Source organism: Arsenicibacter rosenii (genome assembly GCF_001870735.1).
GTDB lineage: Bacteria > Bacteroidota > Bacteroidia > Cytophagales > Spirosomataceae > Arsenicibacter > Arsenicibacter rosenii.
The window spans coordinates 55,816-113,486 of the sequence record NZ_MORL01000018.1; the positions used below are offsets into that span (position 1 = coordinate 55,816).

The following is a 57,671-nucleotide window of genomic DNA, read 5'->3' on the forward strand; positions in this document are numbered from 1 at the left end:
TCACGGAAGCAGGCTTGCTTACCTGAGCCATGGCAAATAAAGCAAACAGAACGCAGGCTGTGGTTGTGAATAGTGTTTTCATGCGGAAGGGCCGGGGTTATTGGACAATTCCGTAAATATACACATGCCGCTGCCATATTACCTTATAGGTTTTCCACATCAGCCTGCTTACCAGAACCTCGTTATCAGGGACAACTGCCTATTATTCAAAAACTTCTCCGCTTTTTTACCGTTAAACGTATACACTCAACCTGCATATTTATGTTACCTAATGAAGAAATTGACCGGATTGTAAAGGCTCAGGAGAGCGCCGTCCGGCTTAAAGACATTGACGGTGCAATGAAGCACTATTCACCCGATGTGGTGTCGTTTGACGTAGTCAGTACCTTGCAGAAACGTGGTATAAAAACCTGCCGCGAACGGCTGGAAAGCTGGCTGGCACAATTTCCGGAGCCGTTTAGCTACCATATTGAAACCCTTTCTATTACTGCAGATGAGGAGGTTGCCTTCTGCCATTCATTCAACCACGTGCTGGGTGATCTGGCAAACGGCAACCGCATCGACATGCGCTGGCGGGCAACCACCTGCTTCAGCAGGATGAACGGTAAATGGCTGATTACGCATGAACACAGCTCCGTCCCGTTTGACCCCGAAACCGGTATGGCCATTATCAAGGGAGATGCTTGATTGGCCAGCCAGAATGAGCCGTATTGACATCTGCTTTACCTTTACGGCTCGTTCCTGCTATTCTGATATATGACCGATGCCCTGCTGAATCACATAAGCCGGTATATATCCTTGCCGGAGGAGTCTGCCGGAGAAATCAGCGTTTTCTTTACACCGCTCAGTCTACGGAAAAAGGAAAACCTGATGGAAGCAGGTCAGGTATGCCGTAACCACTATTTTGTGGTTAAAGGCTGTCTGCGGCTCTTTTTTATCGATGAAAAAGGGATCGAGCAAACCATTCAGTTCGCCCTCGAAAACTGGTGGCTGGCCGACTATACGTCCTTTAGCAATCAGAAACCATCGGCTTTTTTTATTCAGGCCATTGAAAAATCGGAGGTTCTGGCGATTGATGTGCATGCACAGGAACGGATGCTACAGCAGTTTCCGGTGCTTGAACGATACTTCCGGATCATACATCAGCGGGCGCATGCCGCAGCACAATACCGGCAGCAGTATACGCATGACATGACACGGGAAGAGATGTACCTGCACTTTGCTCAGAGTTACCCTGAATTCGTGCAGCGTGTTCCGCAATATTTACTGGCTTCTTTTCTGGGTTTTACACCGGAATACCTCAGCGAAATCCGCAGCCGGAACCGATCTTAAACCAGTTTAAGATTTTCCTCCCTGCCTGTACCGACCTTTGCATGGTCATTCAACCAAACAAATAACACCATGCAAAAACGCATCAATATTCTCGAAACACAACCACAGGCCACTAAAGCGCTCATGGCCCTGGAAGGATTTCTGGCCACATCGGGCTTATCTAAAACACACAAGGAACTACTGAAAATCAGAGCGTCGCAAATCAACGGATGTGCGTTTTGCCTTGACATGCATACCAAAGATGCGCTGAAATACGGCGAAACGCCGCAACGCATTTTTCTGCTGAATGCATGGCGCGAAACTGATCTGTTTACCGACGAAGAAAAAGCCGTTCTGGCGCTTACTGAAGAAGTAACCTTGATCCATCAGCACGGCCTGTCCGACGAAACCTATGAGCGGGTCAGTGCTTTTTTTGATGACCACTACGTTGCGCAGCTGGTGCTGGCGGTGGTAACCATTAACGCCTGGAACCGGATTGCCGTCAGTGCGCAACTGCCTGTACCTCGCTGACCATTCTCTTTTATACCATCAGTTAAAGCCTGAACAGGCTTTAACTGACAACTTATGCATAAAGTATGCCCCGCTTCAATTCAACTATTGCCGGAAGATGACTTACCTGTTTTTCGTCAGAGGCAGACTGCATTATCAACCTGCCTCATACCGTTAATCTATTCTATGGGTAAGTATACTGACTATCAAGTGCGTAAACCGTATAATAAATAAACAGCCCAATTCTAAAAAATATATAATATTTTGAAGCTTTAATATAAGTCAATGTGACTTATGTTTAACTGAAGCAAGTATTCATCTTAAAAAAACATTCCACCTTTTAATGGCTGATTTTTTGCTGGTTCCAACACCTGTACTTATCGGCGTTGGCGCATTGCTGCTGCTTTTTTTTCTACTAAACAAGGGTATGAAAGTTTTCAGCAGTAATAAAACTTGTCCACGGTGTCATCATGAAGCCCCGAAACGCATTAAACGCCCGCTTTTGATCAAATACCTCTTTCTGCCGCTGAAGTATTATTGCTGTAACTCCTGCCAGCATAAGTATTTCGTCTTTGGCCGGTAAATAGCAGAACGCCTTGCGTACTCCCGTTTTGATAGCGGCAATACGCAAGGCGTTTATACCCCGTTATGCATTTACGCCCAGGCGTTCCGGAGGAAACGCAGCCAGTTACCGTGCATAATATGTTCAATATCTGTTTCCGAATACCCACGCTTCCGCAACTTATCGGGAATCGTCTGCAGGTCGGTGATGGTTTCCAGATCATACGGACACTGCTCCTTACCAAATGCCCCATCAAGGTCGGAACCAATGCCGATATGCAGCGCATTGCCGGCTAGCTGACAGATATGATCAAGGTGATCGAGCAATACGTCCAGGCGGCAGTTGGTACCTTCCGGCGTCGACTGGCCACGTACCCAGCCCGGTACCATCATCCAGGCATCCAGTGCCCCGCCGATAACCGCCCCGCGGGCAATCAGTTCTTTCAACTGTTCATCACTGAACTGGCGGTTATGATTAACCAGGGCCCGGCAATTGTTATGGCTGGCCCAGACCGGACCATGAAAATGGTCCATGGCTTCCCAAAAACTATCGTCGCACAAATGCGTTGCGTCCAGAATAATGTTCAGGCGCTCCATTTCGCGTAGCAGCGCCTGGCCGCGTTCGCCCATAAACCCGGTGGCGTCGGTGCCCTGCGCGTATCGTCCGGGCCCGTAATGAGCAGGTCCGATGGCACGCAGCCCGTACGCCCAGGCCCGTTGTACATGGTCGGTCGTGATCAGCGAATCGGCTCCTTCCAGACTCAGTATATACCCGACCGGTTTAGCGGATGCAGGCTCATCGGACTGCCAGCGGGTCAGGTGCGCCTCTAACCCGGCCAGATCACGGATCTGCACCATCTCACCGGCTTCTTCCATGGCTTCATACCAGTAACGCTGGGCCTGGGTTTGTGCCCACGCCTGCTCGGGCGATTGCCAGCCCGGCAGCGGGTTATCGGGCGCTACATAACGCGCAATCTGCGTAGCTACGACCAGCCCAATGTTGCCTTCGCGCAGAGCAGGCAGCGAAACCGTTGCTTTTCCCCGGTCCGGCTTGTCGGTCATACCCTGTTCGCGGGCCCTGATCTGTGCGACAGACTGCCGCAGATCCCGGTTCCACTCCATGGCATTCATGCTGAGATCGAGGTGAGCATCAATGATAAACATAAGAATTGGCGGATTAAACTAACTCAAACAGGGCTTCAATTTCGACCGGAATATTGTCGGGCAAAGAACCCATACCAACCGCAGAGCGCACACCGATGCCGTTTTCTTCGCCCCATACCTGTGCAAACAGCTCGCTGCACCCGTTGATAACGTAAGGATGGCGCTCAAAATCAGACGTACAGTTTACCATTCCTAACACCTTAATAACGCGCTTTACCCGATCCAGACTCCCCAGATGGGTTTTGATAGTGGACAGGATCGTTAACCCCACCTGACGCGCTGCCAGCTTTCCGGCTTCGATATCCATATCAGCCCCAATACGCCCGATAATAAGGCTCTTGTCGTCCTGTACCGGTCCATGGCCCGATATGTACAGGTATTTACCGTCAATCAGGTACGGTTTATAGACACCCAGCGGCCGTGGCGCAGGTGGCAGCGACAGGTTTAGGGTTGCAAAGGCAGCTTCGGGCGTTAACAGATCGGTTTGCATGTGTTTTAGCATTTTGTGTCACTAACGTAAAGTGCACTGATTAAAATAGTATAAAATATTGGAATAAGCCTGAAATTTAGCCATATACCCGTTTAATGCTCGTTTTTTATTCGCTATTTTTGGCTAGCGGGACTGATGATTATTGTAACAGACAAATTAATCATTCCGCAATATTTGCAATAATGACTGCAAATATTGCAAATATCCTTCTGTTTAATCAATAGTTACAGGAGATTTTTGTCTCTGTTACGTTTAATTAGGATTAGGAACTTAACTTGTAGCAAACAGGCAATTAATTAAATCTGCTGGTATCATCAGCAAAGACCTGAATGCCCTGACAGGCACTGTCAGCTGCATTTAATGAATTATCAATTATTTAATTATCCGGAGTAATATGCAACCCAATGACGCATCAGTTATCCTGCTGAAAGATGAGCGTAAAGAACTGATCTTAAAACAGATTAACCTGCACACACGCATCTATTTAGCCGATCTGGCATCCACACTCAATGTTTCGGAAGACACTATTCGCCGGGATATAAACGAACTGGCCGAAGAGGATAAAGTCATCAAAATCCGGGGCGGTGCCATGTCGAAGGCCTATCACCACGGGGCGGCCTTACAGGAGACGTATGCCCATCAGAACAAACGCATTATTGCCGAAAAGGCCCTTGGTCTGATCAAAGAAGGTATGCTTATTCTGATCGGCGGGGGCACAACCATCCGGGAACTGATCAAACTGATACCAAATGAGCTGAAGGCCACGTTTATTACCGTCAATCCGCTGACGGCCGTTGAACTGCTGGATAAGCCCAATCTGGAAATTATCATGATTGGCGGACAAATTTCGCGGTATAGCCAGATGAGCGTTGGCGGGGATGTCAGCCACCGGCTGTCTGAACTGCGTGCAGACCTTTGCATCATGGGCACCAACGCCATCGACTCCCGTGAGGGTTTCAGCGATTCGGATTGGGAAACGGTCCAGGCCAAAAAAGCCATGATCAAGGCATCAAACAAGGTAGCGATTCTGGCCATCTCCGAGAAAATGAATACGGTCATGCGCATGAAAATCGCCGACCTCGACCAGATCGATTATCTGATTACCGAACTACCGACCAATTCGCCGCAATTACAGGCCTATCATAACAGCCGGGTCAGGCTGCTGTAATCATCTATTCACTTTTCCGGACCATGCTTTTCGCCAGCGCGGTCAGTTGTGTCAGGGCTTCTTTTTGCTCCTTCGGCAGGGGCAGCGAAAGCAGGGTTTTATCGTACCAGGTATACATCCATTCAGACAGCGACTCTGTCTGCAAGCGTCGTTGATTGGTAAACGATTCAATAGCCTGTGCCTGCGTTTTTTTACCGGCCAGAATTTCCTGACAAAGCCGGAAATAGGTACCAATGCCGCTGTTTTTTTCGGGAGTCGTCCGGCTTTCGTAGCGGGTCAGGATGGCGTCAGCACGGCTGAGCTGATTGGTGAGCAAGGCCAGGGCAGCCGCAATTAACTCACTTCCGGCGGTGGCCCGCTGGCTGCGATACGACATCTGCTCGTATAACAGATCGGTGTCATAGAGGTCAAGGGCTTTGGCAAAACTGGCTCTGGCCTTTTCCAGTTGGTTTTGCTGCGCCAGCAAACGGCCTTCGGCCAGCTGGAAGGTAGCCCGTGAATAGTCCGCTCCTTTTTCGGGTAACCGCTTCAGCGATGCGTTAAGATCCGCCAGTGCCGCCTCCGTATTACCCATTTCGCCCTCAACCATGCCTTTACGACCTAACCAACCGGCCAGATAATGCTCCGGCAGGTATACCATCACGGTACTGAATCCGTTCGTTGATCCTTTCGGCAGCAGAGGGGCCTGCTCAATGGCTTTCTGATAGTCGGCTAAGGCTTCGGCGTATTTTTTCAGGCTAAAATGAACGTCTGCCCGAAACCCATACACCATTGGTTTCAGAGAATCGGGGGCAACCGCCATGGCCTTGTCAAACAGATTCAGTGCCTCCGCCGAATTCATGTACTCCATTTTCTGCACGCCTCCGCTGATGTAGGCCCGCGTCAGGGCCACACTTGTTCCGGCGGTGGTTCCCTCCTGCTGCGCAATCAGCAACACCAGCTGATCAATATTTGAGAAAGGCTGGCTCATGCCCGTTGGCACCGGATTATCTGTCAGGTCGACCCACCGCAGCTCCGGCACGTTCCCCAGTTCGGCCGGGACCCGCGTCAGCCGGTTGTTGGCCAGCACCAACCGGTTGATTCCTAATCGCTCATACCCGGCAGATGGCAATTCGGTAAGGCCACAATTGGTCAGATCCAGTTCAGAAAGCTGCGGCATGTAAGGCAGTAATTGCCACATATGCCACGCATCGAACTCCCGCTGATGTTGTATCCGGAGAGCCCGTAAACCGGTACAGTATTTCAGGCTATCAGGCAGTTTCTGCATTTCCCCCAGCCCGCTGCTGCCTGACTGATCACCTGTTTTACCGGTTACCATCAGTTCATTCAACTGCGACAACTGCCCCATCGATTCAGGTAAGCCAAAGACGTTTCCCCGTTTAATGATTAACCGTTCCAGCCGGGCACACTGACCGATTTCGCGGGGCAGCGTCATCAAATCACTGTCTTCAATATTCAGCGAGGTCAGTCTCTGCCAGTTACCAACCGTAGCGGGCAGAAAACGAACAGGCACATGTTGTATATACACCTGCCGGATCGCCCGCCAATCGCCGATGGAAGCCGGCAGGTCGCGGATCGGATTCTCTGAGAGGTGAAAGCTTTCGAGCTTCGCCAGACTACCAAGCGAGGCAGGCAACGCCCCCAGCTTGTTCCGGCCAATGTAAAGCTCCCGCAGATTCCGGAGTTTGGCCAGCCCCTCCGGCAAAAGCGTCAGCTGGTTTTCGCCGATGAACAGGCGCTGTAGCGAGTCAAGAGTGCCGATGCTTTCGGGCAAGGCAGTTATGGCATTCTGATCGATGTTCAGCGTATGCAACAGGCGTAGTTTACCCAAATCGGCCGGTAACTGCGTCAGCTGGTTTCCCAGCACCACCAGTGAGCGCAGTTGAGTTAGCCGCGTCAGGTTAGCGGGCAGGCTGGTCAGCTGGTTGCCGAACACATTCAGGCTCCGCAGGCGGGTCAGGCGGGTCAGTTCGTCGGGCAGGGCCGTCAGCTGGTTATTGCGCAGGTCGAGGTCTTCCAGCTTTGTCAGTTGCCCGATAGAAGCCGGTAAAGTCGTCAGTCCGGTTTCGTTCAGCCCCAGCGTCTTGAGTTCTTTCAGTTGTCCGATGGCGGCCGGCAGTTGCTGTAACGGATTTTCGCGCAGGTTCAGCTCCCGCAGGTTGGACAGGCCAAAAACACCCGCCGGCAAGGCGGTCAGCGAATCGGATTCCAGGTCCAGCACTTCCAGCACTGAGAGCCGGTGCAGGCAGTCCGGCAATTCGCCCGGAAAGCTTTTGGTAATGCGCAGTTCCTTCAGGTTGGTTAGTTCGCACAGACCGGTCAGCGGCTGGTGGATGCGAAGGCCTTTCAGCGTAACCGACTCCAGCCGGGGCAATCCGCGAAACCCGTCTTCGGGAAACGCAATGCGGGTCCGGTTGCCGGTCAGCTTCAGCGACCGCAGGTTGGTGAGCCCGGATAGGGAGGCAAATGTAAACGTAGCCGGTTTCTGTCCTGCATCATTCGGCGGCATTGTCAGCCGACCATTCTGAATGCGCATCTGCGACAGAATCTGATTGGTTTCGGCAAAGGCTATGTCAATTGTTTCGAGGCTTTTCAGTCGGGATAACCATTGGAGTGATCCGGCTTCGGTCGGTAATAAGCCAGACAAGGATAGCTTTTTCAGGTTTTTCAGACCCGTTATCTCTTCAGGCAGCAATAGCATTGAGGCTCCGCCAATTGTCAGTGATTCGAGTTGCCTGAGTTGTCCCATTGTGGGCGGCAACTGAATTGTTTCGGACAGAAACGGTTCCAGATGGAGGGCTGTCAGCCGATTATTGGTTGCCAGTAGCTGAAAAGCCTGATCATAATCAAAAGCAGCACCATATAAATACACCGACTTTAAGGCTTTTAAGCGGCCTAACGAAGCAGGAAACTGCATGAGTTGCTGCCGTGGCCGGTTCATCGAAAAGGTTGTTACGCTGAGCGTCAGTTCCTCAAGGTTCGGCAACGTTTCCAAGGCCATAAACAGCGAATCGATCCGATCGCCAACCATCAGGCTTACTGCCACGGTGCGTATCTCCGGGCACCGGGCGAGCAAATGCCAGTCATCATGAGTTGCCTTACGCGTTGTCAGCGAAACGGTGTATACCGGTTTGCCTTCCTGCTGTTTCTCAATGAGTTCTTTCAGGTTTTTAACAACCGTGCCGTTTACCGCAGGACGGTTTCCGGGGCCGAAAATCACAGGTATGCCAACCTCCCAGATTCCTTTCGCTTCCTGCCCCTTTCCGGCCGTCTGTGAGAAAGCCTGAAAAGCTGAAAACCAAAGAATTACCCAAATCAGTAGCGGTTGTCTTAATCGGTTCATAGGCAGTGGTAGTAACAGGGTCAGTACATTCATAACCAAAGGAAAACACCCGGCGGCTATAAATTTCGTAGTTTTGTAGTCTGTTCAAAAAAACTGGCATGAATATACAAGCGTCGTCAACGAATAGCAATCCGTCTCAGCCGGGCTTTTCTTTTCCCGCTGAATGGCAGCCACACGTTGCCACCTGGCTAAGCTGGCCACACACAGAAGCGTCCTGGACCAAAGAGCGTCAGGAGCTGATGTTTCCGTCATACATTGAATTTATTCGTACCATTGCTCAGGGTGAAGAGGTATGTATTAATGCCCATAACGAAACGGTGATTCAGGCCGCTAAATTGCGCCTGCTGCTCGCCGGTGTCGACCTGACCAACATTCACCTGCTGCCCAACCCGACCAACGATTCGTGGTGCCGCGACCACGGTCCGGCCTTCCTGAAAAATCCGGCCACGGGTGAGCGGATGATCGTGAACTGGGGCTACAACGCATGGGGCGGCAAATACCCGCCGTTTGACAACGACGATCTGTTGCCGGTTCTCATTGCCCACTACCGCAACCTGCCGTATGTAACGCCCGGCATTATCATGGAAGGTGGTTCGGTTGAATTTAACGGTGCCGGTACGCTGCTGACCAGCCGTGCCTGCCTGCTGAACGAAAACCGGAATCCGCACCTGAACCAGGCACAGATCGAAGACTACCTGCATAAATTCTATGGCGTACAGCAGGTGCTTTGGGTCGAAGACGGCATCGTGGGCGATGATACCGACGGCCATATCGACGATACCGTCCGGTTTGTGAACGAAGACACGGTGGTGGCGGCCTACGAAACAAACAAAAACGATGAAAACTACCCGATTCTGCAGGACATTCACCATGAACTAAAGCAGATGCGGTTACTGAACGGCAAACAGCTCAACATCATCGAGCTCCCCATGCCTGACCCGGTTGTCAGCGACGGACTGCGGTTGCCGGCCTCATACGCCAATTTTTACATTGCCAACTCAGCGGTTATTGTCCCGACCTTCCGTTGCGACAAAGACCAGCAGGCACTCGATATCCTGAGCCAGTGTTTCACCGACCGGCCGGTCGTCGGCATCGATTCAACCGACATCGTCTGGGGCCTCGGCAGCTTCCACTGCCTCAGCCAGCAGGAGCCTGTATAATTGCGAAAGAGTGAATGAGTGATTGCGTGAGCTGCACCTTGCCCCATTCAATCACTCATTCGCTCTTTCACCCAATCACAATTCATCCATGTATCACAACAAAATATTCCGGTCGGTGACCAATACGGATAATGGCGAGGTGGGCAATGAGACACGGTTCCATTATCAGCAGGACGGGCAGCTTGTCTGGGCAGAATACGGGGGCGGTGCCATCCGAAAGGGCTTCCTGATCGCGACGGTAGGGCCCGATAACCGTCTGGACATGCGCTATCAGCACGTCAATACACAGGGCGTCCTGATGACCGGCCGCTGCCTGTCAACGCCTGAACGATTGCCCGATGGCCGCATCCGCCTTCATGAACGCTGGCAGTGGACTTCCGGTGATGAATCGTCGGGAGAATCAATTGTGGAAGAGGTTGGCTGATGTTTTGCGCCGGAACTATGTACGTTATTGTGGGCATACACCCGAACAGAAAGCAATCGCACGTTGTAAATCGTAAATCATTCTGATGCTGTTAAAACGAACATCAACATACGTGTTGGGAGGCCTGGCCGCCTTTCTGACGGCCTGCGCGGTGCCAAAGTCATTTGTGGCCGAACTGCAACCCCGTTCCGTGAAAGCCATCGATACCGAAGAGACGTTCAGTCGGGGCGACGAGATTTTGCTGGCCTACTCGCTGACGGCTTTTGATGCCCAAAATAAACCAACCGCCGTGGTGAGTGGCGGCTGGGGCGTTGCGTCTATCCGGCAGGGACAGCAGATCAAGCTGCAGCCCGTTGCCAAAACAGTCGGCGAAAAACCGGCCGCTCCCGTCAGCCTGACCATGCCGCGCAACGGCCGTATCATGGCCTCGGTGGTGCTGATCGAAGTGGATGATCTGTCGGAAGCGCAGGATATGCTGACCAAAATCCGGAAGGTACATAATGTGGTCAGTACACCGGCCGCCATTCTGATTACGGCGACGGAGATTCTGACACCGCTTAAATACGTGGCCGCCGGCCTGACCGCAGCCGGTATTGGCATGCAGCTGGCCGACCATCTGGACAACGACGACCTGCTTGGTCAGAGTAATGTGGAGATAAAGGAGGCAGATCTGAAAAAGGACAGCGCGAAGCGGTTTATCCATGTTCCGGCCCGGTTTAAGGGCGAAAACATGCGTGATTCGTATGATTATGAGCTTGAGTATGATGTATTACTGAAGACTGTTAAAGTCAGATAGGATAACAAATGCCGGTGCATGCCCCTGTCGATCATCTTATGGTGCCCAGGTCAATATTTCGGCGGTTTGTTCGTTATTTTATATCAATTACCCATCGGTTAACAGCCGGTTCACTGTGTGCATGACAACGTCAAAACGTTTTTTTTCTGCCAAATACCGTTCTTCTCTTTTATGGGCTGCTCAGTTTACCGGCACCGGCCTGCTGCTGGCAGCCATTGCCGGTGGCTGCAAAACGGCCCCGCCCGTCGTTCAGCAGGCCGCGCCATCTAAACCCGTTATCATAACGCTTGGCAGTAAAGATTTCTCAACAGATGATTTCTTCCAGTCGTTTACCAAAAATCAGGCGATGGCCGACTCCAACCAGCGCACCGACCTGAAAGAGTACCTGACCCTGTATACAAACCTGAAGCTGAAAGTAGTGGCCGCCGAAGATCAGGGGCGCGACACGACTGAAGCCTTTCGGGAAGAGCTTGATACATACCGCAAACAACTGGCACAGACTTACATGACGGATAAGGTCATGATTGAGAACATGGCCGCCGAAGCCTACCAGCGGATTCAGCAGGAGGTAAATGTCTCGCACATTCTGATTCCGGTTTCGGAAGACGCCGCTCCAGCCGATACCCTGGCTGCCTACGATCAGGCGCTCGCACTCCGCAAGCGGGTTCTGGCGGGTGAAGACTTTGCCGCCCTGGCCAAACAGTATTCAAAAGACCAGCTCAGTGCCGACAAAGGTGGTAATCTGGGCTATGTCATCGCCTTTCAGCTGACCTATCCGCTGGAATCGGCAGCCTACCAGACAACAATAGGCGGCGTTTCACAGCCTGTCCGGTCGCGCTTTGGCTACCACCTCGTTCGCCCGACCGACCGGCGCGCCAGCCGGGGAAAGGTACACGTAGCTCATATTCTCGTCCGCATCAGCCCGAACGTGGACAAGGCCGGCGAAGAAGGTGCCTATAACAGGGCTACTGAAATTTACCAGCGCCTGCAAAACGGCGAATCATTTGAGGCGGTTTGCCGCGAGCTGTCCGACGACGCGTCTACCCGCAATACCGGTGGTATTCTGGCATGGCTCGAACCAGGCCGCTGGGTACCTGCCTTTGAAGAAGCAGCCTACAGCCTGACAACGCCGGGTCAGTATACGAAACCAATCCGGACAAACTACGGCTGGCATATTATTAAGTTACTGGAGCGTAAGCCCCTCGAATCCTACCAGGAACTGGCCCCTGCCCTGCGGCAGAAAGTTGTGACCGATACACGGGCCGAAGTATTGCGTCAGGCCACCGTACAGCGGCTGCGGAAAGACTACAAAATAGACGAGAACCGCCCGGTGGTTTCGGCCGCTCTTGCCAAAGCGGACTCTTCGCTGCTGGCCGGCAAATGGAAAGCCGGTACGCCTCTCGAACCGGCGCTGGAGGGCAAAACCTTGTTTACGATTAATCAGAAGCCCGCAACTGTCAACGCCTTTTTTGCGTATGTACAGCAAAAGCAGCAGCCGGTACGCAAAATTACCAATGGCCCGGGAGCGGTGCCGGCCGTGGCGATGCAGCGGTATTATAAACGCTTTCAGGACGACAAACTGATGGAAGCCGAAGATGCCAATCTGGAGAAAAAATACCCGGAGTTGAAGGCACTCATGACCGAAATCCGCGACGGGGTATTGCTCTCGCAGATGATGGAAGATAATGTCTGGGAAAAATCAATGACGGATACCCTCGGTCAGCGCCAGCTTTACGAACGGAATAAAGACAAGTACCGTTATCCGGAGCGGGCGGTTGCCACCATTATTGTGGCGGCCAACAACGATGTACTGACTCAGGCTACCGATATGATGAAACAACTGCCCTATCAGCTGCGTCGTTCGTCGGGTCCGATGGTTTATGAAAAAAATCAGACCGGCATGACGGCAGCCCTCAAAGAGCGTTTGTTTGATGTACTGGTTGCATTATCGCGCAATCCGAATTATATTGTAGAAATCACCGGTTCACATAGTCCGTCAGAAGCAGATTCTGTGTCGGCTAACCGGCTCCGGACCGTCATTAACTATTTGCGCTATAACGGTGTGCCGCTGACCCGCATTATTGAAAAAGACGAGAAAGGCTTCCGGACGGGTGCCAAAACCGATGCGGATCACCAGCGCGTAACGTTCCAGTATTTTTCTACGGCGAAAGAAGATGTGGCACGGGTGCTCAATACACGCCCTGGCCAGACCGGTCCGGCCGCTATTACCATTACGGAGGGCCTTTACGCAAAAGGGGCAGAACCGCTGCTGGAAGGGATTGCCTGGCAACCTGACACCACAACCCGCACCGTAAACGGCAAAACCGTTCAGGTACTGATCAGCCGCATTGAGCCGTCGCGCCGGAAAACGCTGGACGAAGCCCGCGGTACCGTGATTAATGAGTATCAGGCCATACTGGAAAAACAGTGGCTCGATACCTTACGGGCCAGATATCCGGTAAAAATTAACGAAGACGAACTAAGGAAACTGGTTAAATAAATGAGTAATGTGTAATGATTAATGTACAATGAATAATGACCGGTAAGTAATGGAGAACGAGCGTTCCCCCTATCCATTAATCATTATTCATTGTTCATTATCCATTAAAACCCTCACGGTTAACATTTTTTAGGAAACACAATCCATTCAAATTGGCGTTCTTTACTCAGTGATGAAAGCCTTTAGCATGAAAAAACAACTCATAGCTTGTCTGTTGCTGGTAGCGAGCAGCTGGCTCTCCCAATCAGTATTCGCTCAGGGACAGGGCGTTAGTATAAACAAGATTATTGCGAAAATCGATAATTACTACGTATTACGGTCTGATCTGGAAGAATCCTATCATTCGTATGTTGCCCAGAACCAGACCCCACCAGCCAAATGTCAGCTGCTGGAAAGCCTGGTCATTAACAAAATGATGCTGGCCAAAGCCGAGATTGACTCGGTCGTTGTTGACGAGAAGCAGGTAGACAGCCAGCTGGATACGCGGATGTCGTACATGATCCAGCAGTTTGGTTCGGAGAAAAACATCGTCGAAGCCTACGGTAAAAGCCTCGAAATGCTGAAGAGTGAACTGCGTCAGCAGGTGAAAGACCAGCTGATCGTTCAGAAAATGCAGCAGAAAATTACGTCGGACGTAAAAGTGACGCCGCGCGAAGTGAAAAAATTCTTCGACGGTATTCCGAAAGACAGTTTGCCTTACATGCCTGCAGAGGTAGAAGTTGGTCAGATTGTGCGGTTTGCCAAAGCAACCAAAGAACAGAAAGAAGTACTGCGGAAGCGGTTGCTGGATATTAAAAAGCTGGTTGAAGAAGGCCGTGATTTCGCCGCTCTGGCCAAAGAATATTCTGAAGACGTAGGATCCGGTCAGCAGGGTGGTGATCTGGGGTTTGCCAAACGCGGGGCCATGGTGGCTCCCTTTGAAGCTGCCGCGCTGAAACTGAAGCCAAACGAAATGTCGGATGTGGTAGAATCGGAATTCGGTTTCCACTTAATTCAGTTGCTGGAAATCCGTGGGGCGGAATATCATGCCCGGCACATCCTGCTGCGTCCTGACTACAACCGGCTTGATATTACGGAGCCAACCCGCTTTCTGGATAGTTTAAAACACCAGATTGAGATCGACAGCATCAAGTTTGAGAAAGCGGCCAAAGATTTCTCAGAAGACAAGAGCACAGCCGATGCCGGTGGTCTGCTCCGTAATCCGGAAACCAACGGCTCACGGCTGGCCATGGATGCGTCTATGGAATATGCGCTGTTCCACTTACTGGATACCTTAAAAGTTGGCAAGATTTCTGCTCCGATTCCATATCGTACAGAAGATGGTAAAAGCGCCATGCGGATTCTTTACTTTAAAAGTAAGTCTAATCCGCACACGGCCGATTATAAACTGGATTTTGAAAAGCTCCAGAACATCGTTTTAACGAATAAAAAGAACCGCGCAATCGACGATTGGTTTAGAAAATCCGTCAGCGATGTGTATATTACCGTCGATCCTGAATACAACGATTGTCGCGTATTCGGGACATCTCAGTCGAGTGCCGCCGGTGGCAGTGCCTCCAGCGGCGGAAACGATTAGTTTTAAAATGGATAATGCATAATGAACAATGCACAAGGGTCACGGAGTTACTCACGCAGTATCCGGTCATTATACATGTTACATTAATCATTATATATTGTTCATCAACTACAACCATTACGTCACCAATCAAACCCTAAAACAGTGCCTTATTCATCGGATGTTGCGGCTGCGGAAGCCCTGAATGATTCGTATAAAAAGCTGAAAAGTGAAATCGGGAAAGTTGTTATTGGTCAGGAAGATACGGTCCGTCTGTTATTGACGGCTATTTTCTGTCAGGGCCACTGCCTGCTGGTAGGGGTGCCGGGATTGGCCAAAACGCTGTTGATTCAGACGATTTCGGATGCTTTACATTTAAGTTTTAACAGGATTCAGTTTACGCCTGACCTGATGCCTTCCGACATTTTAGGCTCGGAAACACTTGATCAGCAGCGGAACTTTAAATTCATCAAAGGCCCTGTTTTTGCCAACATCATCCTTGCGGATGAAATCAACCGGACGCCGCCTAAAACACAGTCGGCGCTGCTGGAAGCCATGCAGGAATATTCGGTAACCGTTGCCGGCCAGAAATACCCGTTAAGCCGCCCGTTCTTCGTATTGGCGACCCAAAACCCGATCGAACAGGAAGGTACCTATCCGCTGCCGGAAGCACAGCTCGACCGTTTCATGTTCAATATCTGGCTCGACTACCCGTCGTATCAGGCTGAGCTTGAGATCGTCAAAAGCACAACAACTGACAAAAAGCCCCAGATCAATAAGGTTATTTCGGCCGAAGAAATTCAGGAGTTCCAGCACCTTGTGCGTCGCGTTCCGGTTGTTGATAATGTAGTGGAATATGCGGTTAAACTGGTGCACAAAACCCGCCCGAATACGGAAATGGCTTCATCAGACGCCAATACCTATCTGGAGTGGGGTGCTGGTCCGCGGGCTTCGCAGGCCTTGATTCTGGCGGCGAAATGTAATGCCCTTCTCAACGGCAAATACTCACCTGACATCGAAGATATCCGCGCGGTTGCCCTCCCGATTCTCCGCCACCGGATTGTCCGGAACTTTAAGGCTGAGGCCGAAGGTATTTCCGTCGAACAGCTCATTAAGCGCATGTTATAAACCAAAAAGGCGACCCTCAACAGGTCGCCTTTTTTAATGCTTTATCGCTGTCATCAGCCCAGAAACGGCTTAACTACTTTCTCCAGCTGGGCGAGCTGCGCCACGCCCGACTGCCGCCAGACAATTTTACCCTGTTTAAACAGAATCAGGGTTGGTACCCCCTGAATGCGATACGTCATTGACGCTGACTTACTGCGGTCTACGTCGACCTTCACCACACGGACGCTATCGCCCATCCGGTCAGCAAATTGTTTCAGAATCGGAGCCTGCATTTTACAGGGCCCGCACCAGTCGGCGTAAAAATCTACCAGCACCGGCTTATCTCCTTTGATTATATCGTTGAATGACTCTTTCATGATTGTCTCCCGCTACGTGTTCTGCTACGTTCAGATACCGTCAGGTATTCATCTGTTAAACACGAAATAATACGGATTCGTTTACGGATTTTCCTGTCTGAACCGGGTAATGTCCTCCTGCGTATCCAGATCCACTTTGCCGAGATCGAACGGAATGGCAGCACAATCGTTGGTGTGTTTCAGCACTACCGATTTTGCTCCCTTATCGCCCTGCAACTGCAGCAGTTCTTCCATGTATTTCCGGTCGAAGAGCACCGGCACCCCCAGTTCATCTGCGTATAAACAAGCAACAATACCCTTACCGGTTTTTTCTTTTGCGTAGAGCATGTGTTTCAGTAAGCCAAACGATACGTGCGGCTGATCAGTCAGCAGAATCATTACGGCATCCACGTCTTTTTGAGTCAGATAGAGAGCGGCTAGCCCTGTTTTCAGGGATGAGGCCAGCCCCGTCTGCCATGCCGGATTATCGACCAGGGTGATGGGCTTACCGGCGAGTTCAGTCCCAATCTCTACGCGATGCGCGCCCAGCACGACCACAACCGGCCCGGCCTCCAGCGCAATAGCGGCATCTGTAATTCGCTGTACCAGCGTCTGACCCTGGTACTCAATCAACTGTTTTGCCTGGCCGCCCATACGCGTTGATCCGCCGGCAGCCAATATGATCGTTCCGATTTTCATCAATTTTTCGTGTTTTCCGTAAATACCTCGTCGGGGTAACCGACTTCGGCCAGAAATAATCCTTCCGGCGGAGCGGCCCGACCCGCTTTACTGCGGTTTTTAGCCTGGATGATCGCCTCAAACTGATCCGGTGTCATCCGCCCCTGCCCTACTTCGAGTAAGGTACCAACAATGGCCCGCACCATGCCGCGCAGAAAGCGATCGGCTTTGATATGGAACGTCAGGTTACCATCCGGCATGCCATCGGCTTCTGCCATGGTCCAGTAGGCAAAGTCAATCCGGCAGTTAAATGTTTTCACATCAGTCTTGACCTTACTAAAGCTTTCAAAATCGGCATAGCGCGTCAGCCGGTTGGCGGCTTCGTTCATGGCGATCACATCAAGCAGAGGATGAAATACGTAGGCCAGACCGGTTTTAAACGGGTTTTTGGACCGGATAATCTGATACTGGTAATAGCGCGAAACAGCCGTAAACCGCGCATGATCGTCAGGACGCACCGGAAAAATACGATGAATGGCCACATCCTGCGGCAGCATGGCGTTCAACGAATGGCGTAAATGGCCTAGGTCCGGCAACGTTTGTTCTGTATCAAAATGAGCATATTGCTGTGATGCATGCACGCCCGTATCGGTCCGGCCACTGCCCAGAATACTAACCGGCTCCCGAAGCCGGATTTTCAGCACGTTTTCAATTACTTCCTGAACACTCACCCCATTAGGCTGTATCTGCCAGCCATGGTAATTGGTCCCCCGGTAACTCAGTTCAATAAAATACCGCATAACACACAAAGGTACAAAACTACCAATGTGACAGGAAACCGCATTTTATAGTATATAACTTCGGGGTTATGCCTGTTTTATCGTATTATTCTGCGACTTTTCAGCATTTTTACACATAAATCAGTCAAAATACGTATTTTTAGTAAATTTTAAGACACATTAAGTCTACATGCGAAAACTTACCTTGTCCCTCTCGTTACTGACGTGTCTGGTTGTAACACAGGGCGCATTCTCACAAACTAAGCTTGTTGAAAAAATAACCCGCAAAGGCAATGAGCTGGTCATCCCGTACGAAAAGTACGTTTTGCCAAATGGCCTTACCGTTATTGTACATGAAGATCACTCCGATCCGGTTGTTCACGTTGACGTAACCTATCACGTCGGTTCGGCTCGTGAAGAAATCGGTAAATCAGGATTTGCTCACTTTTTTGAGCACATGATGTTCCAGGGCTCCGACCACGTTGCCGACGATGAGCACTTTAAGCTCATTACCGAAGCCGGTGGGACGCTCAACGGCTCAACCAACCGCGACCGGACCAACTATTACGAAACACTGCCAAGCAATCAGCTGGAACGGGCGTTGTGGCTTGAAGCCGACCGGATGGGTTTTCTGCTCGACGCCGTCACCCAGAAGAAATTTGAAATTCAGCGCGCTACCGTTAAAAACGAACGGGGGCAGAACTACGACAACCGTCCGTATGGTCTGGCGGGCGAAACAACCGCAAAAAATCTGTATCCATATGGCCATCCCTACTCATGGCTGACGATCGGTTATGTGGAAGACCTCAACCGCGTTAACGTAAACGACCTGAAAAACTTCTTCCTCCGCTGGTACGGACCTAACAACGCAGTCCTGACCGTTGGCGGTGACGTTTCGACGAAAGATGTGATTAAGCTGGCCGAGAAATACTTCGGCCCGATTCCGAAAGGTCCGGGCGTAACCAAAACGACCGTTCCGGCCGTTGTGCTCGATAAAAACCGGTATGTTTCGTACGAAGACAACATCCGGTTCCCGATGCTACGTGTGACCTATCCGTCGGTTCCGACCTATCACAAAGATGAAGTAGCCCTTGACGCTCTCGCCGAAATTCTGGGCGGCGGCCGGAACTCACTGCTGTACAAGAACTTTGTAAAAACGCAGAAAGCGGCTCAATCAAACGCCAGCCACCCGACAACTGAGCTGGCCGGTGAGTTTACATTCACTGTACTGCCTTTCCCGACGATGCGTCTGGACAGCGCCGAGATGCTGCTGCAACGCACACTGGCAGAGTTTGAGCGCCGCGGGGTCACCGACGACGACATTACACAGTTTAAAGCCACCCGCGAAACCCGCCTGATCGAAGGCCTGGCCAGTGTTTCCGGCAAAGTATCGCAGCTGGCCGCCTATCAGACGTTTGCGCCGACGGCCAACTACCTGCCTCAGGAACTGAAAACCATCCAGGCATTGACTAAGGAAGACGTGATGCGGGTGTATAACCAGTACATTAAAGGCAAAAATGCGGTTGTTCTGACGGTTTATCCGAACGGAAAGAAAGACATCGTCACCCATGCCGATAACTATACGGTATCATCGGCTGGTTATAAAGCACCGAATTACGGCTATGACGGACTGACGTACAAAAAACCGACCGATGCGTTTGACCGGAGCAAAAAACCGGCTTCCGGCCCGAATCCGGCCACGCAGGTGCCACCGTTCTGGACAGGCAGTCTGGCCAACGGCATCAAGATGATTGGGGTACGCAACAACGAGATCCCGACGGTAACGCTGCTTTTCTCCATTAAAGGCGGTCATTTATTATCAGCTACCGATATGTCGAAAGCGGGTGTTGCTCAGCTGACTGCTTCTATGATGAACGAGGCTACCCAAAACTTCAGCGCCGAAGATATCAGCAACAAACTGGAAAAACTGGGCAGCAGCATTTCGATCGGTGCCAGCACCGACGAAATCAGCGTTTCGGTCGAATCACTGACGAAAAACCTGGATGCAACTCTGGCGATTCTCGAAGAAAAGCTGTTCCGTCCGAAGTTTGCGCCGGAAGACTTTGCGCGCCTGAAGAAGCAGTTGCTCGAAAACATCGAAAACCAGAGCACACAGCCGGTCGTGATTGCCAACCGCGCCTACAACCGCCTGTTGTTTGGCGCCGATCATATCCGTGCTATTCCGGTAAGTGGTACATCTGAGAGCGTGAAGAGCATTACCCTCGATGACGTAAAAGCATTCTATGCGAAAAATTTCTCGCCATCAGTAACGAACCTGGTTGTTGTCGGTGACGTGGACAAGGCAGACATTACGCCAAAACTGAACTTCCTGACCAAATGGGAGGCAAAACCAGTGGCAATTCCAACCGTACCCGCCGCAAAAGCAGCCGACAAAACCCGGATCTTCCTGATTGACAAAGGTAAAGCAGCGCAATCTGAAATCCGGATCGGTTACGTCACCGATATGCCGTACGACGCCACCGGTGACTATTACCGCGCCGGCCTGGCTAATTATATCCTGGGCGGAGCTTTTAACAGCCGGATCAACATGAACCTGCGCGAAGACAAAGGCTTTACGTATGGCGCGCGTTCGGGTTTTGCCGGCAGCCGCCTGCCAGCGGTCTTCACAGCTTCGGCCGGTGTCAAAGCCGCCGCAACCGACAGCTCCGTGGTTGAATTCATGAAGGAAATTACCAACTACGCGAAAGACGGCATCACGGCCGAAGAACTGGCCTTTACGAAGAGTTCAATTGGTCAGCGGGATGCACTGCGATATGAGACCTCGCTCCAGAAAGCCATCTTCCTGAGCCAGATCATCGACTATAACCTGCCGTCGGATTTTGTGCAGAAACAAAGCGATATCCTCAAGAACATTACGCCGGAAGAAATCAAGGCCATTGCCCGGAAGCGTCTGCCAGTCAACAACATGGTGATTACGGTAGTCGGCGACAAAGCCCTGATCAAACCAGGTTTATCACGCCTTGGCTACGAGATTGTCGAATTGGATAAAGAAGGCAAACCACTAGCCACCGCGTCAACAGAAAATGCCTCGGCACCGGCTCAGGCTGGTTCATCGAAGAATTAAGTAACCGCAGCGTTCAACTCCCCGGGGGTAAACCCTCGGGGAGTTCGAATTAATTCAGCGGTAGTACTCCTTTCAGTTGCAGGTGCTGAATTAACAACAGGGTTTTGCCATCCATAATCTCACCGCTATTGGCCATCCGGACTGCTTCCTGAAACGGTAGTTCAAGCACATCAATCTCTTCTTCTTCGACCCCGCCCCCATCGGCAATCCGGCTGTCGCTGCTATATTCGGCGACATAGAAAAACAACTTTTCGGTAACCGAGCCAGGGCTCATATAGGCTTCAAACGCTTTCGTTACGGCGTGCAGGCGATACCCCGTTTCCTCTTCTACCTCCCGGCGAATCGCCACATCCGGCTGATCATTGTCGAGTAAACCGGCGCAGGCTTCAATCAGCATGCCGCTGGCATTTCCGTTGACATAGGTCGGCAAACGAAACTGACGGGTCAGAATAACGGTTTCCTGCTCACGGTTGTACAGCAGAATTGTTGCGCCGTTGCCCCGATCATAGGCCTCCCGCGACTGGGTTTCCCAGTTTCCGTTTTTACGCTGGTAGTCAAACGTGATTTTTTTCAGTACATACCAATTATCCGACAGCACTTTTTCTTCCGATATGCGAATGCGTTTGTTCATCTTGTTCGTATTTGATCGATTTTGATTATTTTTGAGCAAATAAAAGGAGACTTCATGAATTTTCAAATGCGCAAGCAGTTAATTCTGCAAACACTTGAGCAAAAGGACAGTGCCGGGGTAAGCGAACTGGCTGAATTGCTACATACATCAGCCATTACAGTGCGGCGGGATTTAGCATTACTGGCCGAAAAGGGATTACTGGTACGGACACATGGCGGCGCCGTAAGGCCCGGTTTCGCGAAAGATCCGGTTTCATTTATCAACAAAGCGGCTGTGAATCAGGAGCAGAAAGAGTATATCTGCCACCTTGCGGTTAAGGAAATTAAGGAGGGGGATACCATCTTTCTGGATTGTGGCAGCACAACTTTTCTCATGTGCCCGCTGATCCGGCATTTATCGATCCGCGTGGTTACCAACTCATTGCCGGTGGTTAATGCCCTACTTGGTTCTGCTGTAACGGTCAATATGGTGGGCGGAGAAATTGACCATAAACGGCAGGCTGCTCACGGATTGATGGCGGCAGAGCATGTCTATCGCTACAAAGCCGACCTGGCCTTTCTGGGTGTCGACGGTATTTCTGTTGCAAATGGGCTTAGTGCCAACAGCGAGACTGAAGCCGAAATGACTCTGGCGATGGCAGCCAATGCCCGACGGGCTATTCTCCTGTGTGATTCCAGTAAGCTGGAGAAGGATAAGTATTTTCAGTTTGCTGCTCTATCGCCGTTTCACGCCATCATAACTGACAAAAAAATTACGCCTGCTCTGCTGGCAATGTACCGGCAGGCAGGCGTCAATATCGTCAACGGGGAATCCTCTATCGTCCTCTGATTTCTTTCGTTTCCGCTTTCAGGCGTTCTACTTCCTGTTCCAGGCTGTTTGATTTAAAGTAATAATACAGGAAACAGGCCAGAAAGATCTTACCAAGGATAAAAACGGCAATGAATGCAGGCCGCCAGTATTTGTGCACCCGCAAATGCGTGTCATTTACTTCAACTTCGAGGTATTCCGGTTTAGGGGGTTCTTTACTTTTGGCTCCTGCATCCGAAAAAGGGTCGGCATAGGGCTGATGCTTCTGAATTTCACTTTTGCCGATCCGGGCCTGAATCTTTGTCCAGGTCTGGGCTGGTGGCGGGACCGCACTTTCTAAACAGAGTAATTCAATCTCTTCTTCCAGACTCAGCAACGATGCCTTAACTTCCGGATACGCAAACGCCATTTCCTGTACTTCCTGTTCTTCTTCTTCCGAAATCACGCCAAGTAAATAGGCTTCAAGAACGCCACTAGTTATATACTCCCGGGTATTCACGTTGTTAAGATAAGTTACAGTTTACGAAAAGATTTTACATACTCACGAATAGCCTTCAGCACATCAGCCTTTGTCAGGCCATATTGTTGTGCAATGGTATCCGGTGATAATCCCTGCTTATATGATAAATTAAACAATAACTCAGGCGTCACAGTATCCGTATCCATACTGGTTTCCACTGCTTCAGCCAATGTTTCTTCCTGTACTTTTTTTGCCATCAATGCTTTTTGCCGTGTTACCTTAATAACGCAGGCAAGTCCGCTACCCGTTTGCGCGTAACAGTGCTTTAACTCGGGAGACGAAAAAACATCAACCAAAACCTGTTGTGCAACAGTTTCTTGCGGAACAATCTGCAGAATCATTCCGTAAGCCATTGCTCCGAAACGATTATATAATGCCAAATAATCAACAGACCCGGCAGTAGTTTGCGCCGTTATATAACCTGTTGACTGCTTCAGTTCATTCATACTCCTGCTCTTTATCGTACTGCGTACCTATTGACCTCCTTAACACCGGAAACCTGTACACAAATATCTCATCGTCAAACGGATAAAGTATACACATCAAGGATCACAGCAAGCTGTTTTCATCCTTGAGACAGTCTCCAATAGCGTTCAAATATACTATTCTTTGTATGCTTTTCAGCTAATAATACAGAGTTTTGGCGCTGTACTTATAACTTTTTTAAGTACAGCCGTATTTTTGGGCTTTAAACGCTAACCAAGGCTGATGGTAAACTACGATTCTAAAGAATGGCTTCGCTTCCTGATCAACTTTCCGAAGGCCGATACCGTTCGTAAACTTACGCCCTACATGATCATTATGGGCTTATATTCACTGGGTATTTCGTACCTGATTATCGGTGTCTGGCAGCTAAAAGATACATCTGATTTACGAAACATCTCGCTGATGCACTCCTTGCTTGGCTTTGTTATTTCAATGCTACTCGTGTTCCGCACAAATACCGCCTACGACCGATGGTGGGAAGGGCGTCGCCTGTGGGGCGCACTGGTTAACAATAGCCGGAATCTGGCGCTGAAAATCAACACACTAGTACCGGAAGAACATGTCAATGAACGGAATTTCTATCGTTTTATGATTCCTAATTTCGCGTATGCGCTGAAGAATCATTTACGAGGTAACTTTCTGGAGACTGAATTTACAGAGACCGGATTATTTAAACTATATGATCTTCGTCAGCATGACCATATTCCCAACCAGATTGCAGGCGCTATCTTTAACCAGACTGTCGATCTCCAGCGACGGGGTATTCTGCTACCCGAGCATTTGATTTTCCTGAATCCGGAGCTACAAAGCCTTATGGATGTCTGCGGCGCCTGCGAACGTATCCGCAAAACGCCTATCCCCTACTCCTACAGTGCATTCCTGAAGAAATTCATCATTATTTACTGCATTACGCTTCCGCTCGGCTACGTCTTCAGCCTGCATTATCTGGTTATTCCGTTTGTCATTTTCATCTTCTACGTACTGGCCAGTCTTGAGGTAATCGCCGAAGAAATTGAAGACCCCTTTGGCACAGACTCCAATGACTTACCACTCGATGACATTAGTGCCGGTATTCAGGCAACGGTTGGTCAGGCCTTTCCGGAAGCACGGCAATAAAAAATCCGTGGCCACGCAATCACTGCACAGCCACGGATTTAGTACATTCTCAGCCATCAATACAGCAGGCGCGACGACCGGAATACACCGTCGGCCGCCTGCAACAGCTTGGCTTTCAGCCTTGGATTATACTGAGGTCGTTTCAGCAGGAAGGTCTTAACGATACCGGCTACCTCCGGCGTCTGATAGCTGCCCAGGGTCGCCCGGAGCCAGGATTCAGGAAAGAAAATATCACCCGTCCGCTGAATTTCTTCCAGCAGGTCAAGGCTGGGCTCAACATACTTAACCGATGTAGCCGCCCGCAACGGATGGTGCAGATAGCCCAGTGCTCCGGTTACCCAGGCCTCCCGTTCACGATTGGCGGGGTCTTTCAGCGACGCAAAAAAGGCATCCCGCTCTTCTACCTTCGCCGACAAGGCGGGCATCATAAACTGCAGCCGCTTCCGGCGATCTGTATTCTGTATCCGGCTCAGTTGTCGGGCCAGAATACCTTCGGCCGGGTAATCCCGGACAGCCAGCGCAAGCGCCAGACTGGTGTAGTCATCTTCGGTCAATTTAACCCCGTTTGGCGCTTTCTGGTCTTGCCAGATTGCATACAGCCGGTTTTTGGCTTCGGTACCCGATGCAATGCTCTGATAACAACGGAATAACAGTTTCTTTTTATTGGCATCCGGCTGTTGCTGCATCGTATTCCAGATAACGGTTTCCAGCTCAGGGGCTAATACGGAACGGCCTTCGGGCTTCGTAAAACGCCAGAAAATATCCGACAGCTGATTGGTTAGCAGCCGCAGATTCAGCTCTTCTTTTTCAGTTGCCAGCAAACCGGTATACAGTTTCCCGATCTGCGCCGGACTTACCCATTTGCCGCTGAGCATATTTTCGTACAGGTTAATGTAGGCCGACGCCCGCATGACCGGGTTGGTCAGTTTGCTCATGCCGGACAGCATCCGCGTGTCGACCGGAAACAGGCCATAGCCCTGCCCCGATGAATTGAACAAAACAAACAACGGCGTTGGCTTACCGGTTGCTTCAGCCAGTACCGACCCTGCCTGCTTCATATCCACTGTCAGTTCTTCTACATGGTCGGCATAGACGAGTGCCACTTCGAAAAACTGCGGCCAGATACGGGCCGACCCATCTTCGCCCCGCTGGCTGACAGACAAGCGCGTAATTTTGCCATCGTCCGACAACAACTGATAACTAAACTGCGGCCGACCGGTCTCATTCACCCAGACGCGGTTCCACTTCTGCAAATCTACCGGCGTCCGGGCATCGAGTATCGCAATCAGGTCGGGCCAGGTTGCATTGCTGAATGCGTACGTTTTAAGGTAGTCGCGCAGACCGTCCCGCAGGGCATCCTTGCCCATCAGCCGTTCCAGCTGCCGCATCATAATAGGGGCTTTGTGGTAAATAATTCCACCATAGAGCGTACCGGCCTCCTGTAGATTGGCCAGCGGCTGCTCAATAGGATTGGCCCCTTTGGTACGGTCAACATCGTAGGCCGCCGGGAAGTGGGACAGTAAAAACTCAAGATCGTAATTGCCGCCCGGCATGCTGACCTGCGTGATTTTGTCGGCAATGAAATTGGCAAACACCTCTTTCATCCAAACATCGTTAAACCACTGCATCGTCACCAGATCCCCGAACCACATGTGGGCTGTTTCGTGGGCAATCAGTGTAGCACGCCCCAGCTTCTGATCGCGGGTAGCTCCGTTATCCAGAAACAGGCTCGACGACCGATACTGAATCGCGCCGACATGTTCCATCCCGCCGTACTGAAAATCAGGGATGGCCGCAAAATCGAACTTGTCAAACGGGTATTTGATCTGGGTATAGTCTTCCAGAAACGTCAGCGCATCGGCATGGATATCAAACACCGGCCCCATGCTTAACCGGATTTTGGTAGTATCGGTCTCACGGTGGAAAAAACGCATCGGCCAGCCTTTCGGCTTTTGCTCTACAGCATTGAACTTGCCGGCCACAAACGAGAATAAATACGTACTGATCCGGGCCGTCGGCGCGAAGCGGTAGGTGGTTTTTCCGGGCACCGCCACCGAATCAAGCAAAGGCGCATTGGTCATGGCTTTCCATGACGGCGGAACGGTCATGGTCAGTTGAAACGTGGCCTTCAGGTTAGGCTGATCGAAGCACGGGAAAACTGTTCTGGCGCGGTCCGGCACCAGGAGGGTATAGAGGAAATCGTCGTTCCGGTTGAGAGACAGATTACCCGCCGTAAACTGAATCGCGATCTGGTTCTTACCGGCTTTCAACTGCGCCGGCGCAATAACGATGTGTTCTTTTTCAAAAACAACGGGAATCTCAACGTCGTTTACTGCCACCCGCTGAATAGCTGACCGCTGTTCCTTAAAGTCAATCTGAAGCGGGATATCCGTTTTTTTCCAGTCGAACGAAATCGTTTCAGAAGCCGGAATGGGGCTTGTTCTGGCTTCGGGGATGGTAAACGTCAGTGCGTAGCCGAGGTCTGTGATGGTTTCTTTCCGGTGAGCAGCCAATACGCTTGATACACCGGTTTCGAGTATAGGCCTCACAGGTTTAGGCGTTGGTTTTGGACGGGGTCTTGCCAGGGTCGGCAAGGTTGCCGGACTGGTTAAAAGCGCAAGAATCAGGCTAACAGAGAGCGCGCTGTTTTTCATGAGGGTAAGCAGCTAATGCAGGTTGTTGACGGGCCATACGGCCAATCCGGGCAAATTAGCGAACAACCCTCTGTTTTGCAACCGTCTGTCAGCGCAGGATAGAGACAGTACCGCGCATTTCGGGGATGTTGGCTGCCGGCCGGATGACGTAAGGGTAAGGTCCCGGCTCAAGCGCGACACCCTCGAAATAACCATCAAATGGCTGTGTATATCCTTTATCGGACCAGTAAATTATTGTTCCCCACCGGTTAAACACCTTTACCTCGGCTTCCGGAAATGACGCTATACCAGGCAATACCCATACATCATTCACTCCGTCTTTATTAGGCGAAAACGCATCGGGTACCCATATCGGTCTGACTATTATCGTTACCGTATCGCGGGTACTGCACCCGTATTCATTCCGGGCTTCGAGCTGATATGTCATTCCGTCCGGATTAATATTCACCAGTTCAGGCTGACCTATGTCTGCCCGGCTCAGGTAAGTAGCGGGTTGCCACTGAAACCAGTTTGCGCCTCCGCCAATCACTGGCTCTAACCGGAAACGGCTGGTCGAAAACAGAATAACTGTATCAGGGAAATCAATCGTTACACCCGGAGATACGATGGCGGTCCGCTGCGCCTTTACAGGGTCACATTGCGGTGCCGCCTTAACTGCGTATGTCAGAACATGTCGGCCAACACCAGCCAACACCGGCGAAAACATAGTACCTGTTACGCCCGGCCCGCTGAAAATCCCGCCAGCCGGGCTACCGGTCAGTTGTATGGCCGTGGCATGCGATCCGCAAAGGCGGGGAACAGAATCCATCGTTACGGTCATCGAGGGCAATGCGCTGATTACGACCGGAGGTGGCACATCCATACATCCGTTTTCATCCAATGCAGTAAGGCTATAGGTACCGGCAACGTTTACGGTATAACTCGCGGCCGATACCTCAGGGATAGTCTGATTATCTTTCTGCCACTGATACCGAACGCCTCCACCAGCCTCCAGTAGCAGGATTTCCCCCGGGCAAAGTTCATTTCTCCCGGAAGCCGGCCGGAGTGTAGCGGTCAGCACCGGTGACCGGCTGATCGTTAATGATTCACTTTTATTGCGGCAACCCGACTGAAGGTCAAGCGCCTGCAACGCGTATTGGCCGGGTTCATTTACCAGCAGGAAATCAGCCGTTTGCCCTGCCAGCACATTCCCGTCGCGTAACCATTGGAAACTATCATACCCCCCCTGCGGCACTTCCAGCCTGACAGTACCACCGTTAGCACATAACTGACCTCTTTTCTGTATCGCAAAAGGGTTACCGGTATCTATGAGTGAAATAGTAACTTTCAGCGATTCTTTCGGCTGATTACACGTATTCTTCAACGATACTAATACAGAATACACGCCCGCCTCTTTTACAATTAGAACTGAACTTGTTGCGTCCGACAGATTCATCCCATCCCGGCGCCATTGATATTGCCAGTTCGGATTTGTTTCCGACACCAGCGTCAGCGAATTACCATTACAGAGCGAGGCCTTAACAGCCGTTACCGAATAGCCGGAGATTGATATTTTCGGAGCTAATACGGCGGCCGCAGGGCAGTCGATGACCTGAAACTGAAAATCACGATGCACCTCCCCGATTTTGACCCCATTCCGGAACTCTTCAACATTAATGGCAAAAACAAACAAACCAACCCGATTAGCCGTAACAGATAGTTCTCCGGTTTTAGCATCCACCCTTAACGAAGGCATGCCCGGTATCGCATCCTCCGCACTAAATCCCGTTAACCAGTCGACACTAAGGTAAGGTCCGGACAAGCCGTTCCCCCCCTTAATGGTCTTGCTGTTTAGCGGATTTACCATCGAATACCGCAGCTCATCCCCATCGGTGTCTGTACCACCAAACGAAAAGACAAAGGGCTGATTAACACATATTAATTCTCCGTTGATAGGCTCAAAATGTGGCGATGAGTTTTTTTGATAACTTCCGGAACGCTTCAGTGCAGGAAACTCCAGGTAAAAGGTAAAACCGGTTTCGGCAGGGTTGATGATATTGTTCAGCCGTTCATTCCGGGCAGAGGTCTGATAAGAAATATAATAGCCGCCCGGGTCATCATACAAGTCAGGATCTAACTGAATATCAGCGTCAAAAAAGGCAATACCGACCTGCTGATCGCTCTGACTTGCACAGACAGGGTTTGAATAAATCACACGTGTACGGGCCTTTGTTTCACTGGTATTAAAAACAAACATTGGCTGGTTATCCCTTTTGCGGAAAACATAGCCTTGTTCGGCAGCTAAGAAACGAGCTCCGTAGGCACTCGTCTCATAGTAAATGGTAATGGTTACCTTGAAGTGCCCCTGCCGGTCACCGACATCCTGCATCTCGACCTGTCCGCCAACTAAATGATCCGCACGGGCAGACAATGAAAGAACGAGAAGCAGCCATACAGGCAGCATGCTGTATATTAATAGCCGCATAAAAAGTTAAGATAAATTTCCACAAACCCGAATATGACCACAGTGTCAGTTGTACAAAGCCATAAACGACTTATCTTCAGACGTAAGTATTACCGGTTAGTACCTTTAAATACCTAAGTAGACCAGGAATTTTAACCAACGGTTTCGGACCTGTACAAATCGGGTTGGCAGGCCAGACACAGTCTTATCGCAGGATAGTAACCGTTCCCCGTCTCTCAGGAAAATTTGCAGCCGGGCGGATTACGTATGTATACACACCGGTTTCCAGATTCACACCATTAAATTTGCCGTCGAAAGGCTTTTTATATCCTTTACCAGACCAGTAAATCACCATGCCCCAGCGGTTAAATACCATTACTTCGGCCTCCGGATACGCATCAATGCCCGCCAGTTCCCACACGTCATTTACCCCATCCAGGTTTGGCGTAAACGCATTCGGCACCCATATCGGATCCGCTTCAAGAATAACGGTTACCGAATCCTTCGCATTGCAGCCTTCTGCGTTTCGGGCCTCGATTTGATAGCGGATTATCCCCGGAATATTCCGGCTGACTTCCGGTTGGGCCACATCAGAGCGGCTTAGGTAGGTGGAGGGATACCACCGGAACCAGGTAGCATTCCCGCTTATCACAGGCTCCAGGCGAACGACCACATTAGTTTTCACTACCACGGTATCCGCCATAGTTATTTTTATAGCAGCTGAACGCGTGATAGTCAGCGATTCGCTTTTAGTCTCACAGCCGGTTTTCTGATCTTTTACTACCAGTTCATACTCTCCAGGCTCGCGCACCGACAGAACCTTTCCCGTCTGTCCGGCCAATAAAGACCCATTTTTACGCCATTCATAACGTTGGGCATTCTCTGACGGTGCCCGAAGCAGCACCTCGCCACCGTCGGCACACAATTGACCACTTTTCAGTAAAACAAATGGTGCTTTACCCACATCGGCTATTACGGCAATTTGCCGGGATTCTGTAGGTTTTGTACAGATATTCTTCACCGCTATCAGCACCGTATACAGGCCGGGCTCTTTTACAACTAAGGTTTGACTGGTTGCATCTGTCAGGTTCTGCTCATCCCGCCGCCATTGATATTGCCAGTTCGGGTTCGCTTCCGCTGTCAGGGTCAATGAATTATTTGCGCAGACATAGGCTTCCACGGCCGTCAATGGATAGCCGGCAATTGCCAAATCCGGCCTGACGGAGAGTGGTGGCGGACAGTCAATGACCTGGATCTGGAAATCACGATGCACCTCCCCGATTTTTACCCCGTTCCGGAATTCTTCTATCTTCACGGCAAACACGAAAAGGCCCACCTGACTGGCGGTTACGGATAGTTCGCCGGTTTTAGCGTTGACTGATAAGGAAGGGTTGCCGGGAATTGCATTTGTACTGCCGAAACCAGGCAACCAATCAACGCTTAGGTAAGGAGCCGACTTAATTGACAAAGAAAAAGCACTCGGGCTTACCAAGGGTTCGGTCATTGAATACCGTAACTCATCTCCATCGGGGTCGGTTCCGCCAAATGGAAAGGTAAAAGATTGATTAACGCAGGCCAGCTCTCCGTTAATTGGCTCAAAATGAGGCGATGAATTGTTAACGTATAGGCCTGCCTGTTTCAGTGCCGGGAATTCCAGATAATATATATACCCTGTTATGCCCGGTGCAATGATGTTATTTAACTGAGCACTCCGGCCACCAAACATGTGGTAAACCAGATAATACCCCTGGGAGTCAGTGTACTCATTAATATCTAATTCAACGTCTCTCTCAAAAACAGCAATACCGATCTGTTGATCTCCTTTGCCGGCACATAGTGGATTTGTATATACCACTTTTTGACGGCTTTTAACCTCAATTGCCCGCTCAACAAACATCTCTTGGTTATCTCTTTTCCTATAAATGGCAAAGACTTGCGGAACCAAAGACGATGCTGCGGGTGAACGCGTTTCAAAATAAATAGTCACCAGAAGTTTATAATGACCAGGTTTGTTATCAGTAGCCTGCATTTCAAGCTGACCGCCCACTAAATGAGTACATTTCGCCAGGTTAGGATGGCAAAGCAGTAAAAGGCCTACCAACAGGTTGATTATCAATTGCCGCATAGTGAGTGAATGGTTAGAATGAGCAACCGAACGATGCTTGAATTCTATACGGCAAAAAACTTTAATTGTCACATGTAAATATAAAAATTATTACATTCAATGTGATGGTAATTCCTCCCCTTCATTCCGGCGGAATTTAGTTCATACTTTCCTTAACTTACAGTGGTGGTGACAAGGCTCTACAAGACAACCTGAATTAATAACGTCTTGCTAACAAACTTTTAAGAGAAAAGTGAGTCAGGGTGCCGTCTGTCAGCGCAGGATTGACACAGTGCCGCGCAGCCCGGGGTGTTTAGGAGCCGGTTTGATAATATAGGGATACGGGCCTGCTGCCAGTTCGGTTCCCTGAAAACTACCGTTAAACGGTTCGGTGTAGCCTTTTTGAGACCAGTAAATGACTTCTCCCCAACGGTTAAAAACCGTGATTTCTGCATCCGGAAAAGCCTCGATGCCATGGATTACCCAGACATCATTTACCCCGTCGCGATTAGGCGTAAAGGCATCCGGCACCCATAAACGTTCTACGACAATAATCAGAATGGTGTCTTTTGCTTCGCAGCCATACTGGTTTTTCACCCACAGTTCATAGATGATATCTTTCTGAATATCGTTGACCGTCGGACCAGCCACGTTGGTTGCGGATAAATACGTAGATGGCTGCCAGCTATACCAGTTCGGGTTACCGGTCAGGACAGGCTGCAAATCAAACGTATTCCCTTTAAACGTTGTCAGGGTATCCCGCATCTGAATGACCGGCACCGGCGACACCACGGCTACCCGGGTTGCGGTCGTCGGCGCACATTCGGGAGCGGGCCGCACCCCATACGTAAGCACATGATCGCCTACACCCGCCAGCGCAGGGCTGAACTGATTACCGGTAACGCCGCTGCCCGAAAATACCCCGCCCGACGGACTCCCGCTCAGCGAGTAGGCGGCGGCGGCCGAGCCGCAAACAGCCGACACGGCCGTCATAGTCACGACAATGGGCGCCACGGCAATAACCGTCAGCGAAGGTGATACACCGACACAGCCATAGCTATCGATAGCGGTAAGGCTGAAGATACCAATTGCTTTTGTGGTATAGTTTGTGCCTGTTACCCCGGCCATTATCTGGTTATCTTTCTTCCAGATGTAACTGACGCCTCCGCCCGCACCGAGTTGTAACGAATCATCGGGACAGAGCTTATTATGGCCCGCCAGCGAACTGATGGTAGCTGATACTGCCGCCGACCGTGTAATGGTGAGCGACTGGCTGTTTCCCGCACAGCCATACCGTGTTTCGATTCCCTGCACGAAATAAACGCCGGGCTGATCAACACGTATGGAGTCCTGTGTTTTTCCTGGCATGGGATTGTAATTGTAATACCACTGGAAACGCGTATTGTCCATGGCTGTCGTTGAGAAGCTGACTGAGCCATCGGTTGCGCACAAGTGCCCGCTCTCCCTGATAGCAGGGCTAACATCAATTACTGTTACCTGAATCGCGTTAGATTCGACGGACATCCCGCAGGTGGTACTCAACGAAGCCAGCACCGTGTATTTGCCGGGATCTTTGACCGTAAGTGTCGTCGACGTAGCATTCGCCAGGTTTGTTCCATCCCGCCGCCATTGATAGACCCAGGCCGGATTTGGATTAGCCTGTAAGCTAATGCTTGCCCCCTGACAAATAGTTGTCGACGACATCGACATTGGCTGGCTGACAATATTGGCGACCGGATCCAGTTTTACCGGTGGCGGACAGTCAATTACCAGAAACTGAAAATCCCGCCGCACTTCCCCGATTTTGACGCCGTTGCGGTATTCTTCTACCTTGACGGCAAATACGTAGAGACCAAGCTGATCGGCCGTAACAGAGAGTTTTCCGGTCACCGGATCAATACTCAGCGGCGGATTACCGGTAATGGAATTGGTTGCCGTATATCCCGAAACCCAGTTCACATCAGGATAAGGACCAGCCGAGACCGTAGTTCCGTTCCGGTTTCCGGCATTCTTCTGATCCAGTGGTGTGATCATACTGTACCGTAACTCATCACCATCCGGATCGACCCCGCCAAATGCATAGCTGAACGGCTGATTAATACAAATATATTCCCCGTTGACGGGAGTAAAACGAGGCGTTGAATTTTTGAAATACGATCCTGACTGCTGTAGCGCAGGAAACTCCAGATAAAAGGTAAAACCGGTATTTAACGGATTGGTAATATTGTTAATACCGCCATTACGGTTCTGCGTCTGGAAAGACATATAATACCCCTGATCATCATTGTAGCTTGCCGGCGCCAGCTGGATATCAGCACTGTAGGTAACGACAATCATATTCTGAGTACGAGAGTTTGCACACAGAACATTCGTGTAGACAACCGGCGCACGGGTACCCGATACTTCGCTGACGGCAAAGGAGTACATTAATGTATTATCCCGTATCCGGAAAATACCGATGTTCCCCCCGGTTGTCTGAGCTGCGCGATTATTATCCTCCAGATAATTCGTGACGATGATTTTGAAATGACCGGGTGTATCCCCCACCTCCCGCATTTCCAGATGCCCGCCGACCTGGTGCGTTGCCAGAGCAGGTATTGCCAAACACATCAGAACAAACCAGCGGATTACCGGCGAGACAGGCAGACGCATAATACACAAAGTAAACGTTGACGCTTAAACCAAATACTTGCTTACTTCACACTCCTTCTACTTCACTATTATGACACTATAGTTCTTAAAGACGCCACAATCGTTTGTCTAATACGCCAGGTTGCCGAATATCGTTGCGGGAATTGTCTACACAAAACAAAAAAGGCCCTTTCGTTTCGTCAGGGCCTTTTTTATTGATTTATTTTATCGTAATTCTTTAAAAATGAAGTACTATTTTTCCGGAAGTATGACGGCTCTCGAGTTGCTGGTGCGCTTGAGGCATCCGTTCTGCCGGTAATACATCCTGCACCGTAATCGTCAGCTTTCCTTCACTAATCAGGCTACTAATCGTTTCCATGTCGGCAGCGCTTGTGTGCACCAGCATCCGTTCGGCATGAATGTCCGGACGCTCAGCCAGTACTTTGTCCATGGCACCATAAGCGATTGAAATCAGCCGCCCGCCCGGCTTGAGCACCTTTGCCGACTCAAAAATGGTATCGGCCCCAGAACAATCGAACACGAGATCGACGTTGCTGACGGCATCGGCTACCTTTGTGGTTTTGTAATCAATGAACTCGTCGGCACCCAGTGATTTGACAAATGCCTCGTTTTTACCAGATGCCGTCCCGATCACGCGGGATCCATATGCTTTGGCAATCTGAACCGCCAGATGGCCAACCCCACCCGACGCGGCCTGAATCAGGATCGTTTCACCGGCTTGTAATTTGCCGTGTTCGAGCAAGCCCTGCAAGGCGGTCAGGGCCGCCAAGGGGGCTGCCGCCGCCGCTTCGAACGACAGGCTTTCGGGCTTTATCGCCAGATGGGCTTCAGGAGCGGCAATGTACTCGGCGTATGCATGAGCCGGCGAGGGAAAATTAATCATGCCATACACGGCATCACCGACAGCAAACCGGCTGACGTTACTGCCGGTTTCGACCACCACCCCGGCGGCGTCCCAACCCAGAATAATCGGGTGCGAATAGGCTTTCGCATAAGGGGCCACTCCGCTCCGGGTTTTATAATCGGCCGGGTTTACGCCAAAGGCTTTGACCTCTATCAATACGTCATCGGCCGTAATGGCGGGTTTAGCAACCTCCTGCACCGTAAAGTTTTCCGCTCCTCCCCAGTCTGTCAGAACAACTGCTTTCATAAATCGTCGGTTTTGTTTTATCCTTGAACAGGCATCACGCCCGAAGAGTTTATGCGGCGATAAACAAAAACCCCGCCCAACTTAACGTCAGACGGGGTTCCGGGAAAATCAAACAAACACTAATTAAGCTTTTACTTCGACTAACGCACCGCTCTTGATGTCATCGACCACCGACGGATCAAGCAGCGTTGAGGTATCGCCCAGATTCGAGACATCCCCTTCGGCAATTTTGCGGAGGATACGCCGCATGATTTTACCTGAACGTGTCTTTGGCAGGCCTTTAACAAACTGAATTTTATCCGGCTTCGCAATTGGCCCGATGATCCGGCTTACCGTTGCCAGAATATCACGCCGAATCAGATCTACCTCGTGGTCAGGATCGCTTTCCGTAATCACATACGCGTAAATGCCCTGCCCTTTGATGTCGTGCGGGTACCCAACGACGGCGCTTTCGACCACGCCGGTGTGCATATTGATCGCGTTTTCGACCTCAGCCGTTCCGATCCGGTGACCCGATACGTTCAGCACATCGTCGACACGGCCGGTAATCCGGTAATACCCGTCTTCGTCGCGCAGACAGCCGTCGCCGGTAAAATACAGGCCGGGATAGGCAGCGAAATAGTTGGTCCGGCAGCGTTCGTGATCGCCCCAGGTGGTCCGGATAATGCCCGGCCACGGGAATTTAATACACAGGTTACCGCTCACCCCGTTGCCTTCGATCTCCTTCCCGTTTTCGTCGACCAGTATCGGCTGAACACCGGGTAAGGGCAGGGTAGCATACGTTGGTTTGGTTTTGGTGATGCCAGCCAGCGGCGAAATCAGGATACCGCCGGTTTCGGTCTGCCACCACGTATCGACGATCGGGCAGTTGCCTTTGCCGATGTGTTCGTTATACCAGTGCCAGGCTTCTTCGTTGATCGGCTCCCCTACCGAACCCAGTACGCGCAGGCTGCTCAGATCTTTGCCTTCGAGTGGTTGCAGACCAAAGCCCATCAGCGAACGGATAGCCGTTGGCGCCGTATAGAGAATATTTACTTTATGTTTATCAACAATGTCCCAGAAACGACCGGCATCCGGATACGTCGGCACCCCTTCGAACATCAGCGAAGTAGCACCGGTCAGCAGCGGACCATAGACGATGTAGCTGTGACCGGTAATCCAGCCAATATCAGCCGTACAGAAATGAATATCGCCGGGTTCGTACTGGAACACATTCTGGAAGGTATAGGCGGCAAAAACCATATAGCCGCCGCAGGTATGGACCACCCCTTTCGGCTTCCCGGTTGATCCGGAAGTATAGAGAATGAAGAGCGGATCTTCGGCGTCCATCTCCTCGGCAGGGCAGTCTGAGGTCACCTGCTTCATTTCGGCTTCCCACCACACATCGCGGCCTTTCAGCATCGACACCGCCGTCCGGGTATGGGTCAGGACAATGACTTTCTTCACCGTCGGGCACCCGATCAGGGCATCATCAACGGTATCTTTCATCGGAATCTGTTTGTTGCCACGGGAAGCGCCGTCTGAGGTGATCACGATGGAGCAGGCCGAATCGTTGATCCGGTCGGCGATTGACTGCGCCGAAAAACCACCGAAAACCACCGAATGAATGGCACCAATCCGGGCACAGGCCAGCACGGCAACGGCCAGTTCCGGTACCATCGGCATGTAGATACAGACACGGTCACCTTTCTGTACACCATTGCTTTTCAATACGTTAGCAAACCGGCAAACGTACTCATGCAGCATTTTATAGGTAAACGTAACGCTTGGTTCATTCGGATCGTTGGGCTCCCAGATGATGGCCGGGTAGTTTGGCCGCTCCCGTACATTACGGTCAAGTGCGTTTTCGGTGATGTTCAGTTTACCCCCCGGAAACCATTTGGTTTCCGCTTTTTCAAAGTTCCACTGAAGCACTTTTTTCCAGGGTTTCCGCCATTGGAACTCCTGAGCAATTTCTGCCCAGAAACCTTCCGGGTCTTCTACGCTATGGTTATATGCAGCCTGGTATTCGTCAAAGGTTCGGATACGCATAGGTCAAAAATTTAAAGGAATTGTCAAATGTTGGGTTAAAGGTAGAAACCTCTCTCCGAAAAATGGAACGTTTCTACGTTAAAACTTTGCTAAAATAGTATAGAATAACCAAAATGATAGTATCTGGCAATTCCATGAGAGGATAGTCCAATCATATCGCCTGGAAACGGAAGGCATGGCCAATGTTGTGCGCCATCAGCTTTGCCCGGATTTCGTCCAGAATTGCCGGATCATCAATTGTAGATGGTACGACGCAAGGCTCGCCATCGGCTATCTGCCGGATGGTTTTGCGCAAAATTTTTCCTGACCGGGTTTTCGGAAGCCGTTTCACCACCAGGGCATTCCGGAAATAGGCCACGGCGCCGATCTGCTCACGAATGATGCTGACCAACTCTGCTTCCAGATGTGGCTCATCGGCTTCTACCCCGTCTTTAAGCACCACCAGCCCGATGGGTCGTTGCCCGCGCAGCTCGTCAGCAATCCCGACCACGGCACATTCGGCCACGGCCGGATGGCTGCCTACCATTTCTTCCATTTCGCCCGTTGACAAGCGATGCCCTGCTACGTTGATCACATCGTCGACACGCCCCATGATATAGACGTACCCGTCTTCGTCGACATACCCGCCATCACCCGTCAGGTAATAGCCCGGAAAACGACTCAGATACGATTGCCGGAAGCGTGGGGTATCTTTCCAGAGCGTCGGCAGACTGCCCGGCGGCAGGGGTAGTTGCAGGCAGACATAGCCTTCTTCGTTTGCCCCGAGTGGCTGGCCGTTCTCGCCCAGAATCTGCAGATTGAAGCCACAGACCGGCCACGTAGCCGAACCAGCTTTGATGGGTACCGGTTCAATCCCCATCTGATTGGCGACCATCGGCCAGCCGGATTCGGTCTGCCACCAGTGGTCGATGACCGGCACCGGCACCACCTCCTGTAACCAGTGCAGCGTCGGCGGATCGCAGCGTTCTCCGGCCAGAAAAAGATATCGCAGGCTGCTTATATCGTACTTGTTCCGCAACAAGGCTTCCGGATCTTCTTTCCGGATTGCGCGGAAAGCCGTCGGGGCCGTAAACAGCACGCTGACGCCATGCTGCTCAATGACGCGCCAGAACGTGCCGGCATCCGGCGTCCGTACAGGTTTTCCCTCAAACAATACCGTGGTACACCCTTGAATCAGCGGCCCGTATACAATGTAGCTGTGGCCAACGACCCAGCCAATGTCAGAAGCAGCCCAGAAAACTTCGCCGGGTTTCACGTCGTAAATGGCGCGCAGGCTATACGCAAGCGCCACCGCGTGGCCACCATTATCCCGGACAATCCCTTTTGGTTTTCCGGTTGTGCCGGATGTATACAGGATATAAAGCGGATCGGTTGCATCCAGCGGCACACAGGCCACCGGATTGGCCGCCGCGACGGCCTCCTGCCAGTCCAGATCACGGCGCGGATGCAGTTCTGCCCGAAGCATGGGCCGCTGACAAATCAGACAACGCACCGGCTGATGCGCCGATTGGCGAAGCGCCTCGTCCAGTAGTGGTTTATAGGCAATCACTTTTTCGAATTCGATCCCGCACGATGCCGACAGAATGACCTTTGGTTTGGCATCATCAATGCGGATTGCCAGCTCGTGGGGAGCAAACCCGCCGAATACCACCGAGTGTATGGCACCAATCCGGGCACAGGCCAGCAGTGCAAATGCAGCTTCGGGTATCATCGGCATGTAAATGACAACGGTATCCCCTTTTCCGACCCCCAGCGTCTGTAACACCCCGGCAAGCCGTGCTACTTCATCCCGTAATTCGTTGTAGGTAAACCTCCGGATAGTATCCGTCACCGGGGAGTCATAAATCAAGGCTGTTTGTGTACCCCGCCCCTGCTCAATATGGTGATCGACAGCCGCATAGCAGGTGTTCAGCTTCCCTCCGGCATACCAGCGTGTCAGCCCCTCTTCATCGGCCGACAGAATCTGCTCAGGAGCGGAGTACCAGGGAATATACGCTGCCTGTTCGGCCCAAAATGATTCAGGATCGGTCAAACTGCGGGCATAGCTCTCTTTATAGGATTGTGTAGTCTGACTATGCATAGGTCAAAAATTTAGGGGAATTATCAAATTACACTTAAAGGTAGAGAGCCCTTTGCAAAAAGGACAGGATTTGGCCGACAAAACTTCGCTAAATTAATATAGACACCTATTTTGATGTAGTTAGCGGCTAAACAGCTGCTTATCCGTTAATTAAGAGTCATACTAAACGCCGGAGAGCGATTACCGGGTGGTAACCGCTCTCCGGCAGCAGGATGTATTAGTTGTGATACGCAAACTGCCGGATATCAGGCAGCGGCGGCTTTCAGCTGATTGATTTTTGCGATCAGATCGCGGGTTGAAAAGGGTTTCGGGATATACAGGTCTCCCCCAACGTCATAGCCTTTCTGTACGTCCAGGTCTTTACTTTTGGCACTTAAGAAGATCACTTTCGCGTGTTGATAGTCGGGATGCTGCTTCACAAACTGACAAAGCTCGTAGCCATCCATGCGTGGCATCATAATATCGAGCAACAACAGATCCGGTTTTTCCTGCTGAATCAAATCAAATGCCTCGCCCCCATCCCGGGCAATATAAACCTTGTATCCCTCTTTTTTCATCAGAAACTCGAGAGACATCAGAATATTAGGTTCATCGTCGGCAATCAGTACTTTCAGCATATTATAATTATTTACCTCACCCGGCAGCGGGCTGCTCCCATTTCTACACAACTCAGCTGCAAATATTTAAATAGAACAAGACTTATCCAAGTTCCTGCGCAGATGCAATTCGTTCAAACCGTGTTAACGGCAACCGGAAGATAAAGGTTGCCCCCTGTTCAGGCTCGCTTTGTACCTCAATACTGCCCTGGTGTAGTTCCAGAATTTTGCGGGTAATGGCCAGGCCAAGCCCGCTTCCTTTGGGCTTCCGGGTGTTACGGTCCTGTGTCTGATAAAATTTCTCGAAGATCAGACTATGGTATTTCGGTTCAATTCCGTGACCGTTGTCTGCCACACTGACAACGTACCACATTCCCTGTAACTCCGTTCTGACCCAAATGTGGCCTTTGTCTTCTTCGCAGAACTTGATGGCGTTGGAAAGCAGATTAATCAGTACCTGCATGATGCGGTCGCGGTCAACGATCAGCGTAACCTCAGGACAGGTATTCACCACTTCCAGCTCCATGCGTTTATCAATCGCCAGTTGCTCAACACTTTCCACAGCATCCTGAACGACGGCTGCCATATCGGTCACCTCCATCGACAGCTTGTTACGACCCGACTCAATACGCTCTAAATCAAGCACCTGATTGATAAGCCGGGTTAAGCGTTCCGACTCCTTAATGATGGTACTGAGAAAATGCTGGCGCGTTTCCTGATCCATTTCATCGTTATCGTGCAAAATCTCCGACAAGGCGCGGATGGAAGTAATAGGCGTCCGGATTTCGTGCGTTACCGTCGACAGGAAGTCATCTTTTTGCTGATCGGCGGCTTTGAGCAGCTCATTGGCTTCGCGCAGCTGCTCTGTCAGCTTTTCGAGTTCGATTGATTTACGCCGCAACTCTTTGTTTACCGTCAGGAGTTCGTGTGATACTTTCAGAATTTTAATAACCTCATCCAGGGCAATGGGTTCTTCTTTGGCCACAGAGGCAATCAGAATCCGGGCCGATGCCGTTCCGACCGCACCCGCCAACAGCTTTTCGGTGTAATTAACCAGCCTCGAATCCGCCAGGTAATTCTGCGTATTGATCTTGTGTTTCCGGATGTATCGTTCCATGGCTCTGGTTGCCCGTTCTTCCCCGAAAAACGTGGTCAGCAACGCTTTCAGGTCACTGACCTGCACCTTTCCTTTCCAGGCAACGGAGCTGTCATACCGGCGGGCATACTCAAAGACATCGACAAACAATACGGCCTGATTGTGATCCAGCGGGCTTTGCGGGCGATATAATGACCCCCAGATATACCCTCCGATATTGACAAAAAATGACCAGAAAACCGAGTGCGAAATCGGGTCAAACCCGTGCAGGCCAAACAAGGTATATGGCCGTAACCAGCCCTGATTAAGCGGCCCTTCAGTCATCCAGTGGGCAGGTAACAGGCCTGCTGTGACCAGTGTCGGAACAATGAGGGTATAGAACCAGACCGATGCCCCCAGTATCAGGCCAAGCCTTGCGCCTGCCTGCGTACCGCGTTTCCAGTAAATCCCGCCAATGATAGCGGGCGTAAACTGTGCCACTGCGGCAAAGGACATCATGCCGACCGAGACCAGTGAAAAGTGGTGAGACACCTGCCGGTAATATTCGTAGGCCAGCAGCAACATGGCCAGAATCGCCAGCCGCCGGATATTGATCACAACCGTACTCCAGGCATTCCCGATCTGCTTTTGCCAGGATGGCCGGCTAACCAGAATCGGCATAACCAGGTTATTGGAAATCATGACGCTCAGCGCGGTTGTCTCCACGATAATCATGCTGGAAGCGGCCGAAAAACCACCGATATAGGCGAGGAGAGCCAGCCCCTTTTCGCCGAAATGCAGCGGTAACGACAAAACATATACGTCTGCGTCGTCTATCGGATTGTTTAAAATCAGTTTTCCGCCAAAAGCCAGCGGCAACACAAACAGACAGATCACAAACATATACAACGGGAACAACCACATGGCTTTGTTCAAGTGTTTCTCGTCAACATTTTCGACGACTGCTACCTGAAATTGCCGGGGTAAAAACAGAATGGCAGGCATCGACAGGATAATGTACCACAGCCATTCGGAGGTAGAATGACCGGCATGGAAAACAAAATGCTGTTTCAGAGAGGGAAGCTTTTCGGCTTGCTGAAAAATGTCGGCCGGCCCGTCGAATAAACCATAAGTGACGTAGATCCCAACCGCCACGAAGGCAACCAGTTTAATAACTGATTCAAAGGCGATAGCTGTTACCAGACCCTCGTGCCGTTCGGTAGCTTCAAGTTTCCGGGTACCAAACAGAATGGTGAATGCTGCCAGAATCAGCGTCATGTAGAATGACTGATCACTGAGCCAGACAGGTGTCGGGCCAACCAGTGACTGGCCCGACAACACGGCGAAACTTTCGGCAATTGCCTTTAGCTGAATGGAAATATACGGGATAATACCGATCACGCAGAGTATGGTAATCATTACCCCGATACCACGATTTTTACCGTAGCGGGCCGAGATAAAGTCGGCAATGCTCGTGATACGCTGTACTTTACAGATACGGATAATTTTACGCAGCACCGACCACCAGAGCGGTACGGTAAGCGTGGGGCCGATATAGACCGACAAAAACTCAATACCGCCCGACGCGGCCCGCCCCACGCTGCCATAAAACGTCCATGCGGTGCAATAGACGGCCAGCGACAAGGCATAGAAATAAGGACTATTCAGCAGGCTTCCCCCCCGCTTACTACGCCGTTCGGCCCAGAAAGCAATACTAAATAATACACTCAGGTACAGTAAGGAGCAAAGCGTAAGGGTAAGACTAGACATCGGAATTCATGGAATCATCATTCTGCCGGTTCCGGCGCAACACCCAACTTACCGACCCGATCATTAACAACCAGATACAGGTCACATAAATATACAGTAACGGAATCCCGGCCACCATGACAGGACGGTTAACGATGGAGATAACAGGCTCCGTAAACAATACAAAAAACAGGATGGTGAGAGGTAATAACCGCAATGATTTCATGCTGATGTTGTTTATAACTAATGCCCGGCGAGAAGCTCACCGGGCTTAGTGATCACCTAACCCATTACCAGCTTATTCCTCCGTATTGTACTCGCCTTGTAAGGCGTACAAGCCAAAAGTCACTAAGCCTCCTACTACAATCGGCATCAGTACAAATAAGATGATGATACCAAAGACCAGATCATCCTGTTTACCGGACGCCAGTTTTGGCAAACCAAACTGTACGATGCCGAAATATCCTGTCAGAGCAGCAATAGCCAGCCAAAGGACACCTAATATTTTCTTTAATCCGTTCATGACGTATGTTCGTTAAAGGTCTTGTGAATGATTAGTCAGCATTTTTTTTGTCTTTCCCGCTGATGTAGACGACGCCAATGGCGAGGCAGACGGCAGCCACAATGATCGGGTACCAAAGCCCTTCGAGATACGGCGCAGCATACGGCAGCGCATCTCCTGCCTTCTCGGCGGCCGTATTGGCATCTTTTGCCTTGGTTGCCAGATACGTTGCAACAGCCGGCAGCAAGCCCCCGAACACACCGTTACCAATGTGGTAAGGCAACGACATGGACGTGTAGCGGATCCGGGTCGGGAACATTTCTACGAGGAACGCAGCAATCGGGCCGTATACCATCGTCACAAATAATACCTGAATAAATACCAGCCAGATCAGTGTCCACTTGTCGCTGTCGTTGATGGTGACAGACTTTTTCACATCCGGTTTAGCAGGCTCAGCGTTCGGATCCGGCGAAATTTTAAGTTTTGTTACTTCTTCATATTTCGTACCATCTGTATATTCTTTCTTCACGGTAATGGTCTGGATCGATCCGCCGACCACTTTAGGATCTGCCGCCACGGTTGAGTCTTTCGTTGTACTGGCGGCAATCTCCTGCTTGTTTTTCAGGTTGGTAGTCTGATACATATTTTCGTAGAGCGTCCGGTACGACAGGATAGCGACCAGCATCCCTGCCATCATGATTCCTTTACGGCCAATGCGGTCTGAGAGCCAGCCGAACACGACGAAGAACGGTGTACCCAGCAGGAGCGCAATTGTCATCAGGGCATCTGACTGCATCTTGTCGACATTACATACTTTTTCCAGGAAGCTCATGGCATAGAACTGACCGGTATACCAGACAACTCCCTGCCCCATGGTAGCACCGAACAGAGCCAGCAACACAAACTTAAAGTTGTATTTATTGCCGAAGCTTTCTTTCAGCGGGTTTGCCGACGCTTTGCCTTCGGCTTTTACTTTCGCAAACAGCGGAGACTCCTTCATGTTGCGGCGGATGATATACGAAACAAATACCATCAGAATTGACGCCAGGAACGGTACCCGCCAGCCCCAGTCACTGAATGCCTCTTTCGACAGCGACATACGGGTCAACATGATCACCAGGAGCGATACAAACAAGCCGATAGTTGCGGTTGTCTGGATCCATGATGTCCAGTAGCCACGGCGGTTTGCCGGTGCGTGTTCGGCCACATAGGTTGCCGCACCGCCATATTCTCCGCCCAACGCAAGGCCTTGCAGCAGGCGCAGGACAAGGACCAGCAGCGGAGCCAGAAAGCCGATGGTTTCGTAGCTCGGGATCAGACCGATGGCGAAAGTAGCTCCCCCCATCAGCAGCAGAGTTACCATGAATGTATATTTCCGGCCAATCAGGTCGCCCAGACGCCCGAAGAACAGCGCGCCGAAAGGTCGTACCACGAATCCGGCGGCAAACGTAGCCAGTGTCGACAGGAAAGCCGCTGTGGGGTTACCTTCAGGGAAAAATTTTGTTGCCAGAACAGACGCCAGCGAGCCAAAGATGTAAAAGTCGTACCATTCGATCAGCGTACCTACCGACGAGGCACCAATTACGCTGATTAGTGAACGGGTCTCGTCTGCCGACGCTTTTGAGTTTGTAGGTTCAGCAATCATGTTTGTAGAAAGAGGTTAAACGTATCAGGGTTTATTGGTTGGTTGTTTTGCGGAATGATCAGGTTTATAAATATACCTGCGCCTGTACTATAAAGCTGCCTTTGCTGCCACTAATTGTGTTCTTATCCGTATAAACCGGCCGTGTCGAATACTGCGGCGTAATTTTGGCGTGGTGTCCGTCGATGTAAAAGTTACACCCTACGTCAAAGCTACTGTTTGCCTTACCCAAGGCTTCGAAATTTTTGTAGGTATATGCCGCAAATGGCTGTACTCTTGCTTTGGCATTATCGCCTTTGGGTAACAGCAGACCAGCTTGTGTGTACCAGATCGTACCGGTACCGATCATTGGCTGCAGGTTTCCGGGACCTGCCAGTGCTTTTGCGTCGGTAAACTTAGGGTCAACGGTGCCGGGGTTCATAATGCCAAGGTTACGCAGGTAATTGGGGCCGAAGTTGTTGCTGTAGAAGGTACTGTATGCGGTGAAGGCCATATTTTTCTTTTTATCACCAAAGGGCAGATCCGCAAACATATCAACCGCAAATAAGCTGATGTCATGTTTTTGGGTTACGCCGTTGCTCAGGCTTTGTGTCCCCTCCGGCTGGTGATAAAAGCCCGCACCAATGTTAAATACTCGTTTTGTCCCCACATAGGTACCGACTTTAAAGGGCAGAATATTGGCTTCCTGATCCAGAAACTGGTATTCAAAATACCCGCCGTACGACATCCGGCTAACCCCGTTGTTGTCAACGGCAGCACCTTCTGTAGGTGCCAGATTAGTCGCAAAGGGTTTGTTCCAGTTCATCCGGTATTCAAACTTACCGAGTTTACCTTTAGCATATACCCCGAACAAACGGGCAAACTGGTCAGAGTTTTCGATGAGCGGCCAGTTAAAGATCGGTGCATCAACAGCCAGGAAATTCAGCGTACTGGCCGATGTCATCCGTGAAATACCATGCCAGTAGTGCAGACCGGCTCCCAGATACAAGGTCGATTTGTTGGCCTTGCCCGTCACCGGGCTTTTAGTTGGTACGACTGCGTATTCATTCCAAACATCATGGAAGAAGAGGCCGGGCTTTTTTCCGGCCCCATACCCGCCGGTTCCGCTCGTACCGGCAGCACCACCGTTCAGGAATGTCTGGTTGTTAATCCCGAAGTGCATCAGAATCAGGTAACGGGGAGTAATCTGAGCGTAGGCCAGCATCCGGAGGCGTCGGGCGCCAATGTCGGTAACACTGCTTGCCGACTGCCCGTTAATGGCTGTCCCCGGGTTCATCTGCATCGACCGGAACCAGATTTGATTCCACATAATCAGACGCATGTATTTGGTACCTTCCTGATTCAGGTTAAACTTCAGGCCGGAACCGTATTCAGACGAGCCCTGTGCCCGGGCAGTGTCGGGACTGCCCCCGAAGAGGGTGAGGGCAGTCACCAAAGATAGCAATAGTCGTTTCATCAGTAGGTAAGAGTAGTTTTTGGTTTTTTCGAGAATTCGATTCAAAACTGTACTCTTTCCCTCTATCGGCGAAATAATTGGTATAGCTATGCTAAATGACTATAGGCAGTTTAAACGGGGCCATTTACCGGTGAGCTCTCAGTTAACCGTGGTTTAATCTCTGAATCGTTCCCACTTGATGAGCATGAATTTATCCCCGAGTTCGGTCACAATCATACCGGCGCTGGTCACGTTTTCCCGATTAGCAAAAAACTCAGACAACTCTTTGTGATTCAGTATTTTATATGTCGGGTGGTAGATATTTTTTTCGGGTACTTTGATCTGGTATTTTTTCACCCAGTTCATAACCGAAACATGGCTAACGCCCAACAAACGCTCAATCTCCCGAAAGCTAACTCCCTCTATATAAAGCTGTAAGGCTTTGATTACATAGTACGTGCTGATTCCTTTGCCAACTTTATCGACGGTAAAGTTATAGTTACACTGTTTACAGCGGAATCGCTGTCTTTCGTTGATGATTCCGTTTCGAACTGTATCTGTACAATCACATTTCGGACACTTAGGAGCAGCCATGTTCAGGTTAATAGAGGTTTCTATAGCTATTTAGCAAATATATAGTAATTTAGCAAAATGAGAAAATTTAATCCCCAAATAGTTCTATTTACTCGAAAAAGAAAAACGGTGCCGAGACGTCTCAGCACCGTTTATTTCGTTCCCATTTTGCTTTCTAAAACACATTATTTACCCAATCAAGCAACCATTGGGTAAACCATGCTCATTTAGTACAATACATTCGGGAAGCTGTAATGATAAATCGGATCTATTTCAGCTCCCGGTTCCAGACGAACAATGTCTTTGATTAACCCCGTGCGAAGGTCAAATACCCAGCCATGCAGAATCGGCCGCTGCTCACTATTCCAGGCCGATTGTACAATAGCGGTCTTGGCCAGATTATAGATCTGTTCCTGTACGTTTAGTTCTACCAGCCGGTCAAACCGTTCGGCCTCATCCTCAATATTCTCTAATTCAGGACGAAACTTTGCATAAACGTCCTTTATATTACGGATCCAGTTATCAATTAAGCCCAGGTTATTAGGGGTCATAGCCGTTTTCACGCCACCACATCCATAATGTCCGCAAACAATGACGTGTTTTACTTTCAGGACTTCAACGGCATACTGCAACACACTTAAGAGGTTCATATCTGTATGAACAACCAGGTTGGCGATGTTACGCTGAACGAAAATTTCACCGGGCTGTGCCCCTGTTACCTGCTCAGCAGGAACCCGGCTGTCTGCACAGCCAATCCAGAGGAATTTCGGCTTCTGATCAGCCGACAGTATATCAAAATATTCAGCGTCTGATGCAACTTTGTCTGCGGCCCACGCTTTATTAGCTAACAGCAGTTTCTCGTACTCTTGCATGATTTCGGATGAGGCGTTTGTTTTGAGTTATACTAATCAATTCATACTTAATGTTTTGCGACCGCGCTGTTTCTGCATAATCTTCCAGCATACTGAAGATATCATGATCTATAAACGAAGCAGCATTGCCATCCACATAAACAGTGTCTCCCGGGCGAAGTGAGCTCAAGGCTTCTTTCAACTGTGGTTTACTGAGAAAATACATGTCTTTCTGAAACTTTATCATCACCTTCTGCCCGTCCCGGACAACCCGGAATGTAGACTGGTAATTCGTATACAATACGAAAAAAATACCTACTACGGATCCCACCAGGATACCAATTAATAAGTCAGTGAACACAATTCCTATAACAGTAACCATAAACGGGATAAACTGGTTGACCCCATCTTTATACATTTTCTGAAAAATGGCCGGTTTTGCCAGTTTGTAGCCCACGGTTATCAACAAGGCCGCGAGACAGGCTAACGGAATCATATTCAGGACAAAACCACCCAGAAAAACGGCTAACAGCAATAATATACCGTGGGTAATGGCCGATACCCGTGTTTTGGCGCCTCCATACACATTTGCGGATGTACGGACGACAACCGATGTTACCGGTAATCCGCCAATCAGACCGGAAAGCATATTGCCGATGCCCTGGGCTACTAACTCTTTATCCGACGACGACACCCGGCGTTGCGGATCCAGACGATCCGAAGCTTCCAGATTCAGCAGCGTTTCCAGGCTGGCGACCAGCGCAATAGTGGCCGCCACGGCATAAATCTGCGGATTACCCAGCATACTGAAATCAGGGAAATCAAAAATTGACAGAATACTCTGGCCAGGTTTCAGAATCGGAACCTGGACCATGTGCTGGTGGGCTGTGGTGCCCATATACCAATCCGGTTTGACGACCCGGAAAAGTTCATTCAGCCCTACCCCCAGACAAACTACTGCTAACGCGCCGGGAAAGTTTTGAAAAAAACGAACCTTCCGGCTTGCCATCCGTTCCCAGATAATCAACACAAGAAGAGCAGAAGCGCTGATGACAATTGCCCCGGGGCTTGCCGTGACCATAGCGCGGTAAATTTCTGAAAGCGTATTTTCGCCATCGGCCAGCTGTTGAAACTCAAACTCGCCTTCATAATCATTATCCCGCCCCAGCGCATGCGGAATCTGCTTGAGAATAATGACAATTCCAATGGCGACCAGCATTCCTTTAATGACGCTGTCAGGAAAAAAACTACTGAAACGTCCGGCTTTTATAAGCCCGAGCACCAGTTGCAGCACACCTGCCAGCACAACCGCTACCAGAAAAGCCTCATAAGACCCTAACTTTGCAATCGAATCAGCAACAATGACGGCTAATCCGGCAGCCGGGCCGCTAACGCTTATTTCAGAACCAGACAGTATACCAATGATGATACCGCCAATCATACCTGCCACCAATCCCGAGAATAAAGGGGCTCCCGATGCGAGAGCAATTCCCAGACATAACGGTAAGGCAACCAGAAAGACGGATAGCCCTGCGGGCAAATCAGCACTTAATAAGTTGGTCCGATAGTCACGAAATGTTTGAAAAGGGTTTACGTTTGACATTGTTTCTTTACAATGAGTCGGTTATAACGAATAGAGTGGTTTTACCGGAATGTAAATTCCGGCAGAACAAAATTAAAAAGAGATTAAAAGTAAACCATTTATTTACTTGAAACCAGAAGAAATATTCCTCAACCCGGTTGAACAACACTTCATCAGGGAGCATTTAACGGATAATGTACAGCAGTTAGTCCTGAAGTCGGGCAAGCATAAATCGCTGGATATAAAAAAGTTAGCCAATCAGATTGCTGCCCGGCAAAAAGCCAGATACAAGCTCCAGTCATGGTACGAAAATTTTTCACTTTTCTTCCCGTCTCCCCTATCTGTTGAACAGGCATCCTCGGAGCAAACGGCACTCTATAAAGCATCGCTCATTTCCGGTGACATATTACTTGATTTAACAGGGGGCATGGGTGTTGATACCTGGGCTTTTTCAAAGCAAGCTAACGTAGTCCTATACGCAGAGCGCGTTGCTGAGCTGGCAGCGATAACCGCTCATAACCTGCAGGCACTCGGCGCAACGAATGTGTCTGTACAGGCTATAGAGGGACCTGAACTGCTCCGCCAACAGCCAGGTGTCGCTGACTGGATTTACCTTGATCCCGCCCGTCGCGACGAGCATGGCGGAAAAGTAGTACGACTCACCGACTGTGAACCGGATGTAACAGCGCTATGGCCCTTGTTGCTTGAAAAAGGCCGGTCAATTATGATTAAAACGTCTCCTCTGCTAGACCTGGAAACCACCATCCGGCAATTACCCGGCCTGACTGATATTTACATTGTTGCGGTCCGTAATGAGGTTAAAGAAGTACTGCTGATTAAGCGTCAGTTGATAACCGACGAACCGATTGGTTTCCATGCGGTCAATCTGTTATCAGATCAAACGGTTTCGTTTTCCTTTAAACGCGAAGAAGAACGGACGGTTGATGTTCAGTTTGCTGACCCGGAATCATATATTTATGAGCCCAACGCCGCTATTTTGAAAGCCGGCGCTTTCCGCAGCCTTGCGGCACGGCTGAATCTGAAAAAGCTGGCGCCACACAGCCACTTGTATACCTCAACAGAACCAGTTACTTTTCCGTATGGGCGGACGTTTCTACTGAAAGGAATCTGCAAGCCGGACCGGAAAGCCCTCCAACCTTATGTAGCCGCAGAGAAAAAAGCAAACCTGACTGTCCGTAATTTTCCGCAACAAGTGGATGAGCTGAAAAAAAAGCTTGGTTTACGCGACGGTGGTGACATTTACATACTGGCTACGTCTCTAAAAAACGGAGACAAAAAGTTACTGATTACTGAAAAATTAACTCCTTTAAATCATGAAACCACAAAATCGTAAACGTACTATCCTGCATACCCTCCGGGGGGCGGGTATCCGGAGTCTGGTGTTGTTCTGCACTTTTGCCTTTGCCTTCTCAGGGGCGCAGGCACAGGCTGTTTATGCCGGTGAGCAAGCGGTTGAAAAAGTAAATCTGCAAGGATATTTTCTGACCATCACCGCAGACAGCAAGCAACTGGAAAAAGAGTGGGAAGCGCAGCTACGCACGTTTGGCCGTGTCAATACCGCCCGCGGTGTTTATCGGGTCACCAATGCTGATATTCCGTCGGTATCGACAGATCCGCTTAACCTGACCAGCCAGTTAAAAAGCTCGCGGGGTTCATCGACGCTGTTTGTGGCGTTTGATCTGGGTAGCGGTAATTTTATTAAGCCCGGCAACGGAAATTCGGCTGCTGCGGAGCAATTGCTGAAAGACTTTGCGGCCCAGGTGCAATACAATCAGGAAGTAAGGACGGCAGAGACTGCATTGGATGACGCGCAGAAAAATCACCAGAAAATGGTTCGCAACGGAGAGCGCCTTCAACGCGATCTGGATCGTAATAAAAAGGAGAAAGAGACTCTTCTGCGGCGTATCGACGAAAATGCCAAGGAGCTTGACCAATTATTGAAAGACACCGAAACGAATAAAACCGATCAGTCAAACGCACTGACTGAAATGGAAAACAAGAAAAAGGCACTGGAAGTCGTAAAAACAAAAAAAAATTAACGCCGTCCCGTCATCTATAAGCACAAGGCCCGGATTTTATCGGGCCTTGTGCTTATAAAAACTGCTGCATTAGTTCAAGGTGGTGCTTCAGACAAACCTTTTTCAGTCCACCCATATCCGGAAAGCTCCGTTGTTGATAGTATTCTTCAAAATCCTTTATGCCGGCTGTTTTTGAATTGAGCCCGTAGGCTTGTATAAACTTTATTAATTTCTCAAGTGCCTCCCCGAAGCGGGATGTTGTACAGACAGACGTATCTTCTACCTCTTCTGAAATAAAATGTGCGATCCGAACGGCCTTACGGGTTGCAAACGTAAAGTGAATCGCCACGGCTTTAGGACCGCCGAGTTTTTCGATATAGTTCTGCCCTACGGTCAATAAATCCCCGAACCCCTGATAGCCGAGCTGACGGTAAGTCAGCGGCAGGTCGCTGAAAAACTCAAACGGCGGATGATTCGTCACCGGAACGCGTCGTACGAAACCATCGCGTACAAGTACACGGGGGTAATTTGTGAAGCGTTCCCGGTATGTTTCAGATGTATGGTTGTCGAAAAAGATGTGATACTTTACCGATGGATCGTACACTAACGGCGACAGATTAACGCAGTCTGCCTGATGAATAATCACTTTCGGTAATGCCGGATAAACATCAAAATAGTATTCAATCAGATCGGGTTGGGTGTCTGGCGTTACAATTATACCCAGCATCCCACGCTGAAAGTTTTTTCGTATTTTTTTCAGAATAGCTGTCTCTATCGCATACCGGCCAGCCGCTGTTGTCAGCGCACCCACTGTCGGATTCACAACCAGTACAAACGGTACGCCTTGTTCTGTTAATTTCCGGAACGGATTCACCCGTCCTGTTTGTATGGGTTCAACAATTGGTATAGTGTGTGAATAATATGAGTTTCTGGTATACAGTTCTGTTAAGGCCAATAGTTCACTTTGGTGTCCGCGTAAATAAGGGAAGTACATAGCCAATCGATATTAACTTTTTTACCGGTTAATATCATCACGACGTATAAAGTAACATGCTGATCATGTTTTTTTTTGCACTATTACGCCAACCAATTGTTAATCAATAGACTATATCAATACATTATGTAACCTACATTTTTATTTTCTGCATTTACTAAATGATCCTGATTGCCTGTCAGCATCAAGCTTAAAATGATCATAAAAAAAAAATAAAAAAAATGGTCATTTTTCTGTTACATCTGTGATTCGGGTGATATTAACCCTTGTAGACAGTCCATCAAGATGTTTACTCTTTTACTTGCTTTAGGTGCTAAAAAAACGACTCCCCGTATTGAGAGTCGTTTTTTTCTTTTCAACCTATTCACTCTGCTATTATCGCGAAATTGTCAGATAATGAGTTACTTTCCGGCCATCACTTAGTTTTACCGTATAAAAATAAGTTCCGTCGGGAAGATTCTGTCCGGTCGTTCCCCGGCCATCCCAATCATTCTGATAGTCATCACTTGTATAGACTACAGCACCATACCGGTTAAATACTTTCAGGTCAACTGTAAGGCCTTTTGTATTTTTGATAACAAACTTATCGTTTATCATATCACCGTTCGGCGAAAATCCTTCCGGAACAAATAACGGTTCGTCAACGGTAAGATCCGTTGTACCACCGGCATTACTACAAACCTTATTCATTGACTCTATAGCCAGATTAGTATATACGCCACCTGATTTAGCCAACGTTGAGACATACCCTTTACCTGTTTCCGAAGGTAACCATTCTTCCATCACTGTTTTGGGCAGGCTTTTATCGGTTAACCAGACAATTTCGGTTGGCATCGTCGTCTTCGTGTCAACATCAAATTCGATTGTTGCAATCGGTGTCCATTCCGTCAGAACTTTCTGTGCTTTTAAGCCATCTCCATTATAGAAAATGTTCAGTGACACAATACCTGTAGCAGCACTCTCCTGCGAGCCATTCAGGTTCTGTACCCCATAGTCATTGCTTCCCGAAAAATTCAGTTGTTTAACAAGGACCGGTTTTTTGAACACTTTGGCATCATACTGGAACCGGAAGTTTGCATTTCCGATCAGAAATGATGTTGTCGCAGACGACGCCTTAATTTCCAGATCGACCTGTGCTTTCTGCGTCGTACAGTTGATGTTTTTCTGCGTTATCCGTAAATCATACTGACCGTTTTGGCCGTAAACACGCTCTGCCAATAAGGCACTGGCAGCGATAAGGCATGAGACCAGAATCTTTTTCATATGCTCAATGGGTTTTATCATGATTGAGGAGCAGACCGGCTCATCACCGGTCTGCTATTCTGTTCATCAGTGAGGTACGCGTGAATAACGACCATTATTTTTCTTCCACAACACACTGTCCTCCGCATTCACGTCGGCGTCCATGTTAAAGTCGCCAAACAGATACTGCAGGAACTGACCACTTTGTGACTGCCACAACTGAGAGTCCTTCGAGTTAATATCGAAGTTATCGTTGAAGGTATTTTTCTTACCGTCAGCCGCATACATGAGCCACTTGTTACCAATCTGAATCTGACCGAATGACGGTGGATCCAGCACGATATACGAGTCTTGTGTAGTAAAGTCAAAACTGATCGTATTATTCGTTACCGCTACACTCTGTGGTGACATTACCCCAACGTGGTTACGATGTTCAATTACTACATAGTAGCTGCCGGTTGGCAGGGTGAAGCAAGGCTGCACAAATGTGATTCTGCCATCATCATGCAACAAGCCTGCTGCGCGCCAGATTGCGGCCGGCGACTGTTCGCTGCTACGCAGAGACACAAGCACCCAATCTACTACCGTCGATGCATACGTAAAGCTTACCGGTGTCCCTTCGGTTCCCGTGTAATTCCACGGTGCTGTATTATACGGCTGACCAGCTGGTGTTGCTACCCCGAAGTTTGTATTCGTTCGCCGCTGGCCAGGTAACAAGCCTTGCTGATTCAGGATTGTGTTCATCCTTCCGGTCAGCGCATTATATGGCCCTTCCAGCAAGACTTTCACATTTACCGTTACACAAGCCTGTGGATTTGGCGAAACAATGATATATGCTGTCGCCTGCGCACACCCTGCTCCATTACAAACCTGATACACAAATTGATCTGTTCCGGTATATCCTGCAACAGGAGTATAGCTAAACGTACCATTTGCATTGATGATTACCTGGCCATGGACTGGTGCAGTAACCGGCTGTCTGGTATAGGTCAGTGTAGTGTTAGACGGATTTGTATCATTATTTCCCAAAGAACCGCTAACCGGTATATTGACATTTGTAAAATACTGATCATCGAGTGCAATAGGCGGTTCGTTTGGCCCTTGTGGTCTGATAATAATAGTCACAATTGCCGTATCGCATAACACCGGGCTCCCCTTATCACAGATACTATATTTGAAACTGTCGTTACCCTGATAATTCGGTGCCGGCGTATAGATAAACTTACCGGTTAAGGTATTCAGCACTACACTACCGTTTGCCGGACTTGTAAGTTGCACCGGTAAATCTGCCAGTGTACCATTATCGGTTGCCGGATTATCGGGATCACTGTCATTTGCCTTAACATTGATGTCAATCGGCGTATTTACAAATGTCCTGACGTTATCATTGTTAGCAACCGGTTTATTATTCCCTGGACCATTTTCTTTTAACACCTTGATTGTCACCAGTGCCGTTGCACAACTAGTCGGTGTATTACATGCCCGATATGGGAATGTAACAGTTCCGGTGAAGCCGGTTGGCGGTGTATAGGTATAGCTACCGTTGCTGGTGAGCGTTACCGTACCTGACGTAGGCTGACCGAGTAGCGTAGCCGTTAGTGGCAGACCATAACCAAGATCATTTGTCAACACATTGCCTGGTACCGGCTGGTTAATCGGTGTTGTGTTGATATCATCAATGGCCAATGGCGTCTGTGCCGGATTACTCAGGATCGTCACCGGTACCCGTACAGTGTCACACAGGTTTGTCCGGTTGTTACACAATACGACACAAATCTGATCGGTTGTGTTGTTTACACCCGGATTCGGCGTGTATGATACACAAACCTGCTTCGGCAGTTCAATCGCATTCACAGTTGCCGTCCCCTTAGTTGGGCCGGAACAGATTGCAGCCGTATGTGTACCCGATTCGGTATCTCTGTAAGGCAGGCAAATCTGCTTGGTTTGTCCAGGTTTCACTACAATCGGCGCATTTGTCAGGATTGGCTTAGATGGTTTCTGTGTTTCCGTAATTGTGATCGGTACGACAGCCGAACTACAGCGATTCAACTGATCACACACTGTTACACAAACCGTATCAGAACCAGGTATACCGGTTGTGTTATTATATGTAATACACAACTGTCCGTTCACAATAGCTACTGTTGCTGTTCCTTTCTGCGGACCACCGCAAATCGTTGCCGTCAGTTGATCCGTTGGAGAAACCTTCAGAACCGGCGTACAAACAGTTGTCGATGTACTTTGTGGCAACGTAATTGGTGTCACGACAATCTGTGGATTACCGGTTGGCGGATTAACCGGATCAACAATTGTAATTGGTACCCGAACGGTATCGCAAAGACCAGTCTGATCACAAACGATCAGACAAACCTGATCTTCTCCTACATAGTCCGTCGCCGGCGTATACGTGTAACACACTTGACGCGTAACATTATTCACCGCAGCACTTACTGTGCCATGAGCAGGTTGGCTACAAACGGTTACGTTATGCGTATCTGTCGGCGTATCAATGATCGGCATACAGGCTACTACCGGATTGTTCTTTTCTGTTGTCTGTGACTGTCCTATCACTACCGGTGCCTTGAGACACACTGCTGAGGTACTAAGCACAGTAGCTACGCGTGGCGGGCTGGTACAACTGTTCAGCGTTTGTGTTACCGTGTAGCTTAGTAATCCACTGACGGCAGGCAGTACTGTTACTGACGTACCGGTTGCAGCCGTCAAGCTTGGACCTGACCATGTAAATACCGCACCCGGTGATCCCGTAGCCGTTAAGGTCAGGCTGGCTGTATTACAGATGGTTGTCGACGATGGTTGTACTGTCGGCGCGACGAGTGTACACGGTGTCGGCAGAATCGTGATCGGGATGATCACCTGCGTACACTGACCCGTCTGGTCACACACCTGCACACACATCGATGTGCTGCCCGGAACGCTGCCCGGTGTGTAGGTCACACACAACACATGCGTCGTGTTGTTGACCCCTACCTGCGCGCCCCCTAAGCCCGGCGCACCGCAAACTGTAGCCGTGTGACTGTCTGTCGGCGTATCGCTAATACCCGTACAAACTACTACCGGCTCATTCGGCCGCGTCACAATCGACGGCGGTACGACTACCGGAGGAGTGCCCGGTGTTGGTACTACCGGGTCCACGATCGTTACCGGTACCGTCACCTGTGTGCACAGACCTGTCTGATCACACACACGCAGACAGAAACTATCATTACCCTTTTCCCCGGTATTCGGCGTGTAGGTGATACAAACCTCATGAGTCGTGTTGTTCACTACCGCGCTCACCGAACCTTTTGCTGGAGTGCCGCAGACTGTTACCGAGTGCGTATCGCTCACATTAGGGTCTACAATCGGCATACACAGTTGCGCCGTCGTATTTTTCGGTGTCACTACCGGAATTACTACTACCACCGGTGGCTGACCAGTTGGCTGGGTCGCACTTTCCGGGATCACCGTTATTGGTATAATTGTCTGGGTACAGTTCCCGTAGCTGTCGCAAACCTGCACACAAACCGTAGTCGGTCCACTGAACGTCGCTGTCGGCGTGTAGGTCAGACAGACCTCACGGCTGTTGCTGTTAGCACTCACCGCTGCGGTGCCGCTTACAGGCTGTCCGCAAATCGTTGCCGTAAAGCTGTCGGGCTGATCGCCGTCAGCTACCGGCATACATACTGTCACCGGCTTGCCTTGCGGCGTCACAACTGGCTTACCTACCAGA

The 57,671-nt window shown here is 50.0% G+C and carries 45 protein-coding genes (2 of these 45 only partly in view); 15 read left to right on the plus strand and 30 right to left on the minus strand.

The features are described from left to right. On the minus strand, nucleotides 1–82 hold the start of the coding sequence (locus tag BLX24_RS22940; RefSeq protein WP_071505552.1) for a TlpA family protein disulfide reductase. It extends 1,325 nt beyond the left edge of the window; 82 of the gene's 1,407 nt are visible here — the first part of the coding sequence; the start codon lies at nucleotides 80–82; its stop codon lies off the left edge, out of view. A gap of 179 nt (nucleotides 83–261) precedes the next feature. Here BLX24_RS22940 and BLX24_RS22945 point away from each other — a divergent pair, with 179 nt between their 5' ends. The 3 genes from BLX24_RS22945 to BLX24_RS22955 all read left to right on the plus strand — a co-directional run bounded on the left by BLX24_RS22945 (nucleotide 262) and on the right by BLX24_RS22955 (nucleotide 1,842). Then, nucleotides 262–687, plus strand: coding sequence for a YybH family protein (locus tag BLX24_RS22945; RefSeq protein ID WP_071505553.1), 426 nt, complete (start codon nucleotides 262–264; stop codon nucleotides 685–687). 69 nt (nucleotides 688–756) lie between these two features. Continuing rightward, nucleotides 757–1,332, plus strand: coding sequence for a Crp/Fnr family transcriptional regulator (locus BLX24_RS22950; RefSeq protein WP_071505554.1), 576 nt, complete (start codon nucleotides 757–759; stop codon nucleotides 1,330–1,332). Nucleotides 1,333–1,401: 69 nt separating this feature from the next. After that, the gene (locus tag BLX24_RS22955; protein WP_071505555.1) at nucleotides 1,402–1,842 is read left to right on the plus strand and encodes a carboxymuconolactone decarboxylase family protein; all 441 of its coding nucleotides are present in this window, start codon (nucleotides 1,402–1,404) and stop codon (nucleotides 1,840–1,842) included. A 394-nt stretch (nucleotides 1,843–2,236) separates the two neighbouring features. Here BLX24_RS22955 and BLX24_RS22960 read toward each other — a convergent pair whose 3' ends face one another. The 3 genes from BLX24_RS22960 to BLX24_RS22970 are packed head-to-tail and all read right to left on the minus strand — an operon-like array spanning nucleotide 2,237 to nucleotide 4,036. Next, nucleotides 2,237–2,452 (minus strand): hypothetical protein, encoded by a 216-nt coding sequence (locus BLX24_RS22960; protein ID WP_071505556.1) that lies wholly within the window; start codon nucleotides 2,450–2,452, stop codon nucleotides 2,237–2,239. A 23-nt stretch (nucleotides 2,453–2,475) separates the two neighbouring features. Then, nucleotides 2,476–3,546, minus strand: a complete 1,071-nt coding sequence (locus BLX24_RS22965) for a dipeptidase (protein WP_071505557.1) — start codon at nucleotides 3,544–3,546, stop codon at nucleotides 2,476–2,478. A 13-nt stretch (nucleotides 3,547–3,559) separates the two neighbouring features. Further along, the gene (locus BLX24_RS22970) at nucleotides 3,560–4,036 is read right to left on the minus strand and encodes a RidA family protein (RefSeq protein WP_071505558.1); all 477 of its coding nucleotides are present in this window, start codon (nucleotides 4,034–4,036) and stop codon (nucleotides 3,560–3,562) included. Nucleotides 4,037–4,430: 394 nt separating this feature from the next. On the opposite strand from BLX24_RS22970, the gene BLX24_RS22975 reads away from it, so the two are divergent. Continuing rightward, nucleotides 4,431–5,204: a DeoR/GlpR family DNA-binding transcription regulator gene (locus tag BLX24_RS22975; protein WP_071505559.1), complete on the plus strand. Its 774-nt coding sequence runs from the start codon at nucleotides 4,431–4,433 to the stop codon at nucleotides 5,202–5,204. A gap of 4 nt (nucleotides 5,205–5,208) precedes the next feature. On the opposite strand, the gene BLX24_RS22980 is transcribed toward BLX24_RS22975, so the two are convergent. Beyond that, entirely contained in the window at nucleotides 5,209–8,547 is a 3,339-nt protein-coding gene (locus BLX24_RS22980) for a leucine-rich repeat domain-containing protein (RefSeq protein WP_177225899.1), read from the minus strand. 98 nt (nucleotides 8,548–8,645) lie between these two features. Here BLX24_RS22980 and BLX24_RS22985 point away from each other — a divergent pair, with 98 nt between their 5' ends. From BLX24_RS22985 to BLX24_RS23010, 6 genes are all read left to right on the plus strand, one after another. Continuing rightward, nucleotides 8,646–9,707, plus strand: coding sequence for an agmatine deiminase family protein (locus tag BLX24_RS22985; protein ID WP_071505561.1), 1,062 nt, complete (start codon nucleotides 8,646–8,648; stop codon nucleotides 9,705–9,707). Nucleotides 9,708–9,795: 88 nt separating this feature from the next. Next, nucleotides 9,796–10,131, plus strand: coding sequence for an avidin-fold protein (locus BLX24_RS22990; protein ID WP_071505562.1), 336 nt, complete (start codon nucleotides 9,796–9,798; stop codon nucleotides 10,129–10,131). Between the two features lie 85 nt (nucleotides 10,132–10,216). Beyond that, nucleotides 10,217–10,927, plus strand: a complete 711-nt coding sequence (locus BLX24_RS22995; RefSeq protein WP_071505563.1) for a hypothetical protein — start codon at nucleotides 10,217–10,219, stop codon at nucleotides 10,925–10,927. Between the two features lie 121 nt (nucleotides 10,928–11,048). After that, nucleotides 11,049–13,427, plus strand: coding sequence for a peptidylprolyl isomerase (locus BLX24_RS23000; RefSeq protein ID WP_083422129.1), 2,379 nt, complete (start codon nucleotides 11,049–11,051; stop codon nucleotides 13,425–13,427). A gap of 187 nt (nucleotides 13,428–13,614) precedes the next feature. Next, complete coding sequence (locus BLX24_RS23005; RefSeq protein ID WP_071505599.1) at nucleotides 13,615–15,003, plus strand: peptidylprolyl isomerase; 1,389 nt, start codon at nucleotides 13,615–13,617, stop codon at nucleotides 15,001–15,003. Between the two features lie 144 nt (nucleotides 15,004–15,147). Continuing rightward, nucleotides 15,148–16,110: an AAA family ATPase gene (locus BLX24_RS23010; RefSeq protein WP_071505564.1), complete on the plus strand. Its 963-nt coding sequence runs from the start codon at nucleotides 15,148–15,150 to the stop codon at nucleotides 16,108–16,110. 53 nt (nucleotides 16,111–16,163) lie between these two features. Here BLX24_RS23010 and trxA read toward each other — a convergent pair whose 3' ends face one another. The 3 genes from trxA to truA all read right to left on the minus strand — a co-directional run bounded on the left by trxA (nucleotide 16,164) and on the right by truA (nucleotide 17,923). After that, nucleotides 16,164–16,466, minus strand: coding sequence for a thioredoxin (gene trxA / locus BLX24_RS23015; protein ID WP_177225900.1), 303 nt, complete (start codon nucleotides 16,464–16,466; stop codon nucleotides 16,164–16,166). 81 nt (nucleotides 16,467–16,547) lie between these two features. Beyond that, a complete protein-coding gene (locus BLX24_RS23020) occupies nucleotides 16,548–17,144 on the minus strand; it encodes a nucleotidyltransferase family protein (RefSeq protein WP_071505566.1) in 597 nt (198 codons plus the stop codon). After that, on the minus strand, nucleotides 17,144–17,923 hold the full coding sequence (truA, locus tag BLX24_RS23025) for a tRNA pseudouridine(38-40) synthase TruA (protein WP_071505567.1): 780 nt from the start codon (nucleotides 17,921–17,923) through the stop codon (nucleotides 17,144–17,146). Before truA ends, BLX24_RS23020 begins: the two co-directional genes overlap by 1 nt. Before the next feature lie 169 nt (nucleotides 17,924–18,092). On the opposite strand from truA, the gene BLX24_RS23030 reads away from it, so the two are divergent. Beyond that, entirely contained in the window at nucleotides 18,093–20,987 is a 2,895-nt protein-coding gene (locus BLX24_RS23030; protein WP_071505568.1) for a M16 family metallopeptidase, read from the plus strand. A gap of 49 nt (nucleotides 20,988–21,036) precedes the next feature. Here BLX24_RS23030 and nudK read toward each other — a convergent pair whose 3' ends face one another. Then, nucleotides 21,037–21,618 (minus strand): GDP-mannose pyrophosphatase NudK, encoded by a 582-nt coding sequence (gene nudK / locus BLX24_RS23035; protein ID WP_071505569.1) that lies wholly within the window; start codon nucleotides 21,616–21,618, stop codon nucleotides 21,037–21,039. A gap of 54 nt (nucleotides 21,619–21,672) precedes the next feature. On the opposite strand from nudK, the gene BLX24_RS23040 reads away from it, so the two are divergent. Continuing rightward, on the plus strand, nucleotides 21,673–22,446 hold the full coding sequence (locus BLX24_RS23040; protein WP_071505570.1) for a DeoR/GlpR family DNA-binding transcription regulator: 774 nt from the start codon (nucleotides 21,673–21,675) through the stop codon (nucleotides 22,444–22,446). On the opposite strand, the gene BLX24_RS23045 is transcribed toward BLX24_RS23040, so the two are convergent. Then, complete coding sequence (locus BLX24_RS23045; RefSeq protein WP_071505571.1) at nucleotides 22,433–22,924, minus strand: hypothetical protein; 492 nt, start codon at nucleotides 22,922–22,924, stop codon at nucleotides 22,433–22,435. The two genes, BLX24_RS23040 and BLX24_RS23045, sit on opposite strands and share 14 nt — an antisense overlap. Before the next feature lie 14 nt (nucleotides 22,925–22,938). Further along, nucleotides 22,939–23,391 carry a hypothetical protein gene (locus BLX24_RS23050; RefSeq protein WP_071505572.1) on the minus strand — a complete coding sequence of 151 codons (453 nt, stop codon included), beginning with the start codon at nucleotides 23,389–23,391 and terminating at the stop codon, nucleotides 22,939–22,941. A gap of 262 nt (nucleotides 23,392–23,653) precedes the next feature. Here BLX24_RS23050 and BLX24_RS23055 point away from each other — a divergent pair, with 262 nt between their 5' ends. Further along, the gene (locus tag BLX24_RS23055; RefSeq protein ID WP_071505573.1) at nucleotides 23,654–24,547 is read left to right on the plus strand and encodes a bestrophin family protein; all 894 of its coding nucleotides are present in this window, start codon (nucleotides 23,654–23,656) and stop codon (nucleotides 24,545–24,547) included. Nucleotides 24,548–24,603: 56 nt separating this feature from the next. Here BLX24_RS23055 and BLX24_RS23060 read toward each other — a convergent pair whose 3' ends face one another. The 16 genes from BLX24_RS23060 to BLX24_RS23135 form a co-directional block, all read right to left on the minus strand. After that, nucleotides 24,604–27,201: a M1 family aminopeptidase gene (locus BLX24_RS23060; protein ID WP_071505574.1), complete on the minus strand. Its 2,598-nt coding sequence runs from the start codon at nucleotides 27,199–27,201 to the stop codon at nucleotides 24,604–24,606. An 88-nt stretch (nucleotides 27,202–27,289) separates the two neighbouring features. Next, nucleotides 27,290–29,665 carry a T9SS type B sorting domain-containing protein gene (locus tag BLX24_RS23065; RefSeq protein ID WP_071505575.1) on the minus strand — a complete coding sequence of 792 codons (2,376 nt, stop codon included), beginning with the start codon at nucleotides 29,663–29,665 and terminating at the stop codon, nucleotides 27,290–27,292. A gap of 184 nt (nucleotides 29,666–29,849) precedes the next feature. Continuing rightward, on the minus strand, nucleotides 29,850–31,841 hold the full coding sequence (locus BLX24_RS23070; protein WP_143092766.1) for a T9SS type B sorting domain-containing protein: 1,992 nt from the start codon (nucleotides 31,839–31,841) through the stop codon (nucleotides 29,850–29,852). Nucleotides 31,842–32,021: 180 nt separating this feature from the next. Further along, the gene (locus BLX24_RS23075; RefSeq protein WP_071505577.1) at nucleotides 32,022–34,400 is read right to left on the minus strand and encodes a T9SS type B sorting domain-containing protein; all 2,379 of its coding nucleotides are present in this window, start codon (nucleotides 34,398–34,400) and stop codon (nucleotides 32,022–32,024) included. Nucleotides 34,401–34,617: 217 nt separating this feature from the next. Continuing rightward, nucleotides 34,618–35,550, minus strand: coding sequence for an NADP-dependent oxidoreductase (locus BLX24_RS23080; RefSeq protein WP_071505578.1), 933 nt, complete (start codon nucleotides 35,548–35,550; stop codon nucleotides 34,618–34,620). 123 nt (nucleotides 35,551–35,673) lie between these two features. Next, a complete protein-coding gene (gene acs, locus BLX24_RS23085; RefSeq protein WP_071505579.1) occupies nucleotides 35,674–37,581 on the minus strand; it encodes an acetate--CoA ligase in 1,908 nt (635 codons plus the stop codon). 151 nt (nucleotides 37,582–37,732) lie between these two features. Continuing rightward, on the minus strand, nucleotides 37,733–39,661 hold the full coding sequence (locus BLX24_RS23090) for a propionyl-CoA synthetase (protein ID WP_071505580.1): 1,929 nt from the start codon (nucleotides 39,659–39,661) through the stop codon (nucleotides 37,733–37,735). A gap of 245 nt (nucleotides 39,662–39,906) precedes the next feature. After that, the gene (locus BLX24_RS23095; RefSeq protein ID WP_071505581.1) at nucleotides 39,907–40,278 is read right to left on the minus strand and encodes a response regulator transcription factor; all 372 of its coding nucleotides are present in this window, start codon (nucleotides 40,276–40,278) and stop codon (nucleotides 39,907–39,909) included. An 82-nt stretch (nucleotides 40,279–40,360) separates the two neighbouring features. After that, the gene (locus tag BLX24_RS23100; RefSeq protein WP_071505582.1) at nucleotides 40,361–43,102 is read right to left on the minus strand and encodes an ATP-binding protein; all 2,742 of its coding nucleotides are present in this window, start codon (nucleotides 43,100–43,102) and stop codon (nucleotides 40,361–40,363) included. Next, on the minus strand, nucleotides 43,095–43,307 hold the full coding sequence (locus tag BLX24_RS23105) for a hypothetical protein (RefSeq protein ID WP_071505583.1): 213 nt from the start codon (nucleotides 43,305–43,307) through the stop codon (nucleotides 43,095–43,097). Before BLX24_RS23105 ends, BLX24_RS23100 begins: the two co-directional genes overlap by 8 nt. Nucleotides 43,308–43,379: 72 nt before the next feature. Continuing rightward, on the minus strand, nucleotides 43,380–43,604 hold the full coding sequence (locus BLX24_RS23110) for a DUF6814 family protein (protein WP_071505584.1): 225 nt from the start codon (nucleotides 43,602–43,604) through the stop codon (nucleotides 43,380–43,382). A gap of 31 nt (nucleotides 43,605–43,635) precedes the next feature. Continuing rightward, nucleotides 43,636–45,228, minus strand: a complete 1,593-nt coding sequence (locus BLX24_RS23115; protein ID WP_071505585.1) for an MFS transporter — start codon at nucleotides 45,226–45,228, stop codon at nucleotides 43,636–43,638. Between the two features lie 64 nt (nucleotides 45,229–45,292). Further along, nucleotides 45,293–46,681 (minus strand): porin, encoded by a 1,389-nt coding sequence (locus tag BLX24_RS23120; RefSeq protein WP_071505586.1) that lies wholly within the window; start codon nucleotides 46,679–46,681, stop codon nucleotides 45,293–45,295. Nucleotides 46,682–46,834: 153 nt separating this feature from the next. Then, a complete protein-coding gene (locus tag BLX24_RS33930) occupies nucleotides 46,835–47,254 on the minus strand; it encodes an IS1/IS1595 family N-terminal zinc-binding domain-containing protein (RefSeq protein ID WP_071505587.1) in 420 nt (139 codons plus the stop codon). A gap of 206 nt (nucleotides 47,255–47,460) precedes the next feature. Continuing rightward, on the minus strand, nucleotides 47,461–48,105 hold the full coding sequence (gene can / locus BLX24_RS23130; RefSeq protein ID WP_071505588.1) for a carbonate dehydratase: 645 nt from the start codon (nucleotides 48,103–48,105) through the stop codon (nucleotides 47,461–47,463). Next, nucleotides 48,074–49,687 carry a SulP family inorganic anion transporter gene (locus BLX24_RS23135; protein ID WP_071505589.1) on the minus strand — a complete coding sequence of 538 codons (1,614 nt, stop codon included), beginning with the start codon at nucleotides 49,685–49,687 and terminating at the stop codon, nucleotides 48,074–48,076. The genes can and BLX24_RS23135 overlap by 32 nt, the downstream gene beginning before the upstream one ends. Nucleotides 49,688–49,793: 106 nt before the next feature. On the opposite strand from BLX24_RS23135, the gene BLX24_RS23140 reads away from it, so the two are divergent. Together BLX24_RS23140 and BLX24_RS23145 are read left to right on the plus strand one after the other, a co-directional pair. Beyond that, nucleotides 49,794–51,020, plus strand: coding sequence for a THUMP-like domain-containing protein (locus BLX24_RS23140; protein ID WP_229201878.1), 1,227 nt, complete (start codon nucleotides 49,794–49,796; stop codon nucleotides 51,018–51,020). After that, complete coding sequence (locus BLX24_RS23145; RefSeq protein ID WP_071505590.1) at nucleotides 51,001–51,726, plus strand: hypothetical protein; 726 nt, start codon at nucleotides 51,001–51,003, stop codon at nucleotides 51,724–51,726. Before BLX24_RS23140 ends, BLX24_RS23145 begins: the two co-directional genes overlap by 20 nt. A 52-nt stretch (nucleotides 51,727–51,778) precedes the next feature. Here the strand turns inward: BLX24_RS23145 and BLX24_RS23150 are convergent, their stop codons facing one another. From BLX24_RS23150 to BLX24_RS23160, 3 genes are all read right to left on the minus strand, one after another. After that, the gene (locus tag BLX24_RS23150; RefSeq protein ID WP_143092767.1) at nucleotides 51,779–52,699 is read right to left on the minus strand and encodes a sce7725 family protein; all 921 of its coding nucleotides are present in this window, start codon (nucleotides 52,697–52,699) and stop codon (nucleotides 51,779–51,781) included. A 375-nt stretch (nucleotides 52,700–53,074) separates the two neighbouring features. After that, nucleotides 53,075–53,962, minus strand: coding sequence for a T9SS type B sorting domain-containing protein (locus tag BLX24_RS33670; RefSeq protein ID WP_071505592.1), 888 nt, complete (start codon nucleotides 53,960–53,962; stop codon nucleotides 53,075–53,077). A gap of 66 nt (nucleotides 53,963–54,028) precedes the next feature. Continuing rightward, on the minus strand, nucleotides 54,029–57,671 hold part of the coding region annotated (locus tag BLX24_RS23160) for an Ig-like domain-containing protein (protein WP_071505593.1) (this coding region is incomplete at its 5' end). The annotated region continues 89 nt past the right edge of the window; 3,643 of 3,732 annotated nt are visible.

Bases quoted from the DNA above. Each gene is read 5' to 3' on its own strand.
- BLX24_RS23050 (WP_071505572.1), bottom strand. From the start codon at position 23,391: ATGAATGAACTGAAGCAGTCAACAGGTTATATAACGGCGCAAACTACT.
- can (WP_071505588.1), bottom strand. From the start codon at position 48,105: ATGCAAGAGTACGAGAAACTGCTGTTAGCTAATAAAGCGTGGGCCGCA.
- nudK (WP_071505569.1), bottom strand. From the start codon at position 21,618: ATGAACAAACGCATTCGCATATCGGAAGAAAAAGTGCTGTCGGATAAT.
- BLX24_RS23080 (WP_071505578.1), bottom strand. From the start codon at position 35,550: ATGAAAGCAGTTGTTCTGACAGACTGGGGAGGAGCGGAAAACTTTACG.
- BLX24_RS23095 (WP_071505581.1), bottom strand. From the start codon at position 40,278: ATGCTGAAAGTACTGATTGCCGACGATGAACCTAATATTCTGATGTCT.
- BLX24_RS23110 (WP_071505584.1), bottom strand. From the start codon at position 43,604: ATGAACGGATTAAAGAAAATATTAGGTGTCCTTTGGCTGGCTATTGCT.
- BLX24_RS23145 (WP_071505590.1), top strand. From the start codon at position 51,001: ATGAAACCACAAAATCGTAAACGTACTATCCTGCATACCCTCCGGGGG.
- acs (WP_071505579.1), bottom strand. From the start codon at position 37,581: ATGCGTATCCGAACCTTTGACGAATACCAGGCTGCATATAACCATAGC.
- BLX24_RS22945 (WP_071505553.1), top strand. From the start codon at position 262: ATGTTACCTAATGAAGAAATTGACCGGATTGTAAAGGCTCAGGAGAGC.
- BLX24_RS22980 (WP_177225899.1), bottom strand. From the start codon at position 8,547: ATGAACCGATTAAGACAACCGCTACTGATTTGGGTAATTCTTTGGTTT.
- BLX24_RS33670 (WP_071505592.1), bottom strand. From the start codon at position 53,962: ATGAAAAAGATTCTGGTCTCATGCCTTATCGCTGCCAGTGCCTTATTG.
- BLX24_RS23055 (WP_071505573.1), top strand. From the start codon at position 23,654: ATGGTAAACTACGATTCTAAAGAATGGCTTCGCTTCCTGATCAACTTT.
- BLX24_RS23105 (WP_071505583.1), bottom strand. From the start codon at position 43,307: ATGAAATCATTGCGGTTATTACCTCTCACCATCCTGTTTTTTGTATTG.
- BLX24_RS22985 (WP_071505561.1), top strand. From the start codon at position 8,646: ATGAATATACAAGCGTCGTCAACGAATAGCAATCCGTCTCAGCCGGGC.
- BLX24_RS23150 (WP_143092767.1), bottom strand. From the start codon at position 52,699: ATGTACTTCCCTTATTTACGCGGACACCAAAGTGAACTATTGGCCTTA.
- BLX24_RS23135 (WP_071505589.1), bottom strand. From the start codon at position 49,687: ATGTCAAACGTAAACCCTTTTCAAACATTTCGTGACTATCGGACCAAC.
- BLX24_RS22995 (WP_071505563.1), top strand. From the start codon at position 10,217: ATGCTGTTAAAACGAACATCAACATACGTGTTGGGAGGCCTGGCCGCC.
- BLX24_RS22965 (WP_071505557.1), bottom strand. From the start codon at position 3,546: ATGTTTATCATTGATGCTCACCTCGATCTCAGCATGAATGCCATGGAG.
- BLX24_RS22990 (WP_071505562.1), top strand. From the start codon at position 9,796: ATGTATCACAACAAAATATTCCGGTCGGTGACCAATACGGATAATGGC.
- BLX24_RS23040 (WP_071505570.1), top strand. From the start codon at position 21,673: ATGAATTTTCAAATGCGCAAGCAGTTAATTCTGCAAACACTTGAGCAA.
- BLX24_RS23030 (WP_071505568.1), top strand. From the start codon at position 18,093: ATGCGAAAACTTACCTTGTCCCTCTCGTTACTGACGTGTCTGGTTGTA.
- BLX24_RS23020 (WP_071505566.1), bottom strand. From the start codon at position 17,144: ATGAAAATCGGAACGATCATATTGGCTGCCGGCGGATCAACGCGTATG.
- BLX24_RS22950 (WP_071505554.1), top strand. From the start codon at position 757: ATGACCGATGCCCTGCTGAATCACATAAGCCGGTATATATCCTTGCCG.
- BLX24_RS23000 (WP_083422129.1), top strand. From the start codon at position 11,049: ATGACAACGTCAAAACGTTTTTTTTCTGCCAAATACCGTTCTTCTCTT.
- BLX24_RS23065 (WP_071505575.1), bottom strand. From the start codon at position 29,665: ATGCGGCTATTAATATACAGCATGCTGCCTGTATGGCTGCTTCTCGTT.
- BLX24_RS22975 (WP_071505559.1), top strand. From the start codon at position 4,431: ATGCAACCCAATGACGCATCAGTTATCCTGCTGAAAGATGAGCGTAAA.
- BLX24_RS22955 (WP_071505555.1), top strand. From the start codon at position 1,402: ATGCAAAAACGCATCAATATTCTCGAAACACAACCACAGGCCACTAAA.
- BLX24_RS22970 (WP_071505558.1), bottom strand. From the start codon at position 4,036: ATGCAAACCGATCTGTTAACGCCCGAAGCTGCCTTTGCAACCCTAAAC.
- BLX24_RS23120 (WP_071505586.1), bottom strand. From the start codon at position 46,681: ATGAAACGACTATTGCTATCTTTGGTGACTGCCCTCACCCTCTTCGGG.
- BLX24_RS23115 (WP_071505585.1), bottom strand. From the start codon at position 45,228: ATGATTGCTGAACCTACAAACTCAAAAGCGTCGGCAGACGAGACCCGT.
- BLX24_RS23060 (WP_071505574.1), bottom strand. From the start codon at position 27,201: ATGAAAAACAGCGCGCTCTCTGTTAGCCTGATTCTTGCGCTTTTAACC.
- truA (WP_071505567.1), bottom strand. From the start codon at position 17,923: ATGCGGTATTTTATTGAACTGAGTTACCGGGGGACCAATTACCATGGC.
- BLX24_RS23090 (WP_071505580.1), bottom strand. From the start codon at position 39,661: ATGCATAGTCAGACTACACAATCCTATAAAGAGAGCTATGCCCGCAGT.
- trxA (WP_177225900.1), bottom strand. From the start codon at position 16,466: ATGAAAGAGTCATTCAACGATATAATCAAAGGAGATAAGCCGGTGCTG.
- BLX24_RS23005 (WP_071505599.1), top strand. From the start codon at position 13,615: ATGAAAAAACAACTCATAGCTTGTCTGTTGCTGGTAGCGAGCAGCTGG.
- BLX24_RS33930 (WP_071505587.1), bottom strand. From the start codon at position 47,254: ATGGCTGCTCCTAAGTGTCCGAAATGTGATTGTACAGATACAGTTCGA.
- BLX24_RS23100 (WP_071505582.1), bottom strand. From the start codon at position 43,102: ATGTCTAGTCTTACCCTTACGCTTTGCTCCTTACTGTACCTGAGTGTA.
- BLX24_RS23075 (WP_071505577.1), bottom strand. From the start codon at position 34,400: ATGCGTCTGCCTGTCTCGCCGGTAATCCGCTGGTTTGTTCTGATGTGT.